Origin of the sequence: Caballeronia sp. PC1 (assembly GCF_021353155.1) — a bacterium.
In the GTDB taxonomy this organism is placed as follows: Bacteria; Pseudomonadota; Gammaproteobacteria; order Burkholderiales; family Burkholderiaceae; genus Caballeronia; species Caballeronia cordobensis.
The window spans coordinates 57,672-115,217 of the sequence record NZ_JAJUBH010000002.1 but is presented as its reverse complement, the minus strand read 5'-3'; the positions used below and the strand labels follow the sequence as shown (position 1 = coordinate 115,217).

Annotated in this window: 51 protein-coding genes and 4 pseudogenes (1 of these 55 cut by a window edge); 21 read left to right on the top strand and 34 right to left on the bottom strand. The window is 61.5% G+C overall.

Annotation, left to right across the window (positions count from 1 at the left end; genetic code table 11):
* From LY284_RS16355 to LY284_RS16345, 3 genes are all read right to left on the bottom strand, one after another.
* Positions 1–315, bottom strand: the start of a protein-coding gene (locus LY284_RS16355) for a family 1 encapsulin nanocompartment shell protein (RefSeq protein WP_233387285.1). 489 nt of this gene lie to the left of the window's left edge; only the first 315 of its 804 coding nucleotides appear in the window; the start codon lies at positions 313–315; its stop codon lies off the left edge, out of view.
* Positions 308–1,357 carry a Dyp-type peroxidase gene (locus LY284_RS16350; protein WP_233387284.1) on the bottom strand — a complete coding sequence of 350 codons (1,050 nt, stop codon included), beginning with the start codon at positions 1,355–1,357 and terminating at the stop codon, positions 308–310. The genes LY284_RS16355 and LY284_RS16350 overlap by 8 nt, the downstream gene beginning before the upstream one ends.
* Before the next feature lie 236 nt (positions 1,358–1,593).
* On the bottom strand, positions 1,594–1,992 hold the full coding sequence (locus tag LY284_RS16345) for a host attachment protein (RefSeq protein ID WP_233387283.1): 399 nt from the start codon (positions 1,990–1,992) through the stop codon (positions 1,594–1,596).
* Between the two features lie 811 nt (positions 1,993–2,803).
* On the opposite strand from LY284_RS16345, the gene LY284_RS16340 reads away from it, so the two are divergent.
* The gene (locus tag LY284_RS16340) at positions 2,804–2,995 is read left to right on the top strand and encodes a hypothetical protein (RefSeq protein ID WP_233387282.1); all 192 of its coding nucleotides are present in this window, start codon (positions 2,804–2,806) and stop codon (positions 2,993–2,995) included.
* A 91-nt stretch (positions 2,996–3,086) separates the two neighbouring features.
* On the opposite strand, the gene LY284_RS16335 is transcribed toward LY284_RS16340, so the two are convergent.
* Positions 3,087–4,283, bottom strand: a complete 1,197-nt coding sequence (locus LY284_RS16335; RefSeq protein ID WP_309243199.1) for a porin — start codon at positions 4,281–4,283, stop codon at positions 3,087–3,089.
* A gap of 258 nt (positions 4,284–4,541) precedes the next feature.
* On the opposite strand from LY284_RS16335, the gene LY284_RS16330 reads away from it, so the two are divergent.
* Positions 4,542–4,913, top strand: a complete 372-nt coding sequence (locus LY284_RS16330) for a YciI family protein (protein WP_045453152.1) — start codon at positions 4,542–4,544, stop codon at positions 4,911–4,913.
* A 238-nt stretch (positions 4,914–5,151) separates the two neighbouring features.
* Here LY284_RS16330 and LY284_RS39245 read toward each other — a convergent pair whose 3' ends face one another.
* Entirely contained in the window at positions 5,152–5,589 is a 438-nt protein-coding gene (locus LY284_RS39245; RefSeq protein ID WP_375294285.1) for an amidohydrolase family protein, read from the bottom strand.
* A gap of 294 nt (positions 5,590–5,883) precedes the next feature.
* On the opposite strand from LY284_RS39245, the gene LY284_RS16325 reads away from it, so the two are divergent.
* The 6 genes and pseudogenes from LY284_RS16325 (at position 5,884) to LY284_RS16300 (ending at position 15,038) form a co-directional block, all read left to right on the top strand.
* Positions 5,884–6,627 carry a GntR family transcriptional regulator gene (locus LY284_RS16325; RefSeq protein WP_045453150.1) on the top strand — a complete coding sequence of 248 codons (744 nt, stop codon included), beginning with the start codon at positions 5,884–5,886 and terminating at the stop codon, positions 6,625–6,627.
* 284 nt (positions 6,628–6,911) lie between these two features.
* Positions 6,912–8,216 (top strand): MFS transporter, encoded by a 1,305-nt coding sequence (locus LY284_RS16320; protein ID WP_045453148.1) that lies wholly within the window; start codon positions 6,912–6,914, stop codon positions 8,214–8,216.
* A gap of 569 nt (positions 8,217–8,785) precedes the next feature.
* Complete coding sequence (locus tag LY284_RS16315; RefSeq protein ID WP_045453145.1) at positions 8,786–10,084, top strand: ATP-grasp domain-containing protein; 1,299 nt, start codon at positions 8,786–8,788, stop codon at positions 10,082–10,084.
* 10 nt (positions 10,085–10,094) lie between these two features.
* A complete protein-coding gene (locus LY284_RS16310; RefSeq protein WP_233387281.1) occupies positions 10,095–12,794 on the top strand; it encodes a CoA-binding protein in 2,700 nt (899 codons plus the stop codon).
* A 138-nt stretch (positions 12,795–12,932) separates the two neighbouring features.
* Positions 12,933–14,221, top strand: a pseudogene (locus tag LY284_RS16305) (MFS transporter).
* Positions 14,222–14,442: 221 nt separating this feature from the next.
* Positions 14,443–15,038 (top strand): annotated as a pseudogene (locus tag LY284_RS16300) (substrate-binding domain-containing protein).
* A gap of 559 nt (positions 15,039–15,597) precedes the next feature.
* On the opposite strand, the gene LY284_RS16290 reads toward LY284_RS16300, so the two are convergent.
* Both LY284_RS16290 and LY284_RS16285 read right to left on the bottom strand, forming a co-directional pair.
* Entirely contained in the window at positions 15,598–16,416 is an 819-nt protein-coding gene (locus LY284_RS16290) for a sulfite exporter TauE/SafE family protein (protein ID WP_233387280.1), read from the bottom strand.
* Positions 16,417–16,861: 445 nt separating this feature from the next.
* Positions 16,862–17,776, bottom strand: coding sequence for a LysR family transcriptional regulator (locus LY284_RS16285; RefSeq protein WP_233387279.1), 915 nt, complete (start codon positions 17,774–17,776; stop codon positions 16,862–16,864).
* Between the two features lie 97 nt (positions 17,777–17,873).
* Between LY284_RS16285 and LY284_RS16280 the strand changes: the two genes are divergently transcribed.
* A complete protein-coding gene (locus LY284_RS16280; protein ID WP_233387278.1) occupies positions 17,874–18,941 on the top strand; it encodes an SDR family oxidoreductase in 1,068 nt (355 codons plus the stop codon).
* A gap of 32 nt (positions 18,942–18,973) precedes the next feature.
* Here LY284_RS16280 and LY284_RS16275 read toward each other — a convergent pair whose 3' ends face one another.
* The 4 genes from LY284_RS16275 to LY284_RS16260 all read right to left on the bottom strand — a co-directional run bounded on the left by LY284_RS16275 (position 18,974) and on the right by LY284_RS16260 (position 21,899).
* Positions 18,974–19,162 (bottom strand): hypothetical protein, encoded by a 189-nt coding sequence (locus LY284_RS16275; protein WP_233387277.1) that lies wholly within the window; start codon positions 19,160–19,162, stop codon positions 18,974–18,976.
* Between the two features lie 98 nt (positions 19,163–19,260).
* A complete protein-coding gene (locus tag LY284_RS16270) occupies positions 19,261–20,505 on the bottom strand; it encodes an MFS transporter (protein ID WP_053568942.1) in 1,245 nt (414 codons plus the stop codon).
* Positions 20,506–20,549: 44 nt separating this feature from the next.
* A complete protein-coding gene (locus tag LY284_RS16265; protein ID WP_233387276.1) occupies positions 20,550–21,440 on the bottom strand; it encodes an autotransporter domain-containing protein in 891 nt (296 codons plus the stop codon).
* 99 nt (positions 21,441–21,539) lie between these two features.
* Entirely contained in the window at positions 21,540–21,899 is a 360-nt protein-coding gene (locus tag LY284_RS16260; protein ID WP_233387275.1) for a hypothetical protein, read from the bottom strand.
* Between LY284_RS16260 and LY284_RS16255 the strand changes: the two genes are divergently transcribed.
* Positions 21,898–22,335, top strand: coding sequence for a nucleoside deaminase (locus tag LY284_RS16255; RefSeq protein ID WP_233387274.1), 438 nt, complete (start codon positions 21,898–21,900; stop codon positions 22,333–22,335). The two genes, LY284_RS16260 and LY284_RS16255, sit on opposite strands and share 2 nt — an antisense overlap.
* 378 nt (positions 22,336–22,713) lie before the next feature.
* Positions 22,714–23,133 carry a methyl-accepting chemotaxis protein gene (locus LY284_RS16250; protein WP_309243198.1) on the top strand — a complete coding sequence of 140 codons (420 nt, stop codon included), beginning with the start codon at positions 22,714–22,716 and terminating at the stop codon, positions 23,131–23,133.
* A 205-nt stretch (positions 23,134–23,338) separates the two neighbouring features.
* Here the strand turns inward: LY284_RS16250 and scpA are convergent, their stop codons facing one another.
* The 10 genes from scpA to LY284_RS16200 all read right to left on the bottom strand — a co-directional run bounded on the left by scpA (position 23,339) and on the right by LY284_RS16200 (position 32,394).
* Entirely contained in the window at positions 23,339–25,441 is a 2,103-nt protein-coding gene (gene scpA / locus LY284_RS16245) for a methylmalonyl-CoA mutase (protein ID WP_233387273.1), read from the bottom strand.
* On the bottom strand, positions 25,438–26,262 hold the full coding sequence (locus LY284_RS16240) for a Pnap_2097 family protein (RefSeq protein ID WP_233387272.1): 825 nt from the start codon (positions 26,260–26,262) through the stop codon (positions 25,438–25,440). The genes scpA and LY284_RS16240 overlap by 4 nt, the downstream gene beginning before the upstream one ends.
* A 9-nt stretch (positions 26,263–26,271) precedes the next feature.
* A complete protein-coding gene (locus LY284_RS16235) occupies positions 26,272–27,561 on the bottom strand; it encodes an MSMEG_0569 family flavin-dependent oxidoreductase (RefSeq protein ID WP_233387271.1) in 1,290 nt (429 codons plus the stop codon).
* A gap of 30 nt (positions 27,562–27,591) precedes the next feature.
* Positions 27,592–27,876 carry an MSMEG_0570 family nitrogen starvation response protein gene (locus LY284_RS16230; protein WP_045455481.1) on the bottom strand — a complete coding sequence of 95 codons (285 nt, stop codon included), beginning with the start codon at positions 27,874–27,876 and terminating at the stop codon, positions 27,592–27,594.
* A gap of 22 nt (positions 27,877–27,898) precedes the next feature.
* Complete coding sequence (locus LY284_RS16225; RefSeq protein WP_233387270.1) at positions 27,899–28,858, bottom strand: sll0787 family AIR synthase-like protein; 960 nt, start codon at positions 28,856–28,858, stop codon at positions 27,899–27,901.
* Entirely contained in the window at positions 28,855–29,415 is a 561-nt protein-coding gene (locus LY284_RS16220) for an MSMEG_0567/Sll0786 family nitrogen starvation N-acetyltransferase (protein ID WP_045453119.1), read from the bottom strand. The genes LY284_RS16225 and LY284_RS16220 overlap by 4 nt, the downstream gene beginning before the upstream one ends.
* A 1-nt stretch (position 29,416) precedes the next feature.
* A complete protein-coding gene (locus LY284_RS16215) occupies positions 29,417–30,487 on the bottom strand; it encodes an MSMEG_0568 family radical SAM protein (RefSeq protein ID WP_375294284.1) in 1,071 nt (356 codons plus the stop codon).
* Entirely contained in the window at positions 30,480–31,487 is a 1,008-nt protein-coding gene (locus tag LY284_RS16210; RefSeq protein WP_053568941.1) for a Nit6803 family nitrilase, read from the bottom strand. Before LY284_RS16210 ends, LY284_RS16215 begins: the two co-directional genes overlap by 8 nt.
* Before the next feature lie 5 nt (positions 31,488–31,492).
* Complete coding sequence (locus LY284_RS16205) at positions 31,493–31,975, bottom strand: MSMEG_0572/Sll0783 family nitrogen starvation response protein (RefSeq protein ID WP_045453114.1); 483 nt, start codon at positions 31,973–31,975, stop codon at positions 31,493–31,495.
* A gap of 245 nt (positions 31,976–32,220) precedes the next feature.
* Positions 32,221–32,394, bottom strand: a complete 174-nt coding sequence (locus LY284_RS16200) for a hypothetical protein (RefSeq protein ID WP_233387268.1) — start codon at positions 32,392–32,394, stop codon at positions 32,221–32,223.
* Between LY284_RS16200 and LY284_RS16195 the strand changes: the two genes are divergently transcribed.
* Positions 32,377–33,768 (top strand): PLP-dependent aminotransferase family protein, encoded by a 1,392-nt coding sequence (locus LY284_RS16195; RefSeq protein WP_041732091.1) that lies wholly within the window; start codon positions 32,377–32,379, stop codon positions 33,766–33,768. The two genes, LY284_RS16200 and LY284_RS16195, sit on opposite strands and share 18 nt — an antisense overlap.
* Positions 33,769–33,782: 14 nt before the next feature.
* Here LY284_RS16195 and LY284_RS16190 read toward each other — a convergent pair.
* The 3 genes and pseudogenes from LY284_RS16190 to LY284_RS16180 form a co-directional block, all read right to left on the bottom strand.
* A pseudogene (locus LY284_RS16190) lies at positions 33,783–34,211 on the bottom strand (DUF2252 family protein); the annotation flags it as partial.
* 214 nt (positions 34,212–34,425) lie between these two features.
* On the bottom strand, positions 34,426–35,187 hold the full coding sequence (locus tag LY284_RS16185; RefSeq protein WP_233387267.1) for a hypothetical protein: 762 nt from the start codon (positions 35,185–35,187) through the stop codon (positions 34,426–34,428).
* An 827-nt stretch (positions 35,188–36,014) separates the two neighbouring features.
* Positions 36,015–36,587 carry a hypothetical protein gene (locus tag LY284_RS16180; RefSeq protein ID WP_156903110.1) on the bottom strand — a complete coding sequence of 191 codons (573 nt, stop codon included), beginning with the start codon at positions 36,585–36,587 and terminating at the stop codon, positions 36,015–36,017.
* A gap of 170 nt (positions 36,588–36,757) precedes the next feature.
* Between LY284_RS16180 and LY284_RS16175 the strand changes: the two genes are divergently transcribed.
* The 7 genes and pseudogenes from LY284_RS16175 to LY284_RS16145 all read left to right on the top strand — a co-directional run bounded on the left by LY284_RS16175 (position 36,758) and on the right by LY284_RS16145 (position 43,656).
* A complete protein-coding gene (locus LY284_RS16175) occupies positions 36,758–37,858 on the top strand; it encodes an MFS transporter (RefSeq protein ID WP_233387266.1) in 1,101 nt (366 codons plus the stop codon).
* Between the two features lie 44 nt (positions 37,859–37,902).
* Positions 37,903–38,289 carry a transposase gene (locus LY284_RS16170; protein WP_014194150.1) on the top strand — a complete coding sequence of 129 codons (387 nt, stop codon included), beginning with the start codon at positions 37,903–37,905 and terminating at the stop codon, positions 38,287–38,289.
* A complete protein-coding gene (tnpB, locus tag LY284_RS16165; RefSeq protein ID WP_014194149.1) occupies positions 38,256–38,624 on the top strand; it encodes an IS66 family insertion sequence element accessory protein TnpB in 369 nt (122 codons plus the stop codon). The genes LY284_RS16170 and tnpB overlap by 34 nt, the downstream gene beginning before the upstream one ends.
* 65 nt (positions 38,625–38,689) lie before the next feature.
* Positions 38,690–40,263 (top strand): annotated as a pseudogene (locus LY284_RS16160) (IS66 family transposase).
* 102 nt (positions 40,264–40,365) lie between these two features.
* Positions 40,366–40,569 carry a hypothetical protein gene (locus tag LY284_RS16155; RefSeq protein ID WP_233387265.1) on the top strand — a complete coding sequence of 68 codons (204 nt, stop codon included), beginning with the start codon at positions 40,366–40,368 and terminating at the stop codon, positions 40,567–40,569.
* Complete coding sequence (locus LY284_RS16150; protein WP_233387264.1) at positions 40,566–42,341, top strand: winged helix-turn-helix domain-containing protein; 1,776 nt, start codon at positions 40,566–40,568, stop codon at positions 42,339–42,341. Before LY284_RS16155 ends, LY284_RS16150 begins: the two co-directional genes overlap by 4 nt.
* An 868-nt stretch (positions 42,342–43,209) precedes the next feature.
* Positions 43,210–43,656 (top strand): carboxymuconolactone decarboxylase family protein, encoded by a 447-nt coding sequence (locus LY284_RS16145; protein ID WP_233387263.1) that lies wholly within the window; start codon positions 43,210–43,212, stop codon positions 43,654–43,656.
* 577 nt (positions 43,657–44,233) lie between these two features.
* Here LY284_RS16145 and LY284_RS16135 read toward each other — a convergent pair.
* Entirely contained in the window at positions 44,234–45,052 is an 819-nt protein-coding gene (locus LY284_RS16135; protein ID WP_045453096.1) for a dienelactone hydrolase family protein, read from the bottom strand.
* 845 nt (positions 45,053–45,897) lie between these two features.
* Here LY284_RS16135 and LY284_RS16130 point away from each other — a divergent pair.
* Complete coding sequence (locus LY284_RS16130) at positions 45,898–46,047, top strand: hypothetical protein (protein WP_233387262.1); 150 nt, start codon at positions 45,898–45,900, stop codon at positions 46,045–46,047.
* 307 nt (positions 46,048–46,354) lie between these two features.
* Complete coding sequence (locus LY284_RS16125) at positions 46,355–46,696, top strand: BON domain-containing protein (protein WP_014250361.1); 342 nt, start codon at positions 46,355–46,357, stop codon at positions 46,694–46,696.
* A gap of 263 nt (positions 46,697–46,959) precedes the next feature.
* Here LY284_RS16125 and LY284_RS16120 read toward each other — a convergent pair whose 3' ends face one another.
* From LY284_RS16120 to LY284_RS16080, 9 genes are all read right to left on the bottom strand, one after another.
* A complete protein-coding gene (locus tag LY284_RS16120; RefSeq protein WP_233387261.1) occupies positions 46,960–47,346 on the bottom strand; it encodes a hypothetical protein in 387 nt (128 codons plus the stop codon).
* A 576-nt stretch (positions 47,347–47,922) separates the two neighbouring features.
* Complete coding sequence (locus tag LY284_RS16115; RefSeq protein ID WP_233387260.1) at positions 47,923–49,476, bottom strand: DHA2 family efflux MFS transporter permease subunit; 1,554 nt, start codon at positions 49,474–49,476, stop codon at positions 47,923–47,925.
* A 61-nt stretch (positions 49,477–49,537) separates the two neighbouring features.
* Complete coding sequence (locus LY284_RS16110; RefSeq protein ID WP_233387259.1) at positions 49,538–50,731, bottom strand: HlyD family efflux transporter periplasmic adaptor subunit; 1,194 nt, start codon at positions 50,729–50,731, stop codon at positions 49,538–49,540.
* A gap of 31 nt (positions 50,732–50,762) precedes the next feature.
* Positions 50,763–52,229: an efflux transporter outer membrane subunit gene (locus tag LY284_RS16105; protein WP_233387258.1), complete on the bottom strand. Its 1,467-nt coding sequence runs from the start codon at positions 52,227–52,229 to the stop codon at positions 50,763–50,765.
* A gap of 61 nt (positions 52,230–52,290) precedes the next feature.
* The gene (locus LY284_RS16100) at positions 52,291–52,728 is read right to left on the bottom strand and encodes a MarR family winged helix-turn-helix transcriptional regulator (RefSeq protein ID WP_014250357.1); all 438 of its coding nucleotides are present in this window, start codon (positions 52,726–52,728) and stop codon (positions 52,291–52,293) included.
* 246 nt (positions 52,729–52,974) lie between these two features.
* Entirely contained in the window at positions 52,975–53,850 is an 876-nt protein-coding gene (locus tag LY284_RS16095; RefSeq protein ID WP_233387257.1) for an MBL fold metallo-hydrolase, read from the bottom strand.
* 14 nt (positions 53,851–53,864) lie between these two features.
* Entirely contained in the window at positions 53,865–55,226 is a 1,362-nt protein-coding gene (locus LY284_RS16090) for an MFS transporter (protein WP_233387256.1), read from the bottom strand.
* A 29-nt stretch (positions 55,227–55,255) separates the two neighbouring features.
* Positions 55,256–56,272, bottom strand: a complete 1,017-nt coding sequence (locus LY284_RS16085) for a succinylglutamate desuccinylase/aspartoacylase family protein (protein ID WP_233387255.1) — start codon at positions 56,270–56,272, stop codon at positions 55,256–55,258.
* A gap of 120 nt (positions 56,273–56,392) precedes the next feature.
* Complete coding sequence (locus LY284_RS16080; protein WP_233387254.1) at positions 56,393–57,268, bottom strand: LysR family transcriptional regulator; 876 nt, start codon at positions 57,266–57,268, stop codon at positions 56,393–56,395.
* Positions 57,269–57,546 lie beyond the last annotated feature (278 nt).

Here is a 57,546-nt window from a genome sequence, read left to right as displayed (position 1 = left end):
TTTCGCGGGCTGCCAGTCGCCGTCGTTCGAGCCGCGCTCCACGCTGTCCACCGCCTCGCGCTGCAGCGTGAACGGCACGCTCAATTGCACGAGTTGCCGGACGTCGTTAAGCTTTGCCGCCACGCCTTTCCTTGGTGCGGCGATGTTCGTCTGGTGCCCCGTGCCGATGGCCGCGAGCGCGACTCCGCCCGGGCTCTTCACGTCGACCACCCGCCGCCCCGCTACGGAGCGCTTGAAGGTGCGCGCCACTTCGGCTTCGATCTGTTCCCACGCGTCTTCGGAAATCGGTGCAAGCTCGCGATGAAGGTTATTCATGTTGTGGCGTTCCTTTGAGTGAGCCGATGTTCAGTGTTCCGTCGCTGGTGGCTTCGCGCCGAGGCGCGCTGGAAGGCGAGGCCGACACCGCCGCGGCGGGCGTTCTGTCGGGAAGCGCGTCGAGCAGATCGGCGGACGGCACGAAGAAGAGCCCGCCCGTCACCGCGCGACTGTAATCGAGCAGACGGTCGTAATTGCCCGGCGGCCGACCGACGAACATGTTCTCCATCATCTGCTCGATCGGTCCGGGCATGCGCGCATAGCCGATAAAGTAGGTGCCAAACTCCTTTGCACCGGGACGGCCGAATGCCATGTTGTGCCGCAGGATCTTCACCTCCTGACCATTCTCGTCGATGGTCGTCAGCGAACTGTGCGAGCACGAGGGTTTCACGTCCGCGTCCAGTTCGACATCGGCTAGCTTCTTGCGCCCGATGATCTTTTCCTGTTGCTCGACCGTCAAAGCATTCCATGCACTCAAGTTGTGAAAGTACTTCTGTACGACCACATAGCTGCCGCCCGCGAATTCGGCATCTTCGTCACCGACAATCGAGAAGTTTGCAGCACTTTTGCCTGATGGGTTCTCCGTGCCGTCGACGAAGCCCACCATGTCGCGCAGATCGAAGTAGCGAAAGCCGTGCACCTCGTCGACGACCGTGACGGCATTTCCCAGTTTTTCGAGCAACTGTGACGCAAGTTCGAAGCAAAGATCCATGTGATCCGCGCGGATATGCAGCAGGATGTCTCCGGGCGTGGCAATGGCTTGGCGCTCGCCCGATCCGACTTCGATAAACGGATGCAGTGACGCGGGACGCGGCGCGCCGAAGAGAAAGTCCCACGCTTCGGAGCCGAAGCCGCACACGCAGGAGAGCTTGGCGGTAGGTGCGCGCGTGCCGACCGCGCGGACTAGCGCGGCAATCTCGCCGCACCATTCCCGCACGGCAGCAGCCTGGTCTTCGCCGCGCGCTACCGTCAGTGTGAGAAAGATCGCGCTGCGGGAAATCGGATCGCAGACGGCTTGTGGCTCTGGTGTGTTGTTGGGCATCTGAAATTTTCAATCACGTCGCTCGACCGGGAAATCACGTCGGCATTCACGCAAGGGACCTGAAAATCTGCTGGATTACGTCACCAGGACAAGAAGTAGGCGCGATACCGTTAGGACCCGACGACGAAATTCCGTTTACCGATGTTTAGTATCGTAGCCCGTACGTGCGACAGGCCGCTGGAGCCGGGTGGCCATACAATGCGCATGACGAAGCGGTCTTCCATATCATGCAGGCGTCACCCCTGTTGCAGATGCTTCTGTATCTCTTTGATGCTCAACGCCGAATAATCCTTGCTGACCTTTTCGAAGACGAGCTCACGGGTTTGTGCGCTCAGGCTGGACAAGATCATGCCAAGGAACTTGGATTCCGCTATCAATCTCAAGCGGCCAAAGCGTTGATGGAGACGTGCCTGTTCGAGGTACTCAGCCACCTGAACTGCAAATTTATCCCGTTCTTTTTCCTTGCGTTCGCTCCCGGAAAATTCGACAGCCTGCTTTTCGGTTAGCGCCGTGGCGCTATGCGCGACATTGACGAAATCGTCGACTTCTTCGAGGTCGAGGGTGAGCCCTGGAGCCTGGAACACGCGCGCCCGACCTTCATCCGCCACTACAATCCACGTCTTGTCGTTCATCATGTCCCTCCGATGCAAAGCCCTCAAACGAAAGCGCTCTCAAACGTCGGCATGCTGATCTCAGTGGCAATCTTCCCGCCCGTATTATTGGCATGTCGGCGACTGCGGTTGATACCCGAGTTACATTTGCGCGCTCAAACGGTCATGTCCCCGATGTCCGCAAGCTTAAGCCACCGGTGCGTCGTCAACCATCGGTACGAGCCGATACTTATTATCGAATCGCTAAGCCTAACCAATTAGTTTGTCTTCCACATTAGATATGTAGAAGCATGCCCTCGGCGCGGTACTTCGCTGCTCTCCGACGATCAATGCGAGACGAAAAGCTGGACCCGATATTGGCTGCCCGGAGTTTCGCGAGGGACGGGTCGCGGGTATTCGACAGAGCGATCAAGTCTCTACGTCGCGAGATGTCGCTGTCTCTCTGGGTATAGATGCAAGGCACTTGCGGAAAACAGCGCTGGAGATATGTGTTTCGCTTGTGCGTCGTCGAGAAGAAAAGCGCGCTCTAAAGACAAAGAGAGATGGATGAGTTGCGATTTGCCGAATTCGACGACTCATTTACAGGCTTACAGGTCAGCGGAACTGTGGAAGAACTCAATTGCCTTCCGGAAAATTAACCAAATAACTTCTGTTTTGGCCGGGTTCTGAGGTCAAAACGGAGCCTAGGCGCTTGGTCTGTTACTCAAATAACTTCCGGGAGCGACAAGTTTCAACCATAAATCTTCCATCGTCGCGAAAAGATCGTCAACCATCGTTGCGATTGGGCCCCGTGAGCGTCCGTGACCGCTACCAGGCAAGAACGTCCAAGCCGAGCATGTCATCGACCATTGCTGACGTTCGTCGTTTGCCGGCGGGACGGCTCTTCAACCCTCGACACCGGTCGTTCACAACTACGGTCATCGCGAACAGCGGTTCGCCTCCCGACCAAAAGGCGAAATCGACCCATCTCGGCCATATGATCCTGAAAATCGTCAACGACCGGTTGCGAGCCATTCCGGTCGTTTGAATTAGGCATAGCATTCAAAATTCGCGGGCGAGCGATCTACCGTCCAGCAATCTGGAACGGAACCGTTCGTCTCGCCCAATATGTTGAAATATCAGAACTTGTGCCGAATCGCCACGCGCGCCATCACCTGCCGATTCGTCGATGACGGCCCCGCCGTATCCGGATTCGATGCCACTTCGAGTCCCGTGCCCGCCGCCGCGCCCGCATCGGCGACCTGAATGTAGGCGGCCTGCGCGTAGACGTCCGTTCGCTTGGAGAGCAGGTAATCGGCCATCAGCCCGAACTGGTGATACTTCGGTTTCGCGCTCTGACCCGTGCTGCCCGCGTAAGTCATCTGCGTGTACGTGTACATGCCGCCTACAAAGAACGCCGGCGTGAACTGATAAAGCGCGTTGACTTCAAAATTGTTGAAACGCAGATCGGAGGCGGTGCCAAGCGCCGCATTTGCCGCCAGATTCGCGTACTGCGTGCCGGTGGGCTGCGCGAGATCGGTGCGCGTGTAGGCGAAGCCGAGCGTCGTCTTGCCGATCGTATAGTTGATGCCCGCGCCATAGATGCGCTGACGGCGTGCCGTCCAACTGCCGTCGCCACTGCCGTTCGGCCCGATCGATACCGCGCCCGACGTGTTCGCATTGGGATTGTCGATGTCGAGATAGGCCGCCGCCACGGTGAGCGGGCCGCTAGTGTATTGCGCGCCAGCGCTCACCGCGCGATTGAGGCCGAAATTCGTGTCGTTGCTGAACGCGTACATGCCGCCGAAAGAAAACCCGTGATAGTCGATGCTCGCGTACTTCACGGCGTTGCTCAGACGGAACGTATCGTCGGTATTGTCGTTGTCGTAGGGATGCGAGAACATGCCGCCGCCCCAGCTTCCGTTCGCCGTGAGCGAGGTCAGATAATCCGTCACCGAATCGTATTGACGCCCGAACGTGAGCGTGCCGTACTGAGTGCTCGACACACCGACATAAGCCTGCCGTCCGAACTCTCGGCCCTGCTGGCCCAGCCGTCCGTTATTGACGTTGAAGCCCGATTCGAGTTTGAAAATCGCTGCGAGGCCGCCGCCCAGGTCTTCAGATCCACGCAGCCCCCAGCGGCTGCCCTGCACGTCGCCACTCGACATCGCGTAGAGCGGATGTCCGCCGACGTTGTTCGTATAGTTGAAACCTTCATCGATCAGCCCGAACAACGTGACGCTACTCTGCGCGTGCGCCGCGCCCGTCGCCATGGCGGACACGCCTGCCGCCAGCACCCACTTCTTCATCGCGATCTCCATGTCATCAATGTACATCGTTGTTATTTCGTCATCCTTATAGATAGAAATGACGAGACGATTCCTGCGCTGGATGAGAGTCTTCGGATTACCCTGACCCTCGTGTTAGTCCTTATTGTTCTCCACACCGGCAAGCGCTGCTGGCGACAACGCAGAACGTGAGCGGCCCCGAAGCGGACAGGGTGGTGAAACCTGCTACAACCTCTCCAAGAACAGTGTCGATTTCCGATCACTCGGTTCGTCGTCAGTAAGTCCGCAGCCAACAAAGGATCTCCCATGAAATTTCTAGGCCTGGCCTACTTCACCCCAGAAAAAATGGCCGCGATGGCGCCAGACGACGTCAGGGAACTGGTGAGCCAATGCCCGGCGCTGGACGAAAGAATGCGCGCTACCGGTAAGGTTCTGGTTTCCGCATCGCTTGGCGATCTAGACAAATGGAGAACGCTTCGTCCAAGCGGCGGCAAAACGCACGTCACTGATGGGCCTTACGCCGAGTCGAAGGAAGTCGTGGGCGGCCTGTTCATCATCGAGGCGGATACCCGTGACGAGGCGTTGCGCATTGCGTCCATGCATCCGGCCGCCACGCTTGGCGAAGAAAGTGGATGGGCCGTCGAGCTCATTCCCATGGATTCGTACCTGGCCCGATGAGCGCGTGGGGACAACTGTTTCGACAATCCGTTGGCGCTCATTTTTACAAACGCCTGTACGGCTTCATGCCTCATCGCGGCCATATCTGCTTAGACCCGTGCCAGGCCCGACGATGCGTTCGGCGTAACCATGCCGACGGGCGTCCACGACGCGGACCCCGCCGTGGGCTGTGCCCGCGCCGGGGCGAGACTCCCTCGCTCCCACGACGCTCGATCCGGGTCGCCGGTCACGGCGACAATCAGGTGACATAGCGAAGCAACATACCGACCTGCGTGGCTACCCCATAAGGTGCGAGAAAGGGAGTCCGCTGCCGAAGCGCTGCGAGGCGCTTGGTTGATGTCGAATCGACAATGTCCTGTAACACCGAGACCGCTCGAGCGCAGTCAGTCGTATGTTCGAACTGGGTGCTTGGCCATTCACTACCCCACATTAGGCGCGCTGGTCCGTAAGCGCGGAGCAACTGTTCGGTTGCCTCACGGAGGAAGGACGTGCCCGGCTCCGCGCAGCGATAGGCGCCTGAAATCTTTACCCACACCCGACCGGATGCGCCGAATGCGAGCAGTTCGTTAAATCCAAGGTCGCTCGTTCCCTTGTCAGGAGCCGGCCTTCCAAAGTGGTCCACAACCACGGGCAAGCCTTGGTCGAGAAGCGGCTCGATAAGTGCCAGCGCACGCATGTCTGTGCAAATCGACATGCAATCGAAATAGCGCAAGTCGTCTGCCAAACGTGGTCCAAACTGACGAACGCAAATCTGGAAGCGGCCGCCCTATCAGATTGAGCCTGATGCCGGTCGCACCGCTTCTGACGAGGCGCATACCGAGCGAACATCGTTGCCCTCATCGGTACATATATTCATATATATGAATATATCTCGACAGTTTAGGCTTGTGCGGCTGGGTGTCTGTCGGGATTATCCCTCGGAGACGACAGTGCTACAGTAGAAATAGAGTTGTGTATATCTATATGACCTATGGACATCGTCACTTTCCCCACTAACGCAGACCTGCGGCTGCCGCGCTACCAACTTATCCGCGACGATATCGTACGCCGTATCGCCGATGGACAATGGGCACCCGAGCAGGCGATACCGACCGAGGCGGACCTCTGTCAGGCCTACGAGGTGTCCATCGGCACCCTGCGCAAAGCCATCGATTTGTTGGTGGCTGATGGCGTTCTGACCCGCACGCAGGGCAAAGGGACTTTCGTCCGCCGGCCGCGCTTTGACTCTTCCTTGTTCCGATTTTTTCGCTTCAAATCAGCGGACGGCAAGTCAGTCCAGCCGACGGGAAAGGTGTTGGGACGTACTGTTCTGAAACCAAGCGAAGCGATTCGCGCGGCACTGCAAATGAAGAGCAGCGAAAAGTGCATCCGCCTCTCTCGCGTTCGTCTCATCGATTCCGAGCCAGTCCTTCGGGAAGAAATCTGGCTTGCTCGCCATCGCTTCGAAGCGTTGACTACCCTCCCGCTCGACGAGTTCGGGGATTTGATGTATCCGCTTTATGAACGCACGTGCCGACAAATAGTGGCTTCAGCCACGGAGACGCTCACTGTTGAGCAAGCGACCGAGGAGGACGCGGCTGCGCTGCGCGTCGATCTCGGCAGCGCGGTCATCCAGGTTCAGCGAATCGCTGCCGACTTTGCGGGAACACCGATCGAATGGCGGACGACCCGAGGCGCTGCGGCTGGTTTTCAATATCAAGTCGACATTCGCTAAACATCCAGCTTTCGCGTTCGTCTTCTGACGGCGCTTTCTCCCCCGTCCTAGCGAAGCCCGCATCATCGCGCGCTGGTTATCCCGAGGCTAATTCGCACCGAATCACTGTCGTCGCATCCGAACAGTGAGCCGGCGCGCGACCGCTCGCGTCCGGGTAATACCCCATGGAACGGCGAAGTCATTCAGAGATATAAAGATATATATGTTTATATCTTACGTCCTAGCTTGATCTGCCGCAGATTGTCATTGTGGGCGGAGCGGCAGGCGTTCTCCCTGGAGGGACCATGGACACGACTCCGATTTCTGAACAGCATGTCATGCGAAAAATGGCATGGCGCCTCATGCCGTTGCTCATTGTGATGTTTCTCATCGCATTCATCGATCGCCAGAACGTTGGTTTTGCCAAATTGGAGATGGTGCAGGCGCTGGGCATGACTGAGGCCGCTTACGGCTTTGGTGCATCCTTGTTTTTTATCGGATACCTGTTGTTCGAAGTTCCCAGTACGCTTGCTCTTCATCGCTTCGGCGCTCGTACCTGGCTGGCGCGAATCATGGTCACCTGGGGAATCATCACCGTTTTGCTGGCGTTTACGAAGTCTCTTCCGCTGTTCTACTTCTATCGTTTTGCGCTCGGTGTCGCTGAGGCGGGCTTCTATCCCGGCGTCATCTACTACCTTACACAATGGTTTCCACAGAGCTACCGGACTCGCGTGCTCGGATTCTTCACGCTCGGCAGTGCCCTGGCAAATATGCTCGGGTCTCTGGTTGGCGGGCTTCTGCTCTCCCTCGGTGGGACGTGGGGACTCGATGGCTGGCAGTGGGTTTTCATTGCGACCGGCGCTCCGGCGATCATTGTTGCCTTCGTCGCCTTGAAGTACCTGCCGAATTCCGTGCGGGTTGCTCCGTTCCTTTCACAGGCGGAAAAAGACGTGGTGCAAGCGGCCTTTCTGAGGGAAGCCTCTCCGGAGGCAAAGGCGTCGCACCCATGGGCTGCATTCATCGACCCCAAGGTCCTCATGTTCGCCGCGACTTACATGTTGATGTCGACGTCGCTGTATGGCGTGACCTACTGGATGCCAACGCTCGTGAAAAGCTACGGCGTCTCAGCCACCGTCAATGGACTGCTTAACATGATTCCTTGGGCGCTCGCTGCCCTGCTCTTGCTCTGGCTGCCAGGGAAGCTGAAACGTGAACGTATTGTACTGCGCGCAATGACCGTCGTTGCAGGCATCGGAGTCGTCTGCTTTGCATCGAGTTTGGTTTTGCCCACCACGTCTCTACGCTTCATCGCGCTTTGCTTGGGCGGGGCGTGCATTCCGTTGTTATACCCGTGCTTTTGGTCGCTCCCGCCGCGTTTCTTCACTGGCGCTCGCGCGGCAGCCAGTGTTGCAGCGATCAACTGCATCGGCAATCTCGGCGGGTTCTTTGGCCAGAACCTGATGCCGTATGTCGGTAAGGTGACTCAAAGCCACGCTGCTCCGATGCTCGTTCCTACTGCGTGCCTGTTGGTACTCGCGATAGGCACGGCCATAGCGCGGTCCATCGGCGCTCGTCGACAGGCGGCAGCGGCGCCTACGGTTCAGGTTTGAACCGGTAGACCACTCGCACGGCAATCAAGATGCCAGTGAAAGTCTGAGCAGCAGATCGCTTATGCGCCTTCGCTCATCGCGGAGGCCGGAAGCGGCGTCGGAGGCGTGAGCCGCGGCCTCCCACCCATCTGTTTTAGCCGGTCCGATTGAGGGCCGCAGCGGCGATGTCATATTTCGTCCGCCTGCATTGATAACAGTCGCGCATCAATGCCTCAAAAAAATGCACTTATCGCGAAGGTCGTTTTGCGTGAGTATCTGACCTCAAGATGATCCCAGCAACATGGGAACACAAACAAAACGCGTCGGAGACACGGTATGTACGACCTGAGGCGTGACTTGCGCAGCTAGCGCGTGTTGCCAGAAATTTCCCTCGCATGCGCTTATTGACCGCGCGGCGAGGTCCACTCAGTCCAAATGTCAGACCGCGTAACCCACGTGAGAGTCTACCGCGCTCGGACCCGCTGGCGCTTTGATCGCCGTTCACAGCTATCGCATTCGGATCAAGCGCTTGCAACACCCAACAGCGCCCGCACTACTTTCGCATTTCGTAAGTACCTCAGGAGACATCCATGCAAATTACCGGTATGTTGCACGGCTCGCGCTTGTTGCAGTTCGTCGGTTTTCCGGCGAGCGAAATCCTCGGGCCCAGTGCCAGCGAAGAGGAAATCAAAACCTTGATCGACCGTCATCGTCAGGTCTTCATTAAGCCAGTTTTTAAAGGCGGCGTTGGAAAGAAGGGAAAAGCAGGTCTCCTCGGCCGCGCCACCGATCTCAAGACCGCGTTAGCAGAGAAGGAACGTCTGTACTTCGCCGAGCACACCGTTGGTCATATCAAGGCGAAGGCGAATGGCGTGACGTTCGAAGCCGGTGTGCCAGCGAAGCACGAAGTGTATTTCTCGATCACCGATTCCACCCGCTTTCGCGCACCAACCATGACGCTCTCGCACATGGGCGGCATGGACATCGAAGAGGTGGATCCGAAGCACGTCGCCATGGTGCCTTTCGATGCATTGACGGGGCTGAAGGCGTTTGTCGTGGCCAACGCGCTCTCCGAGATCGGCGCGCCGAAGGAGATCATTTCGCCGCTCGTTCAGCAGCTGCCGAAGCTCTGGGAACTGTTCCACGACTTCGGCATGACCACGCTCGAGCTCAATCCGATCCGGATGCGCGAAGACAAAAACGGGCGGCTCACGCCAGTCGCGTGTGACTTCAAGTGCGGCTTCGATCGCGATGATCCCCGCTGGGCGCGTCTTGGTCTGCCGCCGCACCTGTTTGCCGCTGACTACTCCGACTTCGAACAGGAGATCAATCAGTTGCGCACGCACCAGGGGCAAAGCGACGTCTACGTGATCAACGAGATGGGAACGATACTGGCGCCCACCTTCGGCGGCGGGGCCAATTCGCTTGTCACCGAGATGCTTGGGGACGCCGCGATCATCTCGTCGGATTTCGGCGGCAATCCGCCTTACGCAAAGATGAAGGAAGTGGCCCGCATCTGCTTCAGGCACTGGCTCAAACAGTCGAACGTGTTGTTCATCATCGGCGGCAAGTCGAACAACACCGATATCTTCGAGACGCTGCGCGCGATGGCTGACGCCCTTCGCGAACACTTCAGCGAGCATGGCCCGACGCCCCTCTATGTCGTGCTCGGCCGCGGAGGTCCGAATCTCGTGCGCGGCATGTCCGCACTCAGGGACACCTGCGACTCGCTCGGTCTGCCCTACCGGCTCTTTGGATTCGACTCCGATATCAGCGAAGTGATTCAGTACGCCCGCCAGGCGGACGCGTGGATGCGCGCGGGCGGCCGGGCCGAGATTGCCGCGCGGATCGGCGCGAGCGCAATGGAAGCCGAAGCGAACCCGGCCTGAGGAGATGGACATGCACAAGCAAGGCAATAGCCCCTTCAAGTATTTCGTCGGCATCAACTCACTCGCGCAGATCGCCACGCGCGACGACCGCGTCTGCGTGCTCAACGTTCTGGGCGGTGAATCCTCGGACGTGACACCCGTCAGCCACGCGTTTTCCGGCGGCAACGTCGTGTTTGGCACAGCGCCGGGCAAAGGCGGTCAAATGCTCGCGACGCCCGCCGGCGATGTGCCCGTGTACAACAACGTTCGCGAAGGTCTTGAGGCAGGACACCGGTTCAACTGCGGCGTCGTCTATCTGCCGCCGTCGGCCGCGCGCGACGGCGTCGCGGAGCTGATTCGCGTGAATCCCGATTTGCGCAAGATCTTCATCATCACCGAGAAGATCGCGGTTCACGATGCCCGCGAAATCCGCGCGATGGGGCAGCAAGCCGGCATCGACATCTTCGGCGCGAACGGTCTCGGCGTCGCGGATTCGTGGAATCGGGTGAGAATCGGCGGAGCGCTCGGCGGCGACAATCCAGACGATTCGCTGCGCGCAGGATCGATTGCGATCTTCTCCAATTCCGGCGGCTTCAGCACGACGATCGCGCAGTACCTGCGCATGAGCGGCTGGGGCACCTCGACGGTTATTTCAAGCGGCAAGGACGTCTATATCCATTACGCCGCGCCGGAATTCGCCTTCGCCCTCGCCAACGATGCGCGTAGCAAGGCGGCGGTGCTTTATTGCGAACCGGGCGGCTACTACGAGGCCGACGCACAGTTCAGCAAGCCGGTGGTCGCGTGTGTAGTGGGACGCTGGAAGAGCCGACTGACGCGCGCGGTCGGCCACGCCGGTGCGATGGCCGGCGGCTCCGACGACGCGCAAGCCAAGGAACGCTGGTTCATGGAGAAATTCGGCGTGGACCGGCTCTTCACGCCCGACGATCCGTGCTGCTCGGCCAAAGGGGCGGTCGTCACGAACATCGCGCATATTCCGGCGGCGCTGACGGCCGTGATGCGCGCCAACGCAACGATGCCCGACTTCGAGCCTGAAGGCAGTCTCGCGCTCAAACCGTGGTTCGGCTCCGACCAGGGCATCGAACTTCCGTCGGCCCTCGCTATTCCCGTGGTAAGTGCCGTCGCCCCCTATGACGAACAGGTCTCGCAGGTCAATCGCCAGGTTGGTGCGGTTGCCCCTCGTCAGACGCTCAAGGACGCCTCAGGAGCGTCGCAGATGGATGCGAAGACGCAGGTGAGCAGCCTGCACGGCACCTCAATGCTGGAGGCCGCGACGCGCTCGCTCGAAGCGAATGTGAGCCTTGCGCTGCTGCACGAATTCGGCGGCGAGAACGACGAAAAGCTCATCAACGTGGCAATTGGCGCATCGGTCAATCTTCACGGCATGCCGGAACTCGCTGCGGCGCAAGCCGCTCGCGAGGCCGGCAATGCGCCGAACGCGATTCTTGCGGCTGCGGCCTCCATCTGCGGGCCGAATCGTCAGCGCGCCGCGCGCGAAGCCGTCAAATGGCTGATTGACCGCTTCTCGGCGGCTGGCCTTGCCCGCGCGCACGACGAAGACTTCGATCTTGATCTCGTCGATGCGACCGGCAGTGAGGCGTTCTTCGCCGACGCCCGGGATCCGCGCGCCGAGGCCATGCTCGCCGGACTTGCGGCGCGCGGTGCAAGTTCGACTTTCGTTCGCTGGCTCACCTCACGGCCCGCTCACCCGAGCGCAGATGCGGTACTGGCCGCGATCACGACAACGCTGGCATGGGGCCCGCTCATGCGTAAGCGCATCTCACGCATCACCGCCGAAAGCCTGCCCTGGTGGAGCATGCTGATCGGAACGCTGATCGGGGCATCGGCCGACGCCTCGCGCCACGGCCCGGACGGCTTCAGCGGCTTCTCCTCTGCTGAAGTGCTGAACGAGCGCAGCGTAACCGAGCTCTGCTTCGCCGCCCTTCTCAATCTCAAACCAGGCCCTGAGGACCTGTTCACCTTCAAGACCCTCGCAGGCCTTCTGCTCACCAATGGTCCCGGCGCGATATCGGCACAAGGGGCAAAGGGCGCAGTGTCCGCGGATGGACCGGAATCGCCCGAGCGCGTGCAGCTCAATAAGGCGCTTGTCGGCTTTCTCTCGCATACGGGCTTCACGCACGGCGGCAATGGCTACGAAGGCATCGCGTTTCTGATCGACGCCTTCAAGGAAACCGCCTTGGACAATCCGTCCAGGCCGGACCACGCCATCGACCTGCGCGCGCTCGCCGAGCGATCCGTTGAACAGTATGCGCAGTACAAGGCACGACAGAAGAACGCGGGCAGCCTCGACATCGCCAAGCTTCCAGGCGTGAATCATCCGGTATTCAAGGACAGGCCGGTCAACCATGATCCGCGCGAGGTGTTCATCGCCGATTTGTGTGAGAAGCGCGGCGAGTACAACGTGTTCCATGCGTACTATCGCGAACTCGTGCAGGCACTGTTCGATGCCGGCGTGTCTCGGAACGTCTACTGCGTGAATGTCGATGCGATCATCGCCGCGCTGTTGCTGAAGATGCTCTGGCAGCCGTTGCGGCGCGGGGACCTGACCGAGTCCGATCTCGAAACGGCGGCGTTCACGATTTTCCTTTATCCCCGCATGCTGGGCTGCGCGGGGGAAATCGACGACCACCTCAACCGCGGTCGCAACATGGACACGCGCACGCCTGCCTCGCAGTGCCGCTTCGTGGCTTGATACCCGTGATGAAGGATTGATGTTCAAGGAACATCAATCCTTCCAAAAGTTGCAATTTTCGTTTTTCAGAATTCCGGCGACCATTAGGTACACAACAATACGCCGGGATGCCGTGCATCCCTATTCAGGAGACATTCGATGCACCCCTCCGCTCATACCGCGTCCTCCGGACAGTCGAAGAGTGCCGCCGTGCTGCGCGTCACGGCTGGCAACTTCCTGGAGCAGTTCGACTTCTTCCTGTTCGGCTTCTACGCGACTCAGATCGCCGCGGTGTTTTTCCCTGCGGCCAGTGAATTTGCTTCGCTGATGATGACGTTTGCCGTCTTCGGCGCGGGCTTCCTAATGCGGCCGCTTGGCGCGGTCATTCTGGGCGCGTATATCGACGATGTGGGCCGCCGCAAGGGTCTGATCGTGACGCTCTCGATCATGGCGAGCGGCACCATCCTGATCGCATTCGTGCCGGGCTACGCGACCATCGGCCTCTTCGCTCCGGCCCTCGTGCTGCTCGGCCGCCTGCTGCAGGGTTTCTCGGCGGGCGCGGAACTCGGTGGCGTGTCGGTGTATCTCGCGGAAATGGCGACGCCCGGCAAGAAAGGCTTCTTCACGAGCTGGCAATCGGCGAGCCAGCAGGTCGCCATCGTCGTTGCCGCGGCGCTCGGCTTCGCGCTCAATCAATGGCTCGACACGGCGGCCATCGCCGCGTGGGGATGGCGCGTGCCGTTCTTCGTCGGCTGCATGATCGTGCCGTTCATCTTCATTCTGCGGCGCAATCTCGAGGAAACGCAGGAGTTCAAAAAGCGTCAGCATCGGCCGACGATGGCCGAAGTCTTTCGCACGCTCGTACAAAACTGGAGCGTCGTGATCGCAGGCGTGATGCTGGTCGCCATGACCACCACCAGCTTCTATCTGATCACCGTGTATGCGCCGACCTTCGGCAAGACCGTTCTGCATCTGAGCACCGCCGACAGCCTCCTCGTCACGCTGTGCGTGGGCGTGTCGAACTTCATCTGGCTGCCGATCGGCGGGGCGCTATCGGACCGCATCGGGCGCTGCTGCTCTCGATGACGATTCTCGCGATCGTCACCGCCTATCCCGCGCTGTCGATGCTCGCGCACGCGCCGAGTTTCATCAATATGCTGCTCGTGCTGCTGTGGCTGTCGTTCATGTACGGCATGTACAACGGCGCGATGGTCGTCGCCCTGACGGAAGTGATGCCGGTCGAGGTGCGCGTGGCAGGCTTCTCGCTGGCATATAGTCTTGCCACGGCTGTCTTCGGCGGATTCACCCCGGCGATTTCGACGGCGCTCATCCACATGACAGGCGACAAAGCCGCGCCAGGCTATTGGATGAGCTTCGCAGCGGTTTGCGCGCTCGGTGCGACGCTCGCGCTCTACCGGCGCCGTCCGGCCGCGCTTCGATCCGCCTGATCCATCCATTTCCTCAACCTCACATCACGCGAGCGGATGAAATCCTTCCTTCTCAAGTTCTGCATCGCCGCGCTGCTTCCCGCCACACTGCCTGCACGAGCGTGCAAGCGGCCGGACTGCACGTCATGAGTTCGGGCGGATTCACCGCCGCCTATAAAGTGCTCGGACCCAGGTTCGCGGCAGCAACGGGCAACACGCTCGATACCGCACTGTGACCGTCTATGGGCAAATCGCCGGAAGCCATCCCGAACCGGCTCGAACGCGGCGAGCCTGCGGATGTGGTGATCATGGTCGGCTACGCGCTCGACGAGCTCATCAAGGAAGGCAAGGTCGTGCCCGGATCGCGCGTCGAGCTTGCGGACTTGCGTATCGGCGCGGTCGTGCGCGACGGCGCGCCGAAACCCTATATCGGTTCGGTCGATGGATTGAAGCAAACGCTGCTGCACGCGAAATCGATCGCCTACTCGACAGCGCAAGCGGCGTCTATATCGAGCGTGAGCTGTTCAAGCGGCTCGGCATCGAAGACCAGGTGAAGGTCAAGGCGAAAACGATCCCGAAGATTCCGGTGGCGTCGGTCGTCGCCAATGGCGATTACGAAGTGGGATTCCAGCAAGTCAGCGAACTTCGTCCGGTGAAGGGCGCCGCGTTCGTCGGCAAGATTCCGGAGTCGATGCAATCGGTCACACGCTTTGCCGCCGGCATTCCCGTCGGCGCGCAGCATCCGATCGAAGCGAAGGCGTGGCTCGACTATCTCGCGTCGCCCGAAGTCCAGCCGGTCGTCACGTCGACGGGACTCGATTCCGCTACGACGCACTGAGTGCAGCACAACGACTCAGCCCGGTAGGCCCGCGGGCTGATCGAGCGAGTCAACGGCGCGTGGCCCGACGCGCAATGCGCTGAGCTGACTCGCTCTGCCGCACGAACGCTGCCACATTGAAACAAAGATCACCGCGCAGGCATTGCTGATCACGCTCGTCAGGGCGCGCGCCTAGAACAAGCTTGCGGACAAGTTCGGTGCGTCCGCACTGTTCAGGTTTCTACACTGACTTAGTGTCTTTGGAGACACGCAACGTCAAGGACAGAGAGGGCAACGTCCTGCTTTCGCCGCCCGCACTGACGCCGCGGTTCCTCGCGTCCGCTGCGTTGTTCACAGTCGGATGCGGCGGAATGACGACGCGCCGAGTGGAAGTCAGTCGGCCACGGCGAGTTGCTTTGATCCTTCATCCGCGACGGTAACGTAGTGTCGTGGCTCCAAATTGAGAACACTTCACTGTTCGAGCGACCTCAAAAGCCGTCCCAGATCGCGGGGCTCGACACGGATGACCCGTTTGCCAGCAAAATAAAAGGGATTTCGAAGCAAGGAGAGCGGCTCAATTTCAATTTAACGCGTTGTCGCTGTAAGCATTTACCGCCGATATGACTCGTGCATCGATCCAGTGAAACGGCACGGCGAGATGAATCAGCTCGGCGACGATGACGATCACCAATAACGCGACGATCCAGCGCCGCGACTTGTCGGAGATTGCGAGGCGCGCGCCCAACAGTCCTCCGATCAGACTGCCCGTCGCCATGATTCCGCCAATCGACCAATCGATGCTTTGATGCTGGACGAAGACCGCCATCGCCGCGGCGGTCGTCAGCAACGTCGCGAAATTCTTGATGACATTGGCTTCGACGAGCGTCAGCCCTGCTGCGAGCACGAGAACGAGCAGCATGTACGTGCCCGAGTCGAGCACGATGAAGCCCGTCCATATGCCTACGAGAAAGAGCAGCAACATCGTCTTGACGCCGAGTTCGACGTTGCCATCGCCGACTGCGCTCAGCAGGTTCTTCAGCTTCGTGAGGATCAGGATCAGCGCCAGCACCACGGCGGCCACGATGAATTTGCGCAAGTCATGGCCCGGAAGATGTTCGCTCGCCATCGCACCCAGCGCCGCACCCGCCGTGAGCGGCGCCGCTGCGATAAACGCGCGCCGCCACGGAATCGCTCCGTTTCGCGCGAGCCCTACAGTCGCGGCAATGGCGCCGACCAGCACAGGAATACGATTGGTCGCATTCGCGGCGGCCGCGTGAAGTCCGACCGACATGAGAATAGGCAGGGACACGGCCGATCCCGACGACGCAACGGTATTCAGAAAGCCGCACAGCAGTCCGGCAACGACAACGACGACGATGATTTCGGGCGTGAAGCTCATGACGGCTCCTTCATTGAGGAACCGCGAGCATGACCGTAGCGAGTGAGCTGAAAATTACGATGTGCGGATCATGGAAAGCCACAAGGCGATCTTGCCGCTCTGTCGAAAAGGCGCGCCGCGAGCGATTTTCGACCGTACGACACGAACAAGCCGAAAACGACAAGGCTACGTGAACGTTCGATTCTTTTTTAGCTGGTTTTTGCTGCGCTCTTCAACGACCCACGCATTTCATTGCAGTTCTCGCCGAATCCCGAGATACGAGGCGACGCTGGTACTTGCGACGGTCGAACCAGAAGCGTGAGTCTACAGAGCAGCCCCTTCGCAAGCGACTGGCTCCAGACTCCGCCCCGCGAACATAGGGAAGATACACTGAGGATCAAGGGAGCTGCGTTTGCGATCGAAATCATTTGAGCAAGAGTCCGATTGAGAGGTCGGACGATCTTGTTCATCGGACACGTAAATGCCCTTCGAGCATCTGTGCCAGCACATGGACCTTCGGCGTCAGTTGCCGCGCTACCGGCCACAACAAGCTGAGCGGCAAGCCATCAGTTGCGGCCTCACCAAGGATCGTGACGAGGTGGCCGGCCTTCAGATCATCCCGCACCAACCAGGTCGCGAGTTGCGCGATACCAAGTCCCGCCCGTACGAATGCAAGTTGTGCTTCGGCGTCGCCTGCCACGATGCGTGGACGCACGACGCATTGCACGACTTGCCCGTCCGCCGCAGCATACGACCACGGCGGCTGCGTGCCATCGGACCGTCCGTATACGACGCAGGCATGTTCCTGCAAGTCGTCGATCCTCCGCGGCATGCCGTTTTTCTCAAGATAGGCCGGCGCCGCGCAGAAGATCAGTCGTTCGCGGCCTAGAAAGCGCCGGCCGAGCGACGATGGCAGATCCGGCGGCCCGCCGATGCGCACGGCGAGATCGATGCCTTCTTCAGCCAAATCGACGAAGCGGTCTGCGAACAACAGATGCGGCCGCACGTCCGGATATTGCGCTGAAAAGCGCGACAGCACCGGCACGACGCACAGACGGCCGAAGGAGGCCGGCAACGCAACGCGCACGGTACCAACCGGCTCACGCTTTTGCGCGGCGAGAACGGCTTCCGCCTCCGCGAGCTCCGACAGAATGCGCGTGCAGGTTTCATGGAACGCACGCCCTGCGTCGGTGAGCGCGAGGCTGCGCGTCGTCCGCTCGAATAGCACAACGCCGAGCCGCCGTTCGAGCCGAGCAACGCTCTTGCTCACCGCCGAACTCGTAAGGTTCAGTCGTTCCGCAGCCGCCGTGAAGCCGCCCGCGTCGGCGGCGCAGACGAACGGAACAATACCTTTCAGGCGTTCGGTCGGAAATGCAGCCAATTGATGAAATATATTCGGTTGAATATAGAAATAGTATCCCAAATGAGAAATTCAGTCTGAAGTATCCTCGAGCAATGAACGAAACTCGGACTTACACATGAATCATCGAGCACTGATTGTCGGCGCCAGCGGCATTGTCGGACGAGCCTTAGCGGATCGTCTGCTGTCGGCCGGCTGGACCGTTTATGGACTATCGCGTGGACGTACGGCCGGCGTGCCGGGGTGCCGACTCATCGTCGCGGATCTCGCGTCGGCCGAATCTGTCGCGGCTGCGACGGCGAACGTCGACGTCAGCCATGTGTTTTTCACCGCTTGGGCGCGGCAGGCGAACGAGAAGGAGAACATCCGCGTCAACGGCGCGATGGTCCGCAACGTCCTCAATTCGTTGGGTCGGCGCTCGAAGCTCGAACATGCAGCGCTGGTTACCGGGCTGAAGCACTATCTCGGCCCGTTCGAGGCATACGCGTCCGGCACAGTTCCGGATACGCCTTTTCGGGAATCTCAGGGGCGTCAGCCGGTCGAGAATTTCTACTACGAGCAGGAAGATCGGCTCTTCGACGCCGCGGCGCGCGAAGGCTTTACTTGGAGCGTACATCGCCCGCACACGGTTATCGGCTTTGCGCCCGGCAACGCGATGAACATGGGGCAGACGCTCGCCATCTACGCGACGCTATGCCGACATACTGGCCAGCCTTTCGTCTTTCCTGGCTCCGCCGCACAGTGGAACGGCCTCACGGACATGACCGATGCACGCCTTCTTGCACGGCATATTGAATGGGCGTCGACGAGCGAAGCGGCGCGAAACGAAGATTTCAACGTAGTAAACGGCGACGTTTTTCGCTGGAAAACGATGTGGGGCCAACTGGCCGGTTATTTCGACATCGAAGCGGCACCATTCGACGACATTGTGCGACCACTCGAAGGTCGGATGCTGGACGCCGCGCATCAATGGCGCGATGTTGCCGCAAGGTACGGCCTGGTGGAGCCGGACATCGATCGGCTCGCGTCGTGGTGGCACACCGACGCCGATCTTGGCCGTCCAATGGAAGTCGTGACGGACATGACCAAGAGTCGTAAGGCCGGGTTCCTCGATTACCAAGGCACGCCAGATGCGTTCTTCGACCTGTTCGAGCGACTCAAGGCAGAACGTTTCATTCCCGGTTGAGGGGTAGCCAACGGCCGCTGTTCGGGGCGAATTCAACCGGTCGATGCAACACAACGGAAGGGGATGCGCCCTTGGCTTCGGACTTCCTCGATGAACAGGAGCAGATTCGCGGCGTTACGGCGCGAACGCGTAACCTGCGCTTGACGGCAGGTGCGCTCGATAAACGTCCGGCTCAGGGTCGCCACTTCCTTTGTTTGTGTCTTGTCGAGATAGGCGGTCATCTTGCTCATCCAAACGGCTGTTGATCTCGACGCCTACTCTAGGCCGCGACAATCAGCCAACAATTACGAGCCAGACGGCGAAAGAATCGACGCAGAGACTATGTCGCCGATCCGTCGCGGCACGTCCCCCGCCGAAAAGCCGGCGCAAAGCCGATCAGACCGGCGACGGGGCCGATTGCGAGCAGCCAGGTCGAATCGAGGCCGATGCGCTCGAACAGCGCAGTTGCGGCCGATATCGAAACGACCGTGAGCGCAAAGCCGATAGCGTTCTGGATCGCCAGCGCGCTTCCGACGAGCTCCGGCGGACAGGCATCGGCCGATAAGGCAGAAAATTGCGGAGAGTCGGCGATGACGGTTGCTCCCCACACGAGCAACAGGGTCAGGAGCCAGGGCGCGCTCGCGTCGCGCCACACGAGCGCGAACAGCACGCAACACGTACCCGATATTGCCAGCGCGCCCGCGGCCACACGCGCGCTGCCGAACCTCCGCGAAAGCACACCTCCCGCGAGACAGCCCGCTGAACCTGCCACGAAGATGAGAAACGCGAGACCCGAAGCGCCTCCGGCGTGACCGCTGATCGCCAGCGACGAATGTGCGACATAGAGCGGAACCAGTGTCCAGAACGCGTAGAGCTCCCACATGTGACCGAAGTAGCCCAACGCCGCGGCGCGAAAATCCGCGCGCCTGAACGTATCGAGAAGACCGGGGGATGACGAACCCTTGACCATCACGTGGCCATCGAGCGGGCCGCGCTCGTGCGTTCTGTCGCCGAGGACGAATATCAGCAAGGCCGCCAGCAGAGCCAGCACCGACGAAGCCCCGATGATCGCTTGCCAAGGCAGATTCGTTCCCATCGCCTTCAGTGCGTGCGGGAGTCCGGAGCCCAGCGTCAGCATGGCGACGAGCTGCGCGAGCGCCGGTCCGGTTTTCTCCGGCGCCCAGCTCACGACCAGCTTCATACCGATCGGATAGATGCCGGCCAGACACACACCGACAAGAAAGCGACATATCACGCCGGAAACGATGCCAGTCGCGAGCAGCGCGAACATCGCGTTGAAGAGCGCGCCGAAGATGGCGCTCCAGACGAAGATGGAACTCGCGCGAAAGCGGTCGGCATTTCCGCGCATGGACATCGCAAGCGTACCGAGAATGAACCCAACCTGCACGGCGCTGGTGAGCCAGCCGATATCGCCGGCGCTCGCGTGCCAGGCTCGCGTGATCCCCGACGCAGCGCCATTCGCGCTAAACCAGAGCGACGTGCCGAACAGTTGAGCAAGGGAAATCACAGCCACGGGCCCGATGCGTTCGGCGAGCAGTCGCCGCGCACCGCGGAATTCGGTCATCGCCACGGGGAACCTCCTGATCTTCTGGCCATCGGTCATGCCGCTCAAAACAGATAGTTCACGCGCAGGATGCCTTCGTTCGAGCTGTAGCCGCTGCCGAACTGGCCGCCGTACTCCAGCTTGAGTTCGGTGCGCTTCGATACGCTTAGATTCATGCCGACCTTCACCTTCGCGAGCGACGAAGGCGCCGATGCCACCGCCGAGAACGGCGCCACGCCCGGCGCACTGCCGACGAACTGCGCGTTCGCATCCCAGTAATTGCGGTTATGGAACACGCCGCCGACCGCGAGGTCCGGCCGCAACGTCATGCCGTTTGCAAACGTCCAGCGTCCGCCCACTTCTAGCATCGGCGACACCGACGGCGTCGTCGCATTGGCGCTGTTCACCGCGAGGTCGAGCGCGCCCGCACCCTGCTCCGTGTAGGCATTCGTATGCATATGGACGAGATGCACGTCGACATAGGGCTTCACATACGAGTCGTTCATCGGAAGGATGTAGGCGACGCGCGAGTGCAGGCCGGCTTCGTTCGCGTTGAACGCACCCTTGGCCTGTGCAACATAGCCCGGCAGCGTCACGTCGCGCGTCGAGTCGTACCCGCTAAGGCCACCGTCGACGCCGCCCGAGAACGTCCAGTTACCGACTTCCTTCTTCACGACGATATCCAGCGCGCACGCGCTCATGGTGGGGTCGTCGTGAGCGGCGAGAAGCAGCACCGGAGTCTGGTTTCCCGCAGCGCGGGATGACTTCAGAAAGTCGATCCCGCCAAGACGCGGAACCCACGGATTGAGCAGCACGACCGCGTGATAGGCGGACGCCATCGCGTCCAGACCTGACTTGCCATCGCGTACCCAGTCCACGCCATAGTCGGCTGCCCGCGACGCGCAGAGCAGGTTCTGACCAACATCGAGATCGTCTTCAACCAGCAGGACTCGCATATTTCCCTCTATGCATTGTCTTCAGCAGCCGGCTCGCTCGTCCGAGCGGGCCGAAACGGAAAACTCCGTTCATCGGGCTGCCTCCTGGATGAAGCTCCATCAGGTGGAGTCGGTCGGGCAGCAGTGGACCGCGTCGAACGCGAGGCGACGGGAGACCATCGCCATCACGCTGTGCCTTTGACACGAGCACTGCGCGTCGCTTTCTGATGCTTCGAAACGGAGTGTGCCGACTTCACGGGGGCAGGGAAAATACCGTCTTTCAATGGCGGCATACGCATCCGATATAGCGATCGATCTGCATTTTCGCGCTATCCGATACCGCGCCTCGCGGCCCTTCGGCATCGCGGTGACAAAGGCGTTGACAAACCGGCACATCGCGACGAACGTTAGTCGTCTTGCGTCCTTCAACCGCTTGCGGCTTGCCCACGACACGGCGCCGCCATGAAAATCCGACAGCATGCGGTTCGCGATCGAAGAAGCGAAGAAAAATCCGGCATACCCATTCGGCGCCGTCGTCGTGCACGAAGCATCGGGCGAAGTGCGCGGGCGAGGCGTCAACATGTCGATTGAGAACTCGATGTATCACGGCGAGGTCGTGGCCATGAACGATTGTGTTGCGAGGTACGGAAACCGCGGCTGGCAGGAGTGCACTCTCTATACGACGGGAGAGCCCTGTTCAATGTGTACCAGCGCGATGGTCTGGGCGGGCATTCCCCGCATCGTGTGGGCGAGTTCGATGAACACGATCAAGGCAGCCGGCATCAATCAGATCGAGCTTTCCGTGATCGAGGTAGTCGAGCGATCGAAATCGTTTTATCGGCCGGAGGCGCTCGTTGCCGGCGTGCAGGCGGCCGAAACAGATCGGATGTTTTTTCATCGCGAGAGAGACGGCTGATCCCTAAACCTGCGGTCATACCGTGCTCAGCGACGGAAGCGGGGTCAGTGAATTTCTGGTCGTTAAGTATTTATGATGGAAGCGGCCCGATGAACGCAACTGTCTCTAGCTACAGCGATAGCAGACCTGCAGATGACGTGCTCCTCTTGATCCCGAGTGACCGTTTGTGGCACATGACCGAAGTTCGCGGGTCAAGTGCTGCGCGACCTCGAGAACGCGGCGCGAACTCCAGCACCCGACCCTGCGCGGACGTTGTCTTTCTATGGCTGGCTGCCCTGGAGCAGACATCGGCGCAACATTCGACTGAGCGTCTCCCTGGTACCGACCCTACCGGAATGATCGAGACCGTCGCGTTCCAGACGAACATCCTCGCGCTGGATGCGGCCGTGGAAGCCGCGCACAGACGAAGAAGGCCGTGGCTTCGCCGTCGTCGCGGGCGAAGTCCGCGCGCTCGCACAGCGGGCGTCTGTCGCGGCGAAGGAGATCAAAGAACTGATCGTGGTCCCGTCCGGGAGAGTGCAGGCAGGCGCGGAACAGGCCGCGCTCGTCAACACCAACATGGAAGGCGTGAGCAAGGCGATCGGTCAGCTATCGGATGTCGTCGGCGAGATCAGCGCGGCATCAGATGAGCAGAGCAAGGGCGTCGCGCAGATCCATGAAGCGATCACGCAGATCGACGATGTGACACAACAGAATGCGGCGTTGGTCGAGCATGCGACGGCTGCTGCGCAGTCGTTGCGAGAGCAGGCCGGCAGAATGAAGCAGGCCGTCGGACTTTTTCCGTCGGCGGCAGCGTGACATCTTCGCTGCCGCGCCTACGGCCGCGTCGGTACGGAAGCCGGCACGACCGCTGGCGTTTCAGTTAAAAGCTGCATCGGCGAAAGCCCAGGTTCTTCCGGCAGCCACGCAACCGCAATCGTAGCCGTCTGCCGCGGCAACGGCCGGTGACGGAGAGTGGGATTCGTTCTAAAGGCACTGGGAAGGCCGCGCCCTATCAATCCTTTTACGTCAAAAGGCCCGTGCGATTTTCTGTCTGCGAAGGAACCAGGCGCGATTCGGATTGCGCATTCGGGCAGATCACCTTCACCAGCCGTTCGACGATCTCGTGCATCGTCGAACCAGGATTGAATACGTCGGCGACGCCTTTCTTTCGCAGCAAGAAGGCGTCTTCGTCGGGCACGATTCCGCCTAGGACGAGCGGCGTATGCACGTCGCGATCGGCAAGCTCGCGCAGCAATCGAGGCACGAGCGTGCCGTGCGCACCGGCAAGCGACGAAACGCCGATAACATCGTACGAGCCTTGCGCAGCGAGCTTCGCGACCTGGGCCGGCGATGCGAACAATCCGGTAGTCGTCACATCGAAGCCTGCATCTTCCAACGCGGACGCCACGACACTCGCGCCGCGATCGTGTCCGTCGAGTCCGAGTTTCGCGATCAGCATGCGTGGCTTTCGACCAAGCGTTTCGCGCAGTTGCGCGACGCGAGCGCATGCCGTGTGCCATGCGTCGTCACGACGATATTCGCCATACACGCGTGTCGTATTCGCCGATGCCGGATTATGACGCGGCCACATGGCTTCGAGCGCGCGCGTGCATTCACCAACCGTCGCGCGGGCGCGCATGCAATCGATCGTCAGCGCGAGCAGATTGTCGGCTTCGTCGCGTGCGGCGCACGTCAATGCGGCCAGCGCGGCGCGCACGCGAGATTTGTCCCGCCGACGCAGCACGTCAGCGATTCTGTACGACTGCTGCACGCGCACCCGCTCGCCATCGATCGCGAGACAGGCGGGCATATCGTCGTCGGCATCGTCGACAATGAACGCGTTTGCGCCGACGATCATCTGCATTCCCGAATCGATGCGCGCCTGCGTCGCCGCCGCGCGCTCTTGAATCTGCCGATGAACCCAGCCCGTGCGAATTGCTTCGAGCGCACCGCCGCGCGCCTCGATTTCGTCGCCAATCTCGCGTGCTCGCTCTGCGACGCTCGCAGTCAGCGATTCCATCATGTACGAACCCGCCCACGGGTCGACGACATCGCACAACCCGATCTCGTGCTGAAGAATCAGTTGCGTGTCGCGTGCGAGCTGCGCAGCGGATGCCGATGGCAACGCAAGCGCTTCGTCATGTGCATTCGTGTGCAGCGATTGAGTGCCGCCGAACACTGCCGCAATCGCTTCGACGGTCGTGCGAACGATATTGTTCTGCGTGCGTGTCGCGCCGAGCGACCAGCCCGACGTCTGGCAATGCATCCGCAGCGCGCGACTCTTCGCCGACGTCGCCCCCTCTTCTTCGGCCATGCGCGACCAGATGAGCCGCGCCGCGCGCAGCTTTGCGATCTCGCCAAAGAAGTCCGTGCCGACGCCGAAGAAAAAGCTCAGTTGCTCGCAGACGGCATCGACGTTCAGGCCGCGCGCACACAGTGCACGCACATAAGCGCGGGCGTTGGCGAACGTCAGCCCTAGCTCCAGCGATGCATCCGCGCCCGCTTCCTGAAAGTGATAGCCCGAAACGGATAACGCCTTGAAGCGCGGCATCCGCTCGCTCAGAAACTGCACGACATCCGCGACGATTCGCATCGACGGTTCCGGCGCGAACACGCAGGTGTTGCGCACCATGAACTCCTTGAGGATGTCGTTCTGCACGGTGCCGGAGAGCGACGCCATCGCGATGCCGCGTTCCTCCGCCGCGACGATGTACGCCGCAAGCACCGGCAGCACGGCGCCGTTCATCGTCATCGACACGGAGACGCGTTCGAGCGCGATGCCTTCGAAGAGACGCGCCATGTCGTCGACGGTGTCGATGGCCACGCCCGCGAGGCCGACGTCGGCGCGCGCTTCATCGTCGGTCGAGTCGTAGCCGAGTTGCGTCGGCAGGTCGAACGCGACGGACAAGCCCTGCGCACCGCGATCGAGCGCCCGACGAAACGCGAGGTTCGAATCGGCGGCATCCGCGTAGCCGGCGTACTGGCGGATGGTCCACGGTCTGGCCGTGTACATCGATGGATACGGTCCGCGCACGAACGGCGCGGCGCCGGGCATCGAGTCGAGATGCGCGAGACCTTCCAGATCCGCCGCCGTGTAAAGCGGCTTGCGCGGCACGCGGTTCATGCGCGTCTCCGTGTCTTGTGTGTCAGTACGTCGGCGATCTTCACGCCATCGCGCATGCGCTCGATCTCGCACCAGTGCGCGATGCGCGCATCATCGATCAACGCGCGGCGAAACGTTGCCCGCAGCCCTTCGCCGACGTTGATGTTGCCGTGATAATGCAGCTCGCGCGACACGAGCGCGGGCAAGTCCGCAAGACGCCACGTTTGCCATTCCGCACGATCGACGAACGCCTGAAAGCTCGCGAAGTACAGAAAGTCCGCGCCGTTGAAGTCGCTGTACGGGCACGGCAAAAACTCGACCGGCGCGCATTCGGCCGCGTGCAAAGCGATTCCGTCGATACTCGCTGCTGCTTCACGCAGGCGCAGCTTGCGCGCCATATCCTGCATGTCGGCGATGAGCGGATTCATCGGCGCGATCTCGCCTTTGAGGTTCGCAAAACTCGCCCGCGCGACCGAGCGATTGTTGCGCGCTTCGGTGCGTCGTACGAAGGTGGACATCATCGACAGCGCGGCGATCGAGTCGTCTTTGCCGCTCACGCGATGTTCGCTGAGATGCCGCACCGGCGCGACACGCGAAAGCTCGGTGCGAATGCGCAGCGCGTCGTTCTCGCGCACATCGTGCATGCCGTCGGCGTGCAGCCGGATCGACGTGAACGCGGCATACGCGCGGCTGCCCTCGTCGGAGATGAAGTCGCTCGCCGTTTCGCGCGCGAGCGCGTCCCAATGCCGGTCGCCGCACTCTTTCAGCAGCCAGTTCTCCGACAGCCCCGCGCAATTGAGCTGCGGCATGCCGGCGCGATAAGGATCGTCGTGACGAGGCATGAGCTTCCTTCACGCGCACGCGATCGACGCACGCTCCGGCGCGTTTGCCCGCTCCGCGCACACTGCATCGACGATGTACTGCGCATCGCGCGCCACACCGGAAAAGCGGCCCGAGCCCCAGGTATGCAGCCATGGCAGGCCGATGAAATAGAGACCCTTCACCGCCGTCACGCCGCGCGTATGCGACGGATATCCGCGCCCGTTGAACACCGGCGCATCGAGCCACGCGAAGTCCGGCGTAAAGCCGATGCACCATACGATCGACGTGATCCCGCTCGCCTGCAGATCGAGCTCCGCGCGCTCTTCCTGCGGCTGCCAGATGGATACATAAGGCGCAGTGGGAGGCGCGTCGATGCCGTGCTTCGCAATGAAAGCATCAATGCTCGCGTTGATGCGGTTATAGGTATCGTCGGCGTCATCGAGATTCGCGCGCAGGTTGGTCGCGAAACGCAGCTTGCCGTCGCGGAAGTCTTCGAGCCGGCCAAACAGCTCCATGCCTTCGAGCGCGAAGCGGCGCAGATCGATGTCGCGTCCGCCATCCCGGCCCGTGACGTAATGATTGGTGTTGTCGCGCACGCCTTCACGCAACGGATGATCGGTCACGGGCATGTCGTAATAGCGCATGTCCGCGAGCCAGTCGACGACATCGCGGCCGCGATGAAACCGCGCGCAACGCGGCGCCTCGCCGACCGCGAGATGAACCTTGCGTCCCGACAAATGCAGATCTTCCGCGATCTGCGCGCCCGACTGACCCGAGCCGACGACGAGCACCGCGCCGGGCGGCAGCGCATCGGCGTTGCGATATTCCGATGACTGCACCTGCACGATGTTAGCGGGCAGACGCTCGGCCATGCGCGGCACGATCGGCGTGTGATAGCCGCCCGACGCGACCACGATCTGATCCGCCGTGAACGCGCCGCGCGTGCTCGTCACGGCGAAGCGTCCTTGCGCGTCGCGCGTGACGCGCGTGACCGCCGCGCCCTCAAGCACCGGCGCATTCACCTTGGCGATGAACGCATCGAGGTATTCGATGATCTCGTCCTTCTTCATGAAGCCGTGCGGGTCCGCGCCCTGATACGGATGCCCCGGCAACGCGCATTGCCAGTTGGGCGTCACGAGGCAGAACGTGTCCCAGCGCTGCGTGCGCCATGTGTGCGTGACGCTGTGCTTCTCGAGCACGAGATGATCGATGCTGGCCTGCTTCAGGAAGTAGCTGGCCGAAAGCCCGGCCTGTCCGCCGCCGATGACGATCACGCTGTAATGCGCCGGCGCGGTCTGCGATGAATCGATGTTCGACATATTCAATCCCTCTGCCATTCGACAAGTGAGTCAATCGAGCGCCAGCACGGTGACGCGTGCGTCGTGCGCCTCGCTGAAGCGCCTCGCATCCTCTTCGATGCGCGCAAGCTGATCGAGCGCGGCCGAGCACGCGAAGCCGTATTTCTCCCGCACGCGCTCCGAGCCGATGTTCAGCGCCTCGCGCGAACGCGCGACGAAATCGCCGACGCTATAGCTTTCGCCTGCCGCGAAATACTCGCCGACGACGGTCGAAGGCGAATAGCAGTTCGCCTCGACGCCGTCGGGCCAACGAACCAGAAAATGCATCACTGGCATGGTGTAGCCTCGGTTGCGAGGTTTATCGCGCGCATATGAACGGCTCCTCGTTCAGGTTCCATAGCAACGCGGCATCGCCGTCGCGCGTCAACACGACTTCACTCGATGCATCCACTTCGCCGATCACCGCGCTCGCGAGGTCGCGCGAAGCAAAGCGTGCGAGCACTTCATCGACATGTTCGGGGCGCACGGACAGCACGAAGCCGAAGCTCGGAAACGCCGTGAGCCAGCGCTCGAAATCGACGCCTTCGGGACATGGCAAGGCATCGAGATCGATGCGCACGCCGGCCTTCGAACATTCGACCAACATCAGCGCGGTGCCGAGCGCGCCCGCCATGCTGATGTCCTTCGCGGCATCGCACAGGCCGTCTTCGGCTAGCGCAGGCAGCAGTTCGTAATCGCCGCGCGCGCGGCCAGCAGGCGCGCCGACCGATGCATTCCAGAACGGATAAGGCTCCTCGAAATGGCCGCGCAAATCGACCGCCATCACGAGCGCATCGCCGGGGCGCGCGTCGAAGCTCGTCAGAAGCTTCTTGGCCCGCCCGACGATCGCCACCGCGAGCTGCGCGCCGTCGCTGCGCACGTTGCTATGGCCGCCGACGATCGGCACGCGATACGCCGACGATGCCGCCGCCATGCCCGCGAGCACGTCGGATGCCGCTTGCGCGTCGCCGCTCCACAAGGCATCGACGACGGCGAGCGGACGTCCGCCCATCGCGTAGATGTCGCTCACGTTCACCATCACGCCGCTGTAGCCCGCGAACCACGGCATCGCGCGCACGAAGTCGCTCACCAGCCCTTCGATCGCGAAGAGCAGATAGCCGTCGCCATCGGGAATCGCGGCGCAGTCGTCGCCTATCGGCACGTTCGGCACCGAATACGCGAAAGCAGGCAGTCGCGACAACACGCCCGAGATATCGCTCTTGTGACGAAACCCGCGACTCTCGCGCAAGCGTTCGACGAGACCGACGAGCGCGTTCACGACGGCCTCCGCGCCAGCGCGACGAATCCGCTTTGCGGCGTGACGCACGGCGGATACGCATCGAGTTGCGCCCGCATCAGATGATGCGCGCGGCCGAACAGCGTCTCTTCCTGCTGCGTGTCCCAGCGCAGACGCCGGAAGAGCGGCACGTTCTGCGCCTGCACATGCGCGAGAAAAGTCTCGCATCCGAGCGCGTGTGCGCTCGACACCGCGAGGCGGATCAGCGTCGAGCCGATCTTGCCGTGCGAACGAAAAGCCGCATGCACCGCGAGCCGCGAACCGAGCCATACACGCGGCTGCGTTTCGTGGATGCGTACCGTGCCGACGACCTGCTCCGGCATGCCCGCGACGCAACTCAGCGCAACGAGCAGTTGCGCGCGTTCGTCGATCTCGTCGCGATCGTCGCCGACGAACACGCCCTGCTCGATGCAGAACACCGCGCGGCGCAGCTTGTACGCTTCATCCGCTTCCCACGGCAGCGTCGCCCACTTGACGCGATACTCGACCGGCGTGTAGGCGAGATCGAATGCATCGCCTTCGATGGCTTCGACGAACATGTCACACCTCGTACGAAGAAAGCGACGAGCACGCGCCGCATTTGGCGCAGCCCGCTTTGATATCGGCGGAGCGCATGCTGGCGTTTGCGAGCATCGCACCGATGGGCGCCAGCACTGAACGCATGAATTCCGGCGCGGGCGCGGGATGATCTTCGAGCGGCGTGCCGCTGATCGGCACGAACGGCACGACGAACGGATACACGCCGAGCGCGATGAGCTCACGCGCCGTATCGACGATGGCCTGGGCGCTGTCGCCCAGCCCCGCGAGAATGTACGTGCTCACCTGTCCGCGTCCGAACACGGCCACCGCCGCCTCGAAGGCTTCCATGTAACGCGCGACCGGCACCGTCGCCTTGCCCGGCATGATGCGTTCGCGCACGGAAGGCGTCACCGCTTCTAGATGCATGCCGAGCGTGTCGATGCCGCTTGCCTTCATGCGCTCGAACCAACGATCGTCGTCGGGCGGCTCACATTGCGCCTGGATCGGCAGATCGACCGCGGCCTTGATCGCGAAGGCGCTTTCGCAAAGGATCTGCGCGCCGCGATCGGACGTCGGCGGCGTGCCGGTAGTGAGCACCATATGCTTGACGCCATCCAGCAGCACGGCGGCGCGCGCCACTTCGGCAAGCTGCTCCGGCGTCTTGCGCGCAATCGTGCGCCCCGCAGCGAGCGACTGGCCGATCGCGCAGAACTTGCACGACTTGCGTCGGCTCTCGTAGCGGATGCAGGTTTGCAGCACGGTCGTCGCGAGCACGTCCGCGCTATGCAGCGTCGCGATGTGCGAGTACGGCACGCCGTCGAGCGTCTGCATCGCATAGAAGCGCGGCGCCTTCGGAAAGCTGATGCTCGCAATCGGAATCGCATTGCGCATCAGCGCGCTTTTGCCGCTCCCATCGGGCTCTCCGGCGACGAACGGCGACTCCCACGCGGTGCTCGTATGCACGGGCACCATGATGGTCACGCCATCGACCGTCACCGCCTTGTGATCCGACGGTCCCGCGCCGCCGCGCCGGCTCGACACACCCGCGCGCGGATCGACGAGCCGCAGGCCCGTCGACTGAAGCTCAGTCATCAATTGCCGTGTCGATGCCGGCAGGTTCTCTTGAGCGCTCATCGTGTTCGGTGTCCTTGAAGGAAGTGACAGGCGATGCCGGGCGATCGTTGATCGCGAGGCTCAGCAACTCGGGCCGTGCGTAATGACCGACCGAATCCATCATGCGTTTGCGCTTCGTGATGAGCGCCATGTCGAGATCGGCGATCACCATGCCCTCGCCTTCGCGCAAAGGCTCGGCGAGATGCTGGCCTTCGGGCGAGACGATCGCCGTATTGCAGCCGCCGCGCAGTGCGCGTTGCAGGTTCGGATCGGGCGTGACGGCTTCGATCTGCGCATCGGTCAGCCAGCCCGTTGCATTGACGACGAAGCAGCCCGATTCGAGCGCGTGATGGCGGATCGTCACTTCGATCTGCTCCGCGAAGATCGGACCGACCAGCGAGCCGGGGAACTGGCTGCAATGGATCTCTTCGTGCTGCGTCATCAGCGCATAGCGCGCGAGCGGGTTGTAGTGTTCCCAGCAAGCGAGCGCACCGACCCGTCCCACGCCCGTTTCGACGACCTTTAGACCGGCTGCGTCGCCTTGTCCCCAGATCATGCGTTCATGAAACGTCGGCGTGATCTTCCGGCGCTTGAGCAGCAGCTTGCCGTCGGTATCGAAGATCAGTTGCGTGTTGTACAGGCTGCCGTGGTCGCGCTCGTTCACGCCGAGCACGACGACCATGTTCGCGAGCCGCGCGTGTTCGGCCACCGCCTGCGTGACCGGACCCGGCACCACGACCGCTTCCTCGTAGAGCTTCATGTGATCCGCGCCCGATGCCACCGGCGCGCGCACGAACGAGAAATACGGGTAATACGGCACGAAGGTCTCGGGGAACACAATGAGCTGCACGCCCTGCGCCGCAGCTTCGTCGATGGCCGTGCAGACGCGGTCGAGCGTGCCGTCCGGACGCTCGAAGTCCGGCGTGATCTGCACGGCGGCGGCGCGCACGATGCGCTTTTTCGAAAGGGCATCGGCCATGATCGTCACACGGTCCACGTATGGATGACGAGCGCGTTCTCCTTGCGATGAAGCAGCTGGATATCGAGAACGTCGAGCGGGTTGATCGGACGAATGCCTTCGATGAGCGAGGCTTCGCCGTGTCCGTACAGCGCCTGCAACGCGAAGCGGCACGCGTAGACCTTGCCACCTTCGGCCATGAACTTCTGCAGTTGCTTGTTGAAGTTGAGATGGCCGGGGAAGGCTTCGTCGCCGAGCGTCGGAAAGCCGCGTTGCAGACCGAGCGTGACGCCGGGGCCGTAGAGCAGCACCGACGTATCGAAGCCCTTGCGTTGCAGGCGCGTGGCCTGCAGCATGTTCACGAAACCGATCGAGCCTTCGAACGCAACCGTATGAAACGTGACGAGCGCTTTTTCACCGGGTTCGGCCTTCACATCCTCGAAGACCTTCTCTTCGTAGTCGACCAGAAAGTCGCCGTTCTTGTGAAGCGGTTGATTGACTGCGGGCATGGCATTCTCCGATGTATGGGTTCGCGAACGAGCCGTCGCGCTCGATCGTTATCGATCGCTTTCATCGCGACGGCGAACGCTAAAACGCAACGGATATGCCAATGATTGGCCCGCGAAATGCAATCACTTTGCAATCAAGCAAAACGATCTTGCATGCGCGAACCGAAAATTTTTTGCGGAAGCCTTGATTCACGGGCCTTCGCGACGCGCCGCCTCGCTCATGCCCACACAGCCCACGCACGATTTCAGCGCAGAAAAGCGTGTGCATGGTGCGCGGCACACCGAAGCCGTGCATCGATGCGATCAATGCAATCAAGTGCGATCAGCGCATGCGATCTCTTTTCGATCGATTGTTTTGTCATGCTAAGGTCATCCGAACCATCGCCGGAGACATCGCGGTCATGAATCAGCTTGCGCATCACTGGGTCAGGAAGCTCGAAGACAGCAGAAAGCCCGCTTATCTGACGATTCCCGATCTGATCGAGGAAGACCTCGCGAGCGGCCGGCTTCGTCCGAGAGACCGGCTGCCCGGTCTGCGCGACCTCGCCGATCTGCTCGGGCTGAACTACACGACCGTCGCGCGCGCGTATGCCGAAGCGCGCAAGCGCGGCCTGCTCGATTCACGCGCGGGCAGCGGCACGTTCGTGCGCGGCAGAACGCAGACGTTGCCGCTCGCGGGTGGCAGCAGTGTCGAGATGTCGATGAACATGCCGCCCGAACCGCCCGCGCTCGCGGCGCGGCTGCGTGCATCGGCGGCGAGTCTGATGGAGCGCGCCGATCCGTTTCAGTTGCTGCGCTATCAGGATTTCGGCGGCACGGCGGCGGATCGTGTTGCGGGACGCGAGTGGCTCAAGGCGCGCATTCCCGATGTCGATGTCGATACCGTGCTCGTCTGTCCCGGCATTCATGGCGCGCTCGTCGCGCTGGTCTCGCAGCTTGCGCGGCCCGGTGAAATAATCTGTCTGGACTCGCTCGCTTATCCGGGGATCAAGGCGATCGCATCGCAACTGGGCGTGCGCCTGCAAGCCGTGCCGCGCGACGATGAAGGGCCGCTGCCGCATGCGTTCGAAACATTGTGTCGAACGGAAAAGCCCGGCGGCTTCTATTGCAATCCGACCTTGCAGAATCCGAGCACGTTGACGTTGACACGGCAGCGGCGCGAAGCGCTGGCGGATGTGGCCCTGCGCTACAACGTGCCGATCATCGAGGACGAGCCTTATGGGATGTTGCCTTGCGATGCACCCGCCACGCTTGCCGAACTTGCGCCCGAACTGACGTATCACGTGACGGGCTTATCGAAGACGCTCGGCGCGGGGTTGCGTGTCGCGTATCTGAAAGCGCCGACGTCGCGGCAGACTCAGCGCATCGCGGGAGCGTTGCGGGCGACGACGGTCATGCCGAGTCCGTTCACCGTGCTGCTCGCAACGCAATGGATCAACGATGGCACCGCCGCCGACGTGCTCGATTCCATTCGCGATGAAGCAGCGGCGAGGCAGGCCATCGCGTCGGCGGAGCTTCGAGGTCTCGCCTTCGACGCGGATCCGCAAGGGTTTCATCTCTGGCTGCCCGTGCCTTCCATGTCCGACTGGAGCGCGCCCGAACTTGCCTTGCAGTTGCGCAATCAGGGCATCGGCGCGGTGGCCGGCGCCGCGTTCTCTACCGATGGCAATCCGCCGAATGCACTGCGGCTGTGTCTCGGCGGGCCGCAGGATCGCGAGGATTGCCGCGAAGCGCTAAGGCGCGTGGCGGACATGATGGCCGATCCGCATCATCTGCATATGCCCATGCTTTGAAGCGATGCGTACCATCAAGCGCCGGTGGCGTAACGTCGGCAATGCTCTAGGTAGCCCGCTTCGTGGCTGCTCACCAACTGCACGATGCTGTTCCAAAGCCATAGCGGCGCGTCGATGTTCTTCGATCGATTGCGGCCGAGTTCGGCTCGCCACTCCCGCTTCGTAGCGTCGTCCATCTGCCGCGCATGCGCCTTGCCTACGACGCCCGCGAGATAGTGCGCGACGTGCATCGCGTCATCCTTGCCGAGTTGCCCGATTTCGAGCTTCATGTCCTGTGGCAACAACTCGCGGATCACCACGCCGCGATCGAGCAGGCGTGCCGCGCGCATGCGTTCACCGAGATACGGCGACAGGTTTCGCGCACCTTCGAGGACGCGCAAGGCGTTGTCGCGCGGCATCGCGACGTCTTCGTACCGTGGCGCGGCGGCCTTCACACCTTCCTTCCCTTGTCTTCCAAACGGCTTACACGGACGTCGAGTCACGCAGCCATTCAGGTGTCGAAGCGTGTCTCCAGCACCCCGGCGATATTCGCCAGATTCGCCTTGAGCTGTTCCAGTGCGAACGACAGCGTCGACAACGCCTGCAACTACCATGAATCGTTCGCGGATTCGAGAATGACGTTCGCGATATCCGATTGGACAGCAGTGGACGCATCGTTCAGCGGCCCGAGAGAGCGTTCGGCAGGCGGCAGCTGCGCATCCACGTAGCCAGTGCCTGCAGATAGCCGCTTGCGCATTCGCGCACGAGGTCGATGCACTCCGCGAGCGGCTCCCTTTCCTTCTCTGTCAGCCAGCCGCATTGCGATTGCCCGATGCGATCGAGCAGCACCAGTCCATGCCATAGCGTCTCGAAAGCGAGTAGCGCGGCGCCGAGCGACGATCCGGTTTCGAAGCACGCACGCACGCGCGTCTCGCCGCAGACCGCGCACGCTTCGACGAGATGGCGCAGAAAACTCTCATGCAGCGCATCGACGCGTTCGCAGTTTTCGAGCGGACCGAGGATCGGCATGGTCGCGAGCAGCGCGCGGCCGTCATCGAGAAGCTCGCCCATGATCTCGAAGGCGCACGAACGGGACAGTTGCGGCCACACGCTCAATGACACACCGATGCCGATGGCCGCACCCAGCGCGATCGCTTCCGCGCGCGACACCGCGCCTGCAACACCTGCAGATGGTTCGAGTGCGAGCGACGCCGCGACGACGATGCTGTAGTTGGTCGTCGGGAAGAGCGTCGACGCAAGGCATGTGACGAGCGTCGCGAGGGCGAGTCTCGGGAAGGCATTGGCGGCATCGGGGAAAAATGCAGCGTCGCCAGACCTACCGCGGCCCCGATTGCCGCGCCGATCATCTGGCCTACGCCGTACTTGAGGCTGCGGTCGAAGCTCACCTGCGGCGTGAACAGGCGGGAAAAAACGCCCCACGTGGTACTCGATGAACCGACGAAATTCATGCACGCATACGTCAGCGCGCTCGCGATGAGCGACTGCACGCACATGCGCAGCGCATCGAACCGGCCGATACGTCGGGGGCGTCGTCCTTGACTGTCGCTTCGGCTTGAATCGCCGAGAATATTGCACGAGATACGGGGCGGTTTCTCGATGCGAGCATCGCTTGTGTCCATGCCACGCCATTGCGATTGCTGAAATGGCGCATCCCGGGGTATTCGTACCTTCCGTGCAAATTCTGGCGGCGGGTTGCCGCTGCCCCTTATGCAGTAAGGCTCCGCCGGGCTATGGCATCGCGTTGAAACTCAATCTTGCAAGCCATTAATCGGAAAGGAATTTTCGAAGAAAACCGCCAGAATTTGCACGTAAGGTACGAATACCCCTATCCGCGGTCGACTTCGCTGAACGCTCAGCTCATCGCCCAAGCCATCCGCTGGAGACGGATTACTGGCGAAGCTGTTGTGTGTGTCTTGCGGCTTAGACGATTAGTTGCATTACATCGTTGGACCCCGTAACGCTACGCCCGCTCGCAATCTCGCATCCGAGCTATAGCTGACATCCCGCGCCACCCGGGCTTCGGCGTCGGACTGATCCTTCACTTGGGGCACGTGACGCGATTCCGTAGCGGCCGGATCGGTCACGTCCCGCAATGCTCCAGCTCCCTACGATGCGATTCGGCGTTGGCAAACGGGGCGGCGCCCGACGCAAGCAAAATCAGCAGTGCGATGGGAAGCAACGAGTTGGGCATTCTCGCATCCAACATGAGTACAACTGCCCGCAGCGTGCGGATGAGCGAGCGAGCCTCATCTCCCTCCTTCGAAATCCCCGCGGGTGCCTTCCAGACTAATCTGCGGCGCCAGCAGGCATGGAGAGCCGCACGGTGTGCCGTTCCCGGATGGCATCGAGCCGGGAACCTGCTCGCGGCTCAACACCCCTCTGATGACGCGACCGTCGCGCTCGACCACGATCTGCACATCGAGTATCGCACCCGCCTGCGGCGCTCCCGGAAACTCGATGTGCATCGAGCCGGTGCAGTCACTATTCACCTGATACTCGCCGGTCTGCCCCTGCGCGAAACCCGCCGAATTGACCACGCCTGGTCGCGCCATACCGGTGTTCATCAGGAAGTCTTTGCGCGTGAACGACCCTCTGCCATCGAACGTCTGTACGGCTACGCCGTCGATCAGTTGCGGACTCGCGTACGGATAGATCGTTCCGCCAACGATGATGCCGACCAGCGAACCGTGAGCGGCAAAGGCGTAGGTCCCTCTCAGGGTAGCGTTCGAGCACTGGTGATCATCGGCGCGTGCGACGCCGCCCGAGAGCAGCAACGCGCCCGCCAAGGCCGTGTAAGCACTCCAGAATCGGTGTTTCATTTCAGTCCCCTTTGTCATCGACACTTGTCCATACTGCGGCGGCGGCGGGAAGCCAACAATGGAGACGAGGTGAAGAAATCATGAATGGGAGGCGCTTTCCAGGCTTCGCGAGGAAGAAAACTGCCCTACTCTTTATCGAAACGGATCGCCGGCATTCATGGAGGCGCCTCGTGTCGAAAAAACCAGACAACCGTTCACGACTCACGACGGCCATGACTGCCCGCCAACGCTGGACGATACTGGTGGCGAGCACAGGTGGCGCACTCGAAGTCTTCGATTTCGTGATCTATGGCTTCTTCGCCCGCAACATTGGCGCTGCATTTTTCTCTCTGCACGCGGGCACATCCGGCGAAATGCTGTCTTTCATGGTGCTTGCCATCGGCTATCTGTCGAGACCTGTCGGCGGCATCCTGTTTGGCCGCCTGGGCGATCTGTATGGCCGGCGCATTGCCTTCCTGTCGTCCGCGATGATTGCGTCCGTGGCGACCTTCCTCATTGGAGTGCTTCCTACGTATTCCGACTGGGGCATCGCCGCGCCCGTGCTTCTCGTGCTGCTGCGATTGATTCAGGGATTGTGTCTTGGTGGAGAACTCCCGGGTGCCGTCGTCTATGCGGTGGAAACCGCCCGCGCCCGACCGGGGTTCCTATGCGGCATCGTGTTCGTCGCCGTCAACCTCGCCCTGCTCCTCGCGACCTGCGTCAATCTCGTTGTGCAAAGATCGTTCACTCCCGTCCAGATGGACGAGTACGGCTGGCGGCTCGGCTTTCTCATCGGCGGCATGATCGGTCTTTTGAGCTTCGCGATACGCAGGCGTCTCGCCGAAACCGACGAGTACGCCCGCGCCGTCTGCGCGCGCCATCGTGCGCCCTTCAGCATGCTCTGCCGTCGACATTCCATGCGCCTGGTGACGGGCACCGGCGCGTGCCTTCTGGTAGGTGCGTCGAGCGGCATCTTGATCGGTTATCTGCCGTCCTATCTGCGCGGACTCCACTATGAGCAGGCCCAGATCATCGACGCGCAAATCAGATATCTCATCGTCGTCGCGGCGTGCATCCTCGTTACATCGCATCTCGGCGACCGCGTGTCCCGCCGTCAGGTGTTCAGACTCGGCACGGTTCTCTCCGCACTCTTCGCGCCCATCTTTTTCATCGCGGTGACGAATCGTTTGTGCAGCCTGGCCCCGTTATATGTCATGGCCGGGGTCGTCGCATCACTGGCGAACGGCACTTACGCTGTAAGCGGCTCGGCAACTCACCTTGAATGTAGCTGAAACAGTTGGGAGTATCGTGTCCACTAAAGCGAATAAGCGGACACGTGAACACTATCGAAGAAGAGGCGTTGCCGACGCGTCGCCGTCGTCGGCGCTACACCGAAGAATTCAAGGCGCGCGTTGTCGCCGCTTGCCAAGGCACCGGCGTGTCAGTGTCGGCCGTGGCGCTGGAACATCGGCTCAACGCGAATCTATTGCGCCGCTGGCTTGATCAGGCAGAAGGCAAACTTCCAAAGCGTTTGTCTGAAGGCCCGGCAGAAGCTCAATCGACACCCCTACCAGCGTTCGTCCCTGTTGCTATGGGAGTAAAGGAGGTAGCCTCGACGGAGATCCGTGTCGAAGTTCGCCGGGGCAGTCAGTCGATAACCGTGAGCTGGCCGGTCTCCGAAGCCGCGCAATGCGCGACGTGGCTGCGCGAGTGGCTGCGGTGATTCGTGTCGACGAGATCTGGCTAGCAGTCGATCCGCTGGACATGCGGGCCGGCTTCGACACGGCGTTGGGGCGCGTGGTGAAGGTGTTCGGCGCCGCGCATCCGCACCACGCCTATCTGTTCACCAACCGCCGCGCCAACCGACTGAAGGTTCTCGTCCACGATGGCATCGGCATCTGGTTGGCAGCGCGCCGGCTGAACGAGGGGCGGTTCGTCTGGCCGCACGCTGGCAGCGAACCCAAGCAGCAGTTGCTCACGCACGAGCAACTGGCGGGCTTGGTGCTCGGGCTGCCGTGGCAGCGCATCGGCCAAGATGGCGTGATACGCATAATCTGACGCGTTAAGGGCGACGTATACAGTTCTGCTTCTCGCGTTTGCGGGGTTCTGGCAGACTGGTCTGCATGAACCCGCCGGCCGACCTCGACGACCTCAATCCAGAGCAGTTGCGCGCCCTCGCAGCGCAACTGCTCGCCGAGGTCCACGCCAAGGATCTGGAGGTAACGGAGAAACGGCGAGAGCTCGGTGAGCTAGAACGGGAGCTGCATTACCGACAAACTCGCATCGACCAACTGACTCACGAGATCTCCGTGCTCAGGCGCCAGCAGTTTGGCCGGCGCAGCGAACAGCTCAACAGCGAGCAAATGAGCCTGCTTGACGAGGCGATTGATGGCGACCTGGCTGCCATTGAGATAGAGCTCGAAGAGCTCGAGCCTTCACGCAAGCGCCAACACGAACCGTCCAAGCGCGCACCCTTGCCGCCGCAGTTGCCGCGTGTCGACATCCGTCACGAACCGGACAACACGGTGTGCCAATGCGGATGCGAACGTGTTCGTATCGGCGAAGACATCAGCGAGAAGTTAGATTACGCGCCGGGCGTGTTCAAGGTGGAGCGACACATTCGCGGTAAATGGGTATGTCGCCACTGTGAGACGCTAATCCAGGCACCCGTGCCCGCGCACGTCATCGACAAGGGCATCCCAACCACCGGACTTCTAGCGTCGGTACTGGTCAACAAATTCGCAGATCACTTGCCGCTGTACCGTCAGGAGCAGATCTTTGCTCGGGCGGGCCTGGCGATACCGAGATCCACGCTGGGAGCGTGGGTGGGCACATGTGGCGCGCAGTTGCAGCCACTGGTCGACGCCCTTCGTCGAGAGATCTTGCAGCAAGGCGTGTTGCACGCCGACGAAACGCCGGTGCAGATGCTCAGCCCCGGCAAGGGAAGACGCATCGGGCTTATCTGTGGGCATATACGTCCACGCAATTCAGTCACCTTCGCGCGGTGGTGTACGACTTCGCGGGCAGCCGAGCTGGAGAGCATGCCCGTACGTTCTTAGACGGCTGGCGTGGCAAGCTGGTGTGTGATGACTACGGCGGTTACAAGGCCTCATTTCTTCAGGGCATCACCGAAATCGGCTGCGCAGCTCACGCGAGGCGCAAATTCTTCGAACTGCACGCCAATCACAGCAGCCAGCTTGCTGAGCAGGCGCTACCGTTCTTCACCGAGCTCTATGACATCGAGCGCGATGCCGCGACCTTGGATGTCGAAGCTCGACGCCAACTTCGTAAAAGCCGAGCCAAGCCCGTGTGCGACGCGCTCTATGAATGGCTTGTCACACAGCGGAAACTCGTTTCTGACGGATCGGCCATTGCGAAGGCTTTGGATTACAGCCTGAAGCGCTGGGAGGCGCTGACGCGCTACCTCGATGACGGGCACGTACCAATCGACAACAATTGGGTCGAAAATCAAATACGCCCATGGGCCATCGGCAGGACCAATTGGTTGTTTGCGGGGTCGCTTCGCGCAGGCCAACGTGGGGCTGTGATCATGAGCCTCATTCGCTCAGCGCAACTGAACGGGCACGAACCCCACGCGTATCTGAAAGACATCCTGACACGCTTGCCGGCCCACAAAGCGTGCGATATCGCATCTTTGCTGCCTCATAACTGGCAGCCTCTCACGTCTGTCGCGTAGCCCTTCGCCCGTCAAGACGGGTTCGCTGGCCGCTTACCTTACGCTTGCGCAATCGCCGAGTCGTTTCCGCTCGACGTCCGGTTCAGCGGCGTCGCTACCGCGATGAATCTCGGGCTCACCTTGGCGCTCGGGCTGACACCCCTCGCTGCGCATTTCCTGGATGCGCGACTGCGCGCTTCGCCCGCGCTCGTCATGGTGGCGTGCGCGCTGCTGTCGTTCGCCGCATCGTTCGGGATGGCACGCAACGCCCGGCCGGCCAACGCAACGGATGTGAACATACGATCGCCCCTGAGAGAGCGCCCATGAACACGCCTGGCTCCGCCGACATGGAAGACGTCGAACTGGACACGCGCCGCTACGAGTTGCGGCGCCGCGGCGAACCGGTCAAGCTCGAACGTCTGCCGATGGAGCTGCTGATCCTGATGGCATCACGCAACGGGCAGCTCGTCACGCGCGCGGACATCGTGCGGGCGCTGTGGGGCGTGAATGCGTACCGAGAAACCGACACCAGCATCAATACGGCCATCCGTAAGATCCGTGTCGCGCTCGACGCAGACCCGGATGTTCCGCGCTATCTGATCACAGTCAAGGGCAAGGGCTACCGTCTGGAAGGCATTCGAACAGTGGCCGGGGAGCCGGGCGCGCAAGCCGCGCCTGTTACACCCGCTGCACCGATCCGCGTACTGGTTTTGCCGTTCGAGAACAATAGCGACGACATCGGTCTCGACAGTTTTTGCGCCGCGCTCGCTGACGAGACCTCCGCGAATGTCGGCATGCTTGATCCGCAGCGGATCCTGGTGATCGCTCGCACTACGGCCGCTCGCTATCAGCGGGCCAACAAGAGCATCGCGCAGATCGCTCGCGAGCTCGATGTCGACTATGTGCTAGAAGGATCGCTGATGCGCGAAGGCGGACGGGTTCGCATCCTGGCGCAACTGATTCGCTCCTTCGATCAAGTGCAGCTCCTGAGCTGCGCGCACGAGCCGATGGCCAAAGGCGCGCTCGATATTCAAAAGGAAGTTGGTGCGGCGCTAGCGAGGGAGGTCTCGCCCGCACTAGCCGAGCGGCAGCAACACAGGTTGTCACGCAGGCTTCCGATCGATCCGGCCGCGCACGACGCGTATCTGCGTGGCCGCTATTACTGGACGCGCCGCGTGCATTTTGATGCCGGCTTCGCCGCACATCATGCGCTGAACGACGAGGACTTCATACGTGCGCACAGCTACTTCGAGACCGCCCTAGATCTCGACCCGACCTATGCACTGGGCTACGTGGGGATGTCGAACATCTACGGCTCCACGGCAACTCATGGCTTCTATGCGCCCTCGCAGGGCTATCCGAAAGCGCGCGAGGCGGCACTGCGCGCCTTGGAGCTCGACCCAAGCCTTCCCGAGGCGCATCAGGCCCTCGCGGGCGTTCATTACTTCTACGACTGGGACTGGCGCCGCGCGGAAGAGGAGTTTCTCGCGGCCCTGCGCCTGAACCCTAGCCACGCCGAAACCAGCCGCCTCTATGCGCGATTGTTGCTCGTGCTCGGCCGGGAGGCGGAAGGACGCGCCCAGTTTGAACTCGCGGAAAGAGTCGATCCCCTCGGATTCGAAGGTTCGCGTGTCTTTGGGCTCGTGCAGTCGGGCCGGTATGACGAAGTGATTCGCGAGTATCTCAGCGCGGGGCGTGGCCCGAGCTCGCCGCTCATATATCAATTGCTCGCGACCGCTTTCGAGGTCGAGGAGCATTTCGAGGAAGCGATCGACGCAACCATCGACGCACTCACACGCTGCAATGAATTCGCCCGTGCCGAGGCGATTCGGACAGTGTGGTGTTCGGGCGGCTATAAAAAGGTTCTCGAATGGTACCTGCAAGATTTGCTGGCAAGACGGCGACACCGATATACCTCGCCTTTCCTGCTCGCCGAGATCTACGCGCGGCTCGAGAGGCCGGACGAGATGTTCCACTGGCTTGAAGTCGCGCTCGCAGAACGCTCGCCCCGGCTTTGCGAGCTTCGCACGAACGCGTGGTTCAGGCGTTTCCGCTCGATGGGACGTTTCCGCAATGTCGAACGGCGCATCGGCCACTGACTTTCCGTGGGACGACCGTTCAGTGATGGCGAAACGTATCGGACCGCATACGCATTTCACTCGACCGGGCAGAATCGCCAGGACTGGAAGAACTTCGGTCCAGGGACGAAAGCGAACCTGCGCTCGCCGACGTATCTGCTACGCCGCCGATATCCTTTGCGGACTGCGTTGATTGAGGCTGCTGGGTCGACGGTCTGTCTTGCGCCCAAACGTGGCACGAGACGACCATCGCCGCGACAACCGCTACGACTTGGGTCATTTTCATTTTCAGCTTACTCCGGTTCCGGATTTAGCACGGCTGTCGAGAAACCAGTCGTGAACGTCGGCGCGTAGAAGAGCCTGCGGATGGCTGTGACTTCGCGCCTAGCCGTCAGGGTGCGCCGAGCGGCGCACGGGGGCCATCGACGAAACCTGAAGAAACGCTTAAGCACGCCCGGTTGAGCCGGCGTCCAGTCGGCAATCCGCACATAAGTGTGTCGCGGATCGACGCCAAGCGGACCACCGATATGCCGAAGCGCACGACTGCAAAGCTTCCCGCAGCGGTCATTCCCTGCGATCGAAAAGAAGCGAGCGCTATCGTCGATGCCTCGACGTCGCCAATGTCTGGTTGATGTTGGCCGTCGACGATTGCTTGTCTGAGGCCCGAGTGGAGCTATTTCCCGACGGCCGCCGACGCAGTACGGTAGATCCCAATTGATGCGGGGGAATAGGCTTGGCTCAGTCATTTCGCCAATTTTTGGACCTATCGGCCGAAATCTCAGAATAGTAACGTCACGTTATGTCATGGATCACGCGCAAAGGCGAAAGTAGCTGACCTGCGCCCGTGGCGCAAGAGACATCATTTATGGCCGAATGCCAAAGGACAAATATGACCCGCTTGAACTGGAAAGAGATCGCGCCGGACGGCGCAAAAGCGCTTTTCGGTATCCATCACTATGTGACCAAGAGCACCAACCTGCCAGAGGAACTCATCCATCTCGTCTTCCTCCGTGTTTCTCAAATCAACGGATGCGCCCATTGCATCGACATGCACAGTCGCGATCTTAGAAAGACCATGTCCATCGACAAGATCACGTTGGTAACGGTGTGGGACGAGGTTCCGCACCTGTTCTCCGATCAGGAGCGCGCCGCCTTGGGTTGGGCCGAAGAAGTGACTCGCGTCAGCGAAACGCATGCTTCGGATGAGGCTTACGCAGCGGCCTCAGCGGCATTCGCACCGAAAGATCTCGTCGATCTCACGATAACGATCGCCGCGATGAACGCTTTCAACCGTCTCGGCGCTCCATTCCGCCTTCCTGTCGCCGCCAGGATCTGAGTCCACGAAGGCATCTGACAGCGACGCGTCCGTCAGAATTTGCGCTACGTCTCATGCCGACAGAGACGACCCCATGCTGCAGCCGCGACTGAAGATGCGTTTGCCATTTGTGAACTGATGTGGGAGGGTCACGCTCATACCGAAGCTCGGTGTCTAACCGACGCTTTCACGTCTTCACGCGTTAAGTCTGATCTGTAGCGCCAAGTCAATCGAATCTGAACGACCGTTACACGCCAGGAAATGTTCATTTTCCTGGCAATCTTATGTGACTGCTATTGGCCGCAGGTACTCATCCGACTGCCGCGAGAACTGACCCATCGGTCGTCCCGACCACCCGATCATGATGCGTCCACATCCGAAATCACTTGGGTGATGTGTCATCCCTCCCGACAAGCGGCATTTTTGTCGCCATCACGTCGTGAAAAAGCGCATTCGCGTCAGGAGGCAAGGATACGCCACCGAACGACCGACGATCTCCGCGTCGATCAGCGGTTCCCCGGCCAAATCCCCGTTGGCCTGCGAAATCCCGCGCGCCATATGCTCGGCAAGTGCAAGTGCGTATTGCCCACATATGGGGTCACGCCTGAAGACGCTGTTTCAAAAATTCAAGCACCCGGTCACGGACTTTGAGGGTCGGCTCTCCCTCTTTGTCAATCAAATTCTGCGTGAGTACGCTATGAGGCGATGGCACATGCTTGGCCACGAATGGCGCGACATCCTTATTCGCCACCTCGTCCGGCAACACGATGCCTTCAAAATGCTCGCCCAATGCGTTCTGGTAAGCCGTAAACCTGGCAGCAGTACACAGCGGGTCGTCACGGAAACGCAACCCAACTACTTTCAGGCCTTCCCGATCCAGTCTGGAACGCACCTGGCTCAATTCTTCAGGCGAAATTTCCAAACCACCTGGGTCGTTGAGCGGCAAGGCCGGCTGCGCCAACACGGGCGCAATCAGCGCTGAGTCAAGCATCATCGTCAACGCGAAATTTCCCGTGAAGCACATGCCGACCGCACCAACGCCCGGCCCGCCGCATTCTGCGTGCGCGTGTCTAGCCAACGCGCGTAACCAGTGCGTCACCTTGCTTGAGCGCCCGGATTGCATAGCGCTGAACTCGGCGCTAATGCAGAGGCGTTGCAGTACCGCTGCCCCTTCGTCGGCGTCAACCACCGCCCCATCGCGGCCGAACAAAGAGGGCATATATACGCGGAACCCTGCATCCCTGACCCAACGGGCAAAACGGGCGACAGGGGGACTAATGCCCGGCACTTCCGGCATTACGATAACCGCAGGTCCAGCACCCGCCAGATACACTTTCTTACTGTCACCCTCAAACTCAAACTGCCAGGTTGAAAAATCGTCCAAGGGATCATCGACACTGACATCGCGCGTATTCATGCACAACTCCTTTATGCCGATTGCGCGCCCGAGCTTGCGCGCTTCGAACTCTTATCTAACGGGCTGCAATTAATATAGTGCAGGCGTGTTCGAAATGGGTAAATATTGGTTAAGTGGCGTGCATGGACACGTCGTCACTTGGCACAAAATTGCGAATTGCTGCCACAATCGGCCACGGCCGAGCCATAGCCACTGGACTTCATCCATTCGCTCACGGCGATCAACGTCGGCGAGGAACTAACTTATCGACTACAGTCTCGTCATTTATGGCGAGATCTCCCTGCGGTCGGGCATTCGACGGCGGCTATGGGAGTGGTTCAGTCATCCGAGCCCGCGTTTCGGGGACCCGGCATGTCGCGCTGGCACCAGCGCGGGATCAAGCCGCGCGCGCCCGAGCGAATCTTCGGTAAGACGGACCACTACGTTTCCAGCTTGGCAAAACGACCATATCGGCGGTCATTGGGTGACACGATTCTTCGTGTGCATGAAGCTTACGCTGCACGAACGACGTTGCCGACCGGTTGACCGATACTGAGCTTGTGCTATTTCAACAGCACCTCAGGCAACGCCATCGAACGTGAGCCGCCAATGTGCGGCCCCGTTGACTCTTCCCCCGCAAAGCCGGTGACAACGTTAATTCGCTTTCTGCAAACTCTTGAATTTACGCGCTTTCGGTATGCGCCGATGCGTCGGGTCCGCGAAGTGACAACTTTGATTTGGTCTACGGTCGCGCCCGCGTCGGTGATTTGTGGGCCAGTCGGATCGCAGAGGCCACTTGGATCGCATCTCGATCGAATGTGATCAATAACACCTCGTCGGGTAGTGTCGTGCTTGGGTGCGACTCGATGAACGGCTATACCGACCGATGGGATACGGGTATCGGCATCACGCCGCTTTCATCGGGAGAAGTCTTTGGCCGGATATTTCCAAAGGAGTCGCGGATGGGCAAGCTGGCAAAAAAACCGGCGCGACGTTTCCAGGCGGCTGTTGGTTAGCGCATCACGCACGCGGCCTCCTGGGGGCGGGGCAACCCTTCAACGCCGCCTTTTTTGCCGTCTCGACGCGCACAGCGTTGTCTCCGCGCACTATATTCTGAGTAGCACGGCTAAACGCGGGTGTTTGCACCACGAACTGAGCAGTAGAGGAAATTCTAACGCCGCAAAGATAGCGCCTCCATGCTTACAATGTAGATGCAGTGCCGCAGGTCACGACTACCGGTTTGCGCAGTTTTCCGTAGGCGCGGTTGACCGGTGTTCTTTGCGTTTCTCCTCCAGTTTTACTACTTTCACCTGAGGAAAAGAAATGACATCCACGAAGATCTTCCTTGCCGCGGCGATTTCCATCGGCGCGATCATCGCGACCGTGCCCGTTGTTGGTGCGCAAGAGACAGCCGTAGCGACTTCCTCGAAATCATCCGCCAAAGCAGCAAATCGGCAACTCGCGAAGCAGGTTCAGACCACGCTGTACAAGCAAAAAGGTTTGGAATCGGCCGATATTCACGCTGTCGCTCGCAGCGGCAAGGTTACGCTGGTCGGGATGGCGCCCGATCAGAAGCAGATAGATCTCGCGGGGAAAATAGCCGAAGGCGTACCCGGTGTGTCGTCGGTTACCAACAATCTGACGGTGGAAGAAGCCGGGCATTGAAATCGGCTTCAACGTGGCCAGTTTGTCGCACGCACGTTACCGCTCCGTGAACGACGCGGGCTGTTGGGCTTGCTTGTGGTTCGACAGCCGCCGTCGACGGAATTGGCAATTTGTCGTGTTGCATCCGCCGGCTGCAGCCGCAAGGTAAGGACGCCGATCCACGGAGTGTCAATGCCTCTCGCTGGATTCGGCGATCTGATTTCGAAACGCGTAAAGGAAGACATTCACCCTGTTTGGCACGTAGCGCCTGCTCGGCATCCCGCCTAGACCGACAAATCCTGCATCGCCGCATCCTCCAAATCGATCTGCACCAGCGCGGTGTTGCCCGCCCAGCGGCGCAATCCGCAAGGCTGCGTCGAGCCCCTGTCCGACGATACCAATCTGATGATCGGAAGATCGAGGTCGATGCGAAGCTCTGGATTGGCTTCGAGCAAACTCGCAAGCATCGGCGGTGCGACGGATTGTCTGAACCCGGTTGGCGCTGTCATACGAAGCACTCTTGACGTCTTTTCCGGCAACGGCCTAAGCTCGACGCGCGCACCGGACTCCGCATCCGCCATTGCCTTGGCAAAGCGGACGAACGCTTCACCTTCGGCTGTCAGTGTGAGCGATCGAGTCAAGCCCCCGCCGCGATCTTCTTTCAGGTTCACCGACGCGACTGAGCCAGATTAAGGATGTCAGCTTCGCCCGCTGCCAGTGAGCAAGCATTCTGCATTTTCTCTGGGCATTCTCGAATGCAAACCGTGTAGTGAAAAAGTTTCGTCAGGGAAACGACGTTGTATTGGAACCCGGCATTGTTGCCACGGACGGATACTTGCTAGCAATGGCCCCTGTAATGGGGCGGAGGAGCCGCACGAGCGTCCTTATAATTCATATGCCAATGGCCGAATTTCCGCCGGAAATCGCGGAGGGCATCTCCTTTGATTTGGCCGGCGCCGATCCGTGAGTGACCGCTTAGGGATGCGGCCGAAAGCAGACTGGCGGGGCGTCGAACAACGCGCATTAGCCGGTCACTGCCCGACGCGGTCGCCCGAACCCACCCATTGCAGACCTTTGTCGATGGAAACCGACGTGTCTGCTGAAAGCTTAGGATTGGCCATTCGTCGCCCGGAGACGTCGAGCCGTAGCCACACAACTTGATCGAGTGTTGAATCGACTCGGGCGCCTCAACCAGTTTCGTCACGCACGTCGTCGCGCAGCACGAATGAAGATGACCCTAAAGCTTCTCAATGGCCGCCCGCGCGGGCGGCACCCGCGCCCGCGCCTATGCCCGGCTTCGTCAGCCAGATGAGCGGCACGATCGCGATGAAGATTACCGCGGACAGCCAAAAGATGTCGTTGAGACCAAGCATCGCGGCTTGCGTCGTGAGCGTGCGCTCGAAGAATGCCAGCGCCTGCGACGGACTTCCGCCGAGCGCGCCTTGTACCGAACCGATCGCATCGACGAAAACCGGGTTGTGCACGCTCGCCTGTTCGACGAGTTGCGAGTGATGCAGGATCGTTCGATCGTTCCAGCCTGTGTTCGCGAGCGACGTGCCGACCGCGCCCGCGAACACGCGCACGAAGTTCGAAAGTCCTGCAGCCGCCGGAATCTTCGAAGGCGGCAAGCCCGACAGGATGATGGCCGTCAGCGGCACGAAGAACAGCGCGGTGGGGATGCCTTGCAGGAGCGTCGGCACGACCAGCGTCCAGGTATCGACGCCGGTCGTGTAGTGCGAGCGCATGAAGAACACCGTCGCGAAACCGAGAAACGCGAGCGTGGCGAGCACGCGGGCGTCGGAGCGCGGCATCAGCTTGCCCATGACCGGCGCGAGGATTACCGCGAAGATGCCGAGCGGCGCGGTGGCGAGACCGGCATCGACGGAACGGTAGCCAAGATATTCCTGCATCCATTGCGGCAGCAGCACAAGGTTCGAAAAGAACACCGCATACGCGACGGAAATCGCCACCGTGCCGCCCAGGAAATTGCGTCCGGTGAAGAGCTTGATATCGACCACGGGACTCTTTTCCGTCAGTTCCCATATGAGGAAGAACGCGAAGCTGACGAGCGCGAACACGCCCAGTCCGACGATCAACGGCGAATTGAACCAGTCGAGGTCCTTGCCCTTGTCGAGCATGATCTGCAGCGACGCGACCCACGCGATCAACGAAAGCAGCCCGACTTTGTCGATCGGAATGCGCTTCACCGGCGTCTCGCGTTCGCGATAGATCGCCCACGTCACGCCCGCCGCGAAGAGGCCGACCGGAATGTTGATGTAGAAGATCCACGACCACGAATAGCTGTCCGTGATCCAGCCGCCGAGCGCCGGACCTGCAATCGGCCCGACTGTCGCCGTCATCGCCCAGAGCGCGAGAGCGGTCGAACTTTTCTCCTTCGGATAGGACGCGAGCAGAATGGCCTGCGACATCGGAATCAGCGGGCCGGCCACCGCACCCTGCAAGATGCGCGCGGCGAGCAGCGCCGGCAGATTCGGCGCGATGCCGCACAGCCACGACGAGAGGACGAACAGCAGGATTGACCACACGAACAGCTTGATCTGTCCAACGCGCTGCGTGAGCCAGCCGGTCAGCGGAATCGAGATCGCGTTGGCGGCGGCGAAGAGCGTGATGACCCACGTGCCTTCATCGACGGAAACGCCGAGATTGCCCGCGATGGTTGGAATCGCGACGTTGGCGATCGACGAGTCGAGCACGTTCATGAAAGTCGCAAGCGCCACCGCGATGGTCGCAAGGACGAGTTTGCCGCCTTGCAGCGGAGCCGGTTGAGGCGTCGAGTTCATTGCATCACCTGTCTTTTCTTTCACTGACGTATCAGATATATGGATATAAAAAGAATGCGCGTCAGTGCGACGTCATGTTCGCCGCGATGATCCGTTCGATCTCCGCGTTCGCTTCCTCGCCGTAGCGGCTGAAGACATCGGTCTTATAGGAGGTCGTCGTGGCCGCGCCCAGTTGCGTACCGGAACGGTCGCGCGTCTCGACTTCCGTTTCCATTGACAGGCCGACGCGCAGCGGATGCGCGTCGACTTCGCGCTGATCGAGCTTGATGCGTACCGGCAGGCGCTGCACGACCTTGATCCAGTTGCCGGTCGCGTTTTGCGCGGGCAGCACGGCGAAGGCCGCGCCCGTGCCTGCCGAGAAGCCTTCGACGTGGCCGTGGTACTTCACCTTCGCGCCGTAGGCATCGGCCGTGAGCGTGACCGGCTGACCAATGCGCATGTGCGCGAGCTGCACTTCCTTGAAGTTGGCATCGACCCAGACCCCGTCGAGCGGCACGATCGCCAGCAGCGGCGCGCCGGCCGCCACGCGCTGTCCCACCTGCACCGAGCGCCGCGCGACGTAGCCGGTGACCGGCGCGGGCAGCGTGTTGCGCGCGTAGTCGAGCCACGCCTCGCGCACTTTCGTGGCAGCCGCCTGCACGTCCGGATGCTGCGCGATGGACGTGCGGTCGGTCAGCACGTGATTCGCCTCGGATTGCTGGCGCACGGCGTCGAGCGCAGCCTTCGCCGCGTTCACGGCATCGCGCGCATGGTCGACGTCTTCGCCCGAGACCGCACCGGTTTCAGCGATCGCCATGCGGCGTTTCAGGTCCGCCTGCGCGCGCATGAAGTCGGACTGTCGTTGCGCGACCGTCGCCGCGTAGTACGCGTTGTTGACGTACAGGCTGCTCACTTGCCGCACGGTCTGCGCGAGCTTCGCTTCGGCATTGGCGAGCGCGACTTTGGCGTCGGCGTCGTCGAGCGTGACGATGGGCGCGCCCTGACGGACGATCTGCGTGTCGTCGGCGTTCACGGCGATCACGGTGCCGCTCACTTCGGGCGTCAGTTGTACGAGATTGCCGCTGACATAGGCATCGTCGGTCGATTCGAAAAAGCGGCCCGTAGTGTAGTAATAGCCGCCCCACCCCGCGCCCGCGATCGCTACGGTCGCCGCGAGCAGCGAAAGCAGCAGCGTGCGCTTGCTGCGCGGTTTTGTATCGGCGGCGGATTCGGGCCGATCCGTTTCGCTGCGTTCTTTGATCAGGGTGTCGCTCATGTCGGTGTTCCGGTTCGATTGAGTGTGTCGTTCAGCGTGCGGCGATGGCATCTGCCGATGTGTCCGTGTAGCCGCCGCCCAACGCGGCCGCGAGCGCGATCTGCTGGTCTCGCCGGTCCATCTTCAGGTTTGCGACCGCGCGTTCGGCGGCGAGCGCGTTGGTCTCGGCGTTCAGCACGGTCAATTGATTCGCGAGTCCCGCGCGATATTGCGTGAGCGCGAGTTGCTGCGCGCCGTGCGCGGCGTCCTGCGCGGCGCTGGCGTCGGCAAGCTGTGCATCGGTTGAACGGATTTGCGAGAGGTTAGTCGCGACATCGCTCAGCGCCGTCACAAGCGTCTGGTTGTAGGTCGCGACGGCATAGTCGAGATCGGCGTAGCGGCCTTTCAATTGGGCGCGCAATGCGCCGCCGTCGAAAATCGGCAAATGGATCGCTGGTCCCGCCGACATGGTCCGGCTCGCCGCCGTCAGCAGCCGGCCGAAGCCGAATGCATCGAGCCCGAGCGTCGCGCTCAAGTTGATGTCGGGATAGAACTCGGCCTTCGCTTCCTTGATCTCGTGCGTCATCGAGTCGACGCGCCAGCGCGCCGCGACGAGGTCGGGGCGGCGGCTCACGAGATCGGCGGGAAGATTGTCGGGCAGACGCACTTCATCGCCGATGCCAAGATGAGGACGCTCGATCGACAGACCGCGATCCGGTCCTTCTCCCAGCAGCGCCGCGATCTGATAACGCGTCGTGACGATGCCGCCCTCGAGGGCGGCGAGCGTCGCGCGGCTCGACGCGAGATCGGCGTCGGCGGTCTTGCGCTCGACTTCGCTATCGAGCCCGTTGGCGATGCGGCCCGCCGTGATGCGCACGATCCGTTCGCGCTCGCCGACCTCGTTTTGCGCGATGTCGCGCAACGCGTAGAGCCGCGCGAGCTGATTGTAGGAGCGCGCAATCGATGTATCGAGCGCGAGGCGTACGGCCTCGGCGTCCGCTCGGCTGGCCTGTATCTGCGATACGGCGGCGCGCAACGCTTCGCGATTCTTGCCCCACAGATCGAGTTCGTACGATGCGGATAGCAACCCCTTGTTTTCGGACTGCCACGATCCAGCGTAAGGCGGCGGCACGAGCGCGTTCTCAGAATAGCGCTGACGCGTCCACGAATACGACGCTCCGACCTGCGGCATGGCGTTCGCCCTCGCGGTCTCGCTATACGCCGATGCCGCCGCGATGCGCGCCCGCGCCTGTTCCAGCGTTGGGCTGCCTCGAAGCGCTTCGTCGAGCAGCGCGCGCAGTTGGGCGTCGCCGAACTGATCGGCCCAGTCGGGCGCAGGCCAGCGGCCATCGTCGGCGGGAAGACTCTGCTGCGTCGCGTAGGTGCGCGGCTGCGCCATCTCTTTGTCGCTATGAATGCCTGCGTAGTTCGCGCACGCAGCCAGCACTGCGGCAAGTGTCAGCGTCACGCCGACTCGCGCGATACGCGACAATCGAAGTTGATTTGTTTGCTCTATCATTTTCTGACCTATCAGATAAATGTATGAAAAAAATTAGCGCGCGGGTATGAGCGCCGCGCACTTAGTCTTCGAGGAACTTGTTCAGCAAGCGGCGCAGTTCGTTGAACTCCGCGCGCGTGAATTTCCTCAGACGCTTGTTGAGGACGGCCGGCGCGACATGCGGCAATTCAGCGGCGATCTTTTCGCCCTCTTTCGTCAGCTTGAGATGGACGACGCGCCGGTCTTCCAGGCTGCGCGAGCGTTGCAGCAGGCTGCGCGCTTCGAGCTTGTCGAGCATGCGCGTCATGAGGCCGGTATCGATGCCTAGCAACTTCGAAAGCTCGAATGGCGTTTGCGTCACGCCGCCGCGCATGGACATGAGGATGCCCATTTGCTGCGAGGTAATGCCAAGATCTTTCAAAGCCGCGTCCAGCTCCGCAACCAGAAGATTGCGCGCCTTATTGACGGCAAAACCGACGCTTTGCGTGAGCGTGAAGCTTTCCGGTGTGTAGTGATCCATGCCTGTCCTCCAGCGCAGTGAACTGCAATGGAAGTAAATTTACTGCAAAGTCAGATTTTGTCAAAGCCTGTTTTTTGCAAATATCTTTTGGCACGGCTGGAAAAGAGGCTTCCGGCGGCAGGATGAGCAACGGCGATGGGAAAGCCTCGGCTGCCGGCCGATCTCGACGGGCAACATGTCTCTATGACGTCGGCGTTTCCTGCTCGCGACGAAGGCTTTGCTGTCTCATCAAGACATCGCGCTTATTCACACATATCGCCACTCGAAACCTTCGGCGGTCTGCGTCACGGTTCCTGCCGATGTCTCGGCGAAATGTGCGGCGAATACCGTCGCGCTCGTATCCGCGGCATGCGCGAGCAGTCGCCCTCGCGATGCACGCGCCTGCTGCCCGTCGAGACAGAACATCGAATTCCATTCCGGTCGATGCACCTGCACCGCACTGTGCATCGTGTCGCCGGAAAAGAGCGCCGTTTCGCCGCGCGAACGCATCTCGATCGCCATGTGCCCGCTGCTGTGGCCGAACGTTGGCAGAAAACGGATGCCATCCAGAATTTCTCCGCCCTCGTCCGGCACGACACGCGCCTGACCGGATTCGATCACGGGAAGCACGCTGTCATCGAACACCATACGACGCGATTCGCCTTGCGGCATGAGCAACGAATCGCGTTCGCGCTCGCCGAATACATACGACGCGTTGGGAAACACCGGCGCCCAGCGGCCATCCTGCCAATGGGTATTCCAGCCCACGTGATCCACATGCAAATGTGTGAGCAGCACGTAATCGATCTTCTCTCGCGCGAAGCCCGCTGATTCGAGCCGTTCGAGCACGGGATTATCGAGCTTGTCGAATAGCGCGCTGAATGGCCGCGACTTGCCGTTGCCGATGCCCGTGTCGATGACGATCGTCATGCCGTCGATTTCGACCAACCAAAGATGGGTCTTCAGTTTCACGCGCGCGTTGGCGAGGTCGAGCGTGTCGGCGGCAAAGGGCTCGGCAAGTGCTCGCCCGTCGTCCGCGGTCCACGCGGGAAAGAGCAAATCCGGTGCGAGCGCGAAGCAGGTTTCATCGACGCGCGTGATGGTCGCCGCGCCGACATGATGGACGTGTGAAGCGCATTTCATGACGGTCCTCTCTCTCAATGTGCGCCCGCAGCGGTCACCCGGCGCGTCGCCAATGCATAGAGAATTGTGCTGACGAATGCCGACGCGCCGCCGACTATCGCCAGTGAAATTCCGAGGCTGGCGCCCGTCGCTCCCAGCCGCTCGTTCAGATAGCCGACCGACAGCGGACCCACGCCACCGCTGATCGCATTCGTCATGAACACGAGCAGCGCAAGCGAGCGGCCCCGCATGCGGTTCGGCACGGCGATCTGCAGCGGCACGGGTGCAAGTCCCATCGCGATACTGGCAGTCAATGCGCTGACGCCGTAAAGCACTATGGCAAGCTCGCTGCTGGCGACGAGCGGCATCGCGATAGCGGCAGGCACCAGCAGCGCAACGGCGAATGCGGAGAAGCCGAGCACCTTGCGCAGCGTGGTGTCGTCCGTGACGCGCGTGGCAAGCAGGCCCGCGCATGCGACCCCTAGAATGCCGCCGATCATGTACGCAGGCGCAGCCATCTGTCCGACGACTTTCGGTGCGAGATGAAAATGCCGCATCAGCAAGGTCGGAAACCACGCGGCGTGCGAATAGAACAGCGTGATCAGCGCAACGTAAGCCGCGAAGTACGGCAGGCAAAAACGATTGCGGACAAACAGTTCGGCGAGCACGTCGCGCATCGAAGGCATCTCGTCGAGCTGGCGCGCGCCGTGCGCGCCCGCCTCGCGTCTCGCCGGTTCGCGGACCGTGAACGCCACGAGCGCGGCCAGCAGCAGCCCAGGCAGACCGACCGCGACGAACACCGCTTGCCACGGCGTAAAGCCTCGCGCGCCGAGCCATGCGTAGCCGTCACCTGTCGCCGCCGCCGACAACAACATGCCGCCGCCGAATAGCGCAGCGCCGCCGCCGACGTATGGCCCGAGCATGAACACACTGCTCGCGCGCGCCACGCGGCGCGGCGGAAAGATGTCACTGAAAATCGACAGCGCTGCGGGACTCAGCGCGGCCTCGGCGACTGCGGTTCCCGCACGCGCGAGCAGCAGTTCCGTGAAGTTGGTCGCGAAGCCGCACGCCGCCGTCGAGATCGCCCAGATCGCGATGCATGCAGCGATCAGCTTGACGCGATTGCCGCGATCGACGAGGCGCGCGACGAACACGCCCGCCGTTGCGTAGCACATCGTGAACGAAAACCCTTGCAGCAAGCCGATTTGCGTATCGGTGAGCGCGAGCGACTGCTTGATCGGCTGCACGAGAATGCTGACGACCTGGCGGTCCAGATAAGAAAACGCAAAGCAGACGAAGAACAGCAGCACGATATACACGGGATGGCGCACGCTCTCGTACGGCGTGATGTGTGCGGCGTCGGCGGCGAGCCGGCTCGAAACGGGGTGATCGCTCATATGCGGTCTCCTGGGTTGATGGATCCGGCTCAATCGGCGCTGGTTTCGCAAGCGAGCAGCGCGATGCAGTCGCCGGGCTCGACGCGCGCGAGCGTCCGCACGCACATCACGACGCCGTCGCCACGGAACGCGATATCGAGCGGGGCTTGCCACGGGCGATGGGGATCGAACAGACGTCCGGCCAGTTGACCTTCGCGCGCCTGATCGCCGAGCTTGAACGCCGGTTCGAAGACGCCGGCAAGCGGCGCGTAAACGTAATGTCGCGCCCCTTCGACTCGCAGCAAGCGCGTCTTGCGTGCTGCCGCGGTATCGGCGTCCGGGATCACGCCGAGCCGCCGCAACACGCGCTGCAAGCCGTTCTCGACGATCGCGAGGTTCGCCGCATCGCAGCCGGCATGTCCGCCGAATTCGCCGCACAGGAAGAGTTTGCCGTGACGTTCGGCAGCCGCTGCCATCGTGCGGTCCTCGCCGAGCAGATCCATGATCATCGTGTTCGGCGCGCCGAATTCGCGCACGAGGTCCATATACAATGCGCGCCGTTCGCGTTCGGCGGGCGGCGAGGCAAGCAGTGCCGGCGCGTGCTCGAACGACGCGCCGCCCGCATGGAGGTCTATCACGACGTCGGCGCGCGGCAGCAGTTCGGTTTCGACGTAATGCGCGATCATCTCCGTCGGCTGGCCGTTGCGCGCGCCGGGAAACAGGCGGTTCAGGTTGCCGCGATCGATCGGCGACGTGCGTGTGCCGTTGATGAAGGCCGGGAAGTTCAGAGCGGGAATAACGATCAGGCGGCCGCGTATCGTCATTGACGGCATGTGCTGCATGAGCTTCATGAGCGCGACGGGGCCTTCGTACTCGTCGCCGTGATTGCCGCCAGTCAGCAGGACGGTCGGGCCCGTGCCCGCGCCGGCGTTGAGCACGGCGAGCGGAATGGGCACGTGTCCGTATGCCGAGCGGTCGTGCGAATACGGCAGACGCAGCGTTCCCGTCTGGAAGCCCGTGCGTTCGAAGTCGATGTCGGTGGCGATGAGCGAAGCGGAAGTGGACATGGCGCGATCGGTAAAGAGCTTGGGGTGTCTTTACTATCGACGACGAAAAAGCGTCCGGCCAATGCCGTTTTCTGCGGCGGGTGATGCCTGCCAGGCATCGCGTGCGAGACGATCGAGCCGCTAGTCCAGCAGTTCGACGAAACGCTTCAGCGCGGGATTGGCCTCCTGCGCGACGAAACAGAATTCGAGCGGCAAAGGCACGGAGAGATCGCGCAATGCGACGAAGCGCACCCGCGCGGGCGGCCGGTCGCGATTCGCGGCATTGACGATGGCCGCGCCCAGTCCCGCCGATACCAGCGAAAGAATCGCTGTTTCCGTCGATGCCTCCTGACGGATATCGAGCGTCAGCCCCCGTTCTGCGCACGCGGAAAGCAGGCGGTCGTAATAAGCGGGATAGACGCGGCGCGGAAACGCGATGAACGGTTTGCCGGCGAGTTCTTGCGCAACGACGGCGCCCGCGCTGCCTTGCGGCCACGATTCCGGCACTGCCAGAACGACGTTCTGGTCGAGCACATGCACGCTCTCGATGCCTTCCGGCAGCGCGCCAAAGCGATAGGCAAAACCGCCGTCGAGCCGCCCCGCAGCCAATGCATCGAACTGTTCGGGCGTGTTCATCGGCGTGAGTTCGAGCGCGACATCCGGCGCGGCCTGCTCGAAGGCGCTCAGCGCGCGCGAGACGACGCCGCTCCACGCAGCGTTCTCGACGAAACCGATACGCAGATGACCTTGCACGCCGGATGCGATGCGGCGCGCAAGCCGGTTCGCGGCATCGACGCGCCCGAGAATGTCGCGCGCTTCCGCCAGATACGCCTCGCCTGCCGGCGTCAGCTTCAGGCCGCGCGGCGTTCGTTCGAATAGCGTGGCGCCAATGGCGTCTTCGAGATCCTGAATCTGCCGGGATATCGCCGGTTGCGTCACGTGCAGGTGCTCGGATGCGGCCCGCACGCTGCGCAATTCGGCGACGGCGATGAAATAGCGAAGATGCCGGAGCTCCATGTCCGTTCCTGTCCGATGGAAGTGTTCAGATTACCAACACTAAGCCCAGCTTGCGCACCGTCTCGAGATGCTTCGGTGCCAGACGGCATTGCATCCGGCCAAGCGGAATACATATTGAGGCGCTTGATTTTTGCGATCAATGCGGTTGCTCCGCCCGCTCACTGGCTAAGCGCGCGCGATTGGCTTTCCGCTTTCTCTCAGACGGAGCGAAAGCAGCGACGGGTCCGTCACACGGGCCGGAAAGATTTAAGAGTGGAACCAACGATGGTCCGACCGCT

Bases quoted from the DNA above. Each gene is read 5' to 3' on its own strand.
- LY284_RS16350 (WP_233387284.1), bottom strand. From the start codon at position 1,357: ATGCCCAACAACACACCAGAGCCACAAGCCGTCTGCGATCCGATTTCC.
- LY284_RS16345 (WP_233387283.1), bottom strand. From the start codon at position 1,992: ATGATGAACGACAAGACGTGGATTGTAGTGGCGGATGAAGGTCGGGCG.
- LY284_RS16340 (WP_233387282.1), top strand. From the start codon at position 2,804: ATGTCATCGACCATTGCTGACGTTCGTCGTTTGCCGGCGGGACGGCTC.
- LY284_RS16335 (WP_309243199.1), bottom strand. From the start codon at position 4,283: ATGTACATTGATGACATGGAGATCGCGATGAAGAAGTGGGTGCTGGCG.
- LY284_RS16330 (WP_045453152.1), top strand. From the start codon at position 4,542: ATGAAATTTCTAGGCCTGGCCTACTTCACCCCAGAAAAAATGGCCGCG.
- LY284_RS39245 (WP_375294285.1), bottom strand. From the start codon at position 5,589: ATGCGTGCGCTGGCACTTATCGAGCCGCTTCTCGACCAAGGCTTGCCC.
- LY284_RS16325 (WP_045453150.1), top strand. From the start codon at position 5,884: ATGGACATCGTCACTTTCCCCACTAACGCAGACCTGCGGCTGCCGCGC.
- LY284_RS16320 (WP_045453148.1), top strand. From the start codon at position 6,912: ATGGACACGACTCCGATTTCTGAACAGCATGTCATGCGAAAAATGGCA.
- LY284_RS16315 (WP_045453145.1), top strand. From the start codon at position 8,786: ATGCAAATTACCGGTATGTTGCACGGCTCGCGCTTGTTGCAGTTCGTC.
- LY284_RS16310 (WP_233387281.1), top strand. From the start codon at position 10,095: ATGCACAAGCAAGGCAATAGCCCCTTCAAGTATTTCGTCGGCATCAAC.
- LY284_RS16290 (WP_233387280.1), bottom strand. From the start codon at position 16,416: ATGAGCTTCACGCCCGAAATCATCGTCGTCGTTGTCGTTGCCGGACTG.
- LY284_RS16280 (WP_233387278.1), top strand. From the start codon at position 17,874: ATGAATCATCGAGCACTGATTGTCGGCGCCAGCGGCATTGTCGGACGA.
- LY284_RS16275 (WP_233387277.1), bottom strand. From the start codon at position 19,162: ATGACCGCCTATCTCGACAAGACACAAACAAAGGAAGTGGCGACCCTG.
- LY284_RS16270 (WP_053568942.1), bottom strand. From the start codon at position 20,505: ATGACCGAATTCCGCGGTGCGCGGCGACTGCTCGCCGAACGCATCGGG.
- LY284_RS16265 (WP_233387276.1), bottom strand. From the start codon at position 21,440: ATGCGAGTCCTGCTGGTTGAAGACGATCTCGATGTTGGTCAGAACCTG.
- LY284_RS16255 (WP_233387274.1), top strand. From the start codon at position 21,898: ATGCGGTTCGCGATCGAAGAAGCGAAGAAAAATCCGGCATACCCATTC.
- LY284_RS16260 (WP_233387275.1), bottom strand. From the start codon at position 21,899: ATGCTGTCGGATTTTCATGGCGGCGCCGTGTCGTGGGCAAGCCGCAAG.
- LY284_RS16250 (WP_309243198.1), top strand. From the start codon at position 22,714: ATGCGGCCGTGGAAGCCGCGCACAGACGAAGAAGGCCGTGGCTTCGCC.
- scpA (WP_233387273.1), bottom strand. From the start codon at position 25,441: ATGAACCGCGTGCCGCGCAAGCCGCTTTACACGGCGGCGGATCTGGAA.
- LY284_RS16240 (WP_233387272.1), bottom strand. From the start codon at position 26,262: ATGCCTCGTCACGACGATCCTTATCGCGCCGGCATGCCGCAGCTCAAT.
- LY284_RS16235 (WP_233387271.1), bottom strand. From the start codon at position 27,561: ATGTCGAACATCGATTCATCGCAGACCGCGCCGGCGCATTACAGCGTG.
- LY284_RS16230 (WP_045455481.1), bottom strand. From the start codon at position 27,876: ATGCCAGTGATGCATTTTCTGGTTCGTTGGCCCGACGGCGTCGAGGCG.
- LY284_RS16220 (WP_045453119.1), bottom strand. From the start codon at position 29,415: ATGTTCGTCGAAGCCATCGAAGGCGATGCATTCGATCTCGCCTACACG.
- LY284_RS16215 (WP_375294284.1), bottom strand. From the start codon at position 30,487: ATGACTGAGCTTCAGTCGACGGGCCTGCGGCTCGTCGATCCGCGCGCG.
- LY284_RS16210 (WP_053568941.1), bottom strand. From the start codon at position 31,487: ATGGCCGATGCCCTTTCGAAAAAGCGCATCGTGCGCGCCGCCGCCGTG.
- LY284_RS16205 (WP_045453114.1), bottom strand. From the start codon at position 31,975: ATGCCCGCAGTCAATCAACCGCTTCACAAGAACGGCGACTTTCTGGTC.
- LY284_RS16195 (WP_041732091.1), top strand. From the start codon at position 32,377: ATGAATCAGCTTGCGCATCACTGGGTCAGGAAGCTCGAAGACAGCAGA.
- LY284_RS16200 (WP_233387268.1), bottom strand. From the start codon at position 32,394: ATGCGCAAGCTGATTCATGACCGCGATGTCTCCGGCGATGGTTCGGAT.
- LY284_RS16180 (WP_156903110.1), bottom strand. From the start codon at position 36,587: ATGAAACACCGATTCTGGAGTGCTTACACGGCCTTGGCGGGCGCGTTG.
- tnpB (WP_014194149.1), top strand. From the start codon at position 38,256: ATGCGCGACGTGGCTGCGCGAGTGGCTGCGGTGATTCGTGTCGACGAG.
- LY284_RS16155 (WP_233387265.1), top strand. From the start codon at position 40,366: ATGAATCTCGGGCTCACCTTGGCGCTCGGGCTGACACCCCTCGCTGCG.
- LY284_RS16150 (WP_233387264.1), top strand. From the start codon at position 40,566: ATGAACACGCCTGGCTCCGCCGACATGGAAGACGTCGAACTGGACACG.
- LY284_RS16145 (WP_233387263.1), top strand. From the start codon at position 43,210: ATGACCCGCTTGAACTGGAAAGAGATCGCGCCGGACGGCGCAAAAGCG.
- LY284_RS16135 (WP_045453096.1), bottom strand. From the start codon at position 45,052: ATGAATACGCGCGATGTCAGTGTCGATGATCCCTTGGACGATTTTTCA.
- LY284_RS16130 (WP_233387262.1), top strand. From the start codon at position 45,898: ATGAACGGCTATACCGACCGATGGGATACGGGTATCGGCATCACGCCG.
- LY284_RS16125 (WP_014250361.1), top strand. From the start codon at position 46,355: ATGACATCCACGAAGATCTTCCTTGCCGCGGCGATTTCCATCGGCGCG.
- LY284_RS16115 (WP_233387260.1), bottom strand. From the start codon at position 49,476: ATGAACTCGACGCCTCAACCGGCTCCGCTGCAAGGCGGCAAACTCGTC.
- LY284_RS16110 (WP_233387259.1), bottom strand. From the start codon at position 50,731: ATGAGCGACACCCTGATCAAAGAACGCAGCGAAACGGATCGGCCCGAA.
- LY284_RS16105 (WP_233387258.1), bottom strand. From the start codon at position 52,229: ATGATAGAGCAAACAAATCAACTTCGATTGTCGCGTATCGCGCGAGTC.
- LY284_RS16100 (WP_014250357.1), bottom strand. From the start codon at position 52,728: ATGGATCACTACACACCGGAAAGCTTCACGCTCACGCAAAGCGTCGGT.
- LY284_RS16095 (WP_233387257.1), bottom strand. From the start codon at position 53,850: ATGAAATGCGCTTCACACGTCCATCATGTCGGCGCGGCGACCATCACG.
- LY284_RS16090 (WP_233387256.1), bottom strand. From the start codon at position 55,226: ATGAGCGATCACCCCGTTTCGAGCCGGCTCGCCGCCGACGCCGCACAC.
- LY284_RS16085 (WP_233387255.1), bottom strand. From the start codon at position 56,272: ATGTCCACTTCCGCTTCGCTCATCGCCACCGACATCGACTTCGAACGC.
- LY284_RS16080 (WP_233387254.1), bottom strand. From the start codon at position 57,268: ATGGAGCTCCGGCATCTTCGCTATTTCATCGCCGTCGCCGAATTGCGC.